The sequence below is a fragment of the Allobosea sp. 67-29 genome (assembly GCF_001898115.1).
GTDB lineage: Bacteria > Pseudomonadota > Alphaproteobacteria > Rhizobiales > Beijerinckiaceae > Allobosea.
Genome location: NZ_MKSQ01000005.1, coordinates 55,759 through 111,747 on the forward strand (window position 1 = coordinate 55,759; position 55,989 = coordinate 111,747).

Here is a 55,989-nt window from a genome sequence, read left to right on the forward strand (position 1 = left end):
ACGCCGTCCGCTACGACGAGGGCACGCAGCACCCGGCCGATACGCTGCAGCTCGGGAGCGGCTCCTGTCGCGATTATGCCTGGCTGTTCATCGAGCTGGCGCGCCGCATGGGCTTCGCCGGGCGCTTCGTCACCGGCTACATCCACGATCAGTCTCCGGATGCCAGCGGGCTCGTCTCGCCGGTCGGTTTGACCCATGCCTGGGCCGATGTCTTCATCCCGGGCGATGGCTGGGTCGAGTTCGACCCGACCAACGATCTCGTGGCGGACCGGCAGCTGCTCCGGATCGCGGTTGCGCGCGTGCCGGAGGATGCGTCGCCGATCGCCGGCAGCTTCACCGGCCCGCCGGGGTCCTTCCTGGGCCTTTCCGTCGGCGTCCTGATCGAGCCGGTCGAGACGCTGGCCGGGCAGCCCGGCTGAGGCTGCGGACCGCAGCGGCGCTTCAGCCGTGATGCCTGACGCGCCAGCGCCCGAGCCCGCTCCCCTCGGCCTTGCCGGTCTGGACCGCCTCGATCTGCGTCAGCAGCCCGGCGAAGAGACGCGGCGGCTCCTGATGCGCGATCGGGCGGTCGGCCTCGAGCGCGACTTCGATCGTCGCTTCGTCGAGATCGACGACGGAGAGCGTAATGCGGGCTCCCGGCGTGCTGCGCAGCACGCGCGAGGCGACGTCCGCGACCAGGAATCCGAGCGGGATGATACGATCGACCGACAGCGTCGCGGCGGTCTCGATCCGGCTCGAGATCCACTGATCGCGCCGCCGGATCAGGTTCGAGATCATCGACACCACGTCTTCCAGGAACAGGTCGACCCGCACCGGCTGCATTTCGCCGTCGGCGAGGGTGAAGCGATAGGCGGCGGACAGCACATGCACGCGGCATTCCGCGTCGGCCAGGGCGAGCCTGGCCTCGTCGCGATAGTCGCGCTTGCTCAGCCCGATATAGCTCTGCACCACCTGGAGGCTGTTCTTGACCCGGTGGTGAAGCTCCCGCACCAGGAATCGATTGTCGTCGAGGGCTGTCTGGAGGCGCCGCTGCCGGACCTCCTGCTCGTCGACCATCGCGTTGAAGGCCTCGGCGACGCTGCGCATGTCGCTCGGCATGTCGTCGGCGAGCGCGGCCCGTGCACGCTTCGACGAGGCGCGGGAGCGCGCCGCCGCCTCGATGCTGCGGAGCCAGCGTGCGCAATGCCGGTCGATGGCCCGCAGATAGACGAGGCACAGCAGCGTCAGCGTGGCGAGCGGCGCGAGCAGCAGCACGGCGAACTGGATCCGCGCCGCCTGTTCGCGCGAATCGTCGAAGGTCGCGATGACGTAGAAGGCAGGCTCCGCGACCTTGCGGGCGGCATAGGCGCGGTCCTGCCCGTCCCGGCTCGGCGCACGCCAGCGCTCGAGCCCCTGGGGAAGATGAGCCTCCCGCGGCAGCCATGACTCCGGCGCCTTGCCGCCGCGGCTTGCGACCACGCCGCTGTCTCGCGAAACGAGAGCCACATCCATGTCGTCGCCGCTCTGCCCCAGGTCGAAGACGCTTTCGAGCACCTCCGGGTCGATCAGGAGCAGGGCTTCGCGCAAGCCGTTTCCGGTGGCCTCGGGATGGTCGGCATGCACGGTGAGATAGCGGTGGCTGCCGATCTCCACCTGGTCGTAATGCGCCTTGCCGAGGTCGATGCCGCCCCAGGGAACGACGGAGGGCAGCTCGCGCAGCCGCCTTGCCGTTCGTTCCAGGGTCTGCTCGCTTACGTCGGGATCGAGCGCCGCGGTGCAGAGCCGTCCGTCCGCGCTGCGGATCATCACGGCCGAGAAGCCGCGGACCTGGCGGAGCATCTTCATGCCTGCCGGCCCGCACTGGGCGGGGGAGAGCCCGGATTCGGCGACGGTCGTGCCGAAGGACAGGAGCGCACGCAGCGCGCCCCGGTACCAGATGCGCGTCCGCAGCGCGAAATCATCGGCCGCCGCGATCTGCGAACTGGCGATGGCGTTGGTGATGGTGCGATAGGCCGTGGCCGCGGCCAGCGCGGTCACGCAGCCGATCGGAAGCGCGATCGCGATCAGGAGCGCCAGGAGGCGCCCCCGCACAGTGCTGAACCGCGCCAGACGCATTCAGAACCCGACGGTTTCGGAACCTGCCCTTTGCATCGCAGCGGAACTGGTCCGGTCCGGACCGAGATCGTCCGCGCTGCCTATGGAGAGGAGTTCGGCAAGCTTCGTCCGCGCCCGGTTGACGCGGCTCTTGATGGTTCCGATCGCGACGCCGCAGATTTCGGCCGCTTCCTCGTAGGAGAGCCCGGTGGCGCCGACCATGATCAGCACCTCGCGCTGCTCTTCCGGCAGCTTTGCCAAGGCTTTGCGGAAGTCGGCGAGGTCGAGATGGCTTTCCTGGTTCCCTTGCGTGGCCATGCGCTCGGCATAAGTGCCTTCGCTGTCCTGCACCTCGCGCCCGCGCTTGCGGTAGAGCGAATAATAGGTGTTGCGCAGGATGGTGAAGAGCCAGGCACGCAGGCTCGTACCGGGCTCGAACTTGTCCGAATTGCCCCAGGCCTTCAGCAGTGTGTCCTGAACAAGATCGTCGGCAAGCTGCATCGAGCCCGACAGCGAGGCGGCGAATGCCCGCAGATTCGGGATCTCCCGGATCAGGCCGTCCTTGAAATCGTCATTCGCGCTCATCGGACGACGCTCCGGCTGCGCGCTGTTCCGTCGCTTCCAGCTGCGCCAGCAGCACAAGAAACTTGTCGGGCACGGGGGCATTCACGATGTCGTCGTAATGCGCCTTCAGCGAGCGGCCGATCGATTCCTGCACCTTTGGGTCGAGCACCATGTCGAAGTCGTCATTGTCGCCTCCGGGATCAGGCATCATCGCGTCCAGATTTGTCATTTCAGCCCTCGCGCCAAAACCAGGCCTGTTTTTGCAGCAGGTCCCGGATCCAGAAGTCCGTCTTGGCGGAGCCTATCCCGGATGGCAATGGCGACACCAATACGCCTTAAGAACCGGGACCCTGCGGAAAGGTTCCCGCCTCCGGCAAAAATAAATCGCTTGTCTCTTGCAGCGCCTAAGCCATTATCCGCACACGATAAAAAGGACACATTGATGTCGATTGCCAAGGAAATTGCACCTTACCTTCCGTATCTGCGCCGCTTCGCCCGCGCGCTCAGCGGCACGCAGGCGAGCGGCGACGCCCATGTCGTCGCGATGCTGGAAGCGCTCGTCGCGGATCCCTCCGGATTCCCGCGCGACGTCGATCCGCGCATCGGGCTCTATCGCGTCTTCCTGAAGCTGTGGTCCTCGACCGGGCTGGACACGAGCGAGCCGGTGGTCGAACTGGGCCGCTCGCCCGCCGAGCGCAATCTCGAGGCGCTGACCCCGCGGCCGCGCCAGGCGTTCCTTCTGCGCACCGTCGAGGGCTTCTCGATCGACGAGGTCGCCGCGATCATGCAGGCTTCTCCCGCCGACGCCGCCGCTCTCGTGCAGACGGCCGGTCAGGAGATTGCCGAGCAGGTCGCGACCGACGTCCTGATCATCGAGGACGAGCCGATCATCGCGCTCGACATCGAAACCATGGTCGAGGAGCTCGGTCACAGCGTCACGGGCGTCGCCCGCACCCAGCGCGAGGCGATCGCCCTTGTCGGCAAGAAGCGGCCCGGCCTCGTCCTTGCCGACATCCAGCTCGCCGATGGCAGCTCGGGTCTCGATGCCGTCAACGAGATCCTGACCTCGATCGACGTGCCGGTGATCTTCATCACCGCCTATCCCGAGCGGCTGCTCACGGGGGACAGGCCAGAGCCGGCCTTCCTCATCACCAAGCCGTTCCAGCCCGAGGCGGTCAAGGCCGCGATCAGCCAGGCGTTGTTCTTCGACCGCCGGGCCGGGCGGAAGGCCGCATAGGCGCCGTCCGCGACACGGCCCGACCCGATGCGGGACGGGCTTCTTTCCGCCGACCGCCGCGGAACAAGAAATCGCGATGCGGCGTTCGCCGTCTGATGTCTGGTTTGCGTTCAGTTGGGGAGGGTGTGGAGCATGGCGACGATGTTCTTGACGGCGACCGCCGGCGCCGTCTCGGCCGGAGCGGCGCTGTATTCGGGAGTGGTTCAGCCGGGGGCCTTCACGGGCGAGGTTGTCTCGCTGCTGCTGGCGGCGCTGACGAGCATCGCGGTGGCCGGCGCTTCGGCCTTGGATGGCTGAGCCGGCAGGGCCGGTTGCCTGCACACGCCTTGCTGGCGGCCTGCGCGGCGCTGCCGTTTTTGGCGGCTTCGGTCGCGGCCCAACCGGAAAGGCGGGAGAACACCACGCTTCGGCAGCTTCCGCCGCCGCGGCCTGACGCCTTGGCTCCGCGAGGAACCGCCGAGCAGGCCCTTCCGAAACCCACGTCGCCGCCCGCTGGCGACGCGGCAGCGCCCGATCTGCGCGCCGTAACCGAACCTGACGGGCGATCATGTCTCGCCTTGCTGCAGGCCATACCGGGCAATGATGTCGCGCCGGGCGATGAGCGGCTCACGCAAGGTGACCCGACGTGCCGGGTGAGCGAGCCCGTCGTCCTGAAGGCGCTGAGCTTCCCGGCCTCCGGGGGCGCGCGCATTGTTGCCTTCGAACCTCCGGTGACGCTCGCCTGCGCGATGGCCCAGGCGGTCGCTGCATGGTTGGCCGGCAGTGTCCAGCCGCTGGCCCAGGGATATTTTCGAAAGGATCTCACGGCCCTGCGCGTCGGCGGCGGCCATGAATGCCGGCGGCGCAATCGCGCCTCCACCGGGCCGGTCAGCGAGCACGCCACCGGAAAGGCGCTGGACATCTTTGCCTTTGCAGCGGGCGCAGGCGGAGACGCGATGCAGGTTTCGGTGGAGAAGCCGGCGGGGCTGACCGAAAGCAGATTCCTGACGGCGATTCGGCAATCGGCCTGCGGCGCCTTCAGGACCGCTTTGGGTCCGGGCGCAGACGCGGCCCATGCCAATCATCTGCATGTCGATATCGAGGAGCGCCGCTCGCCTGCCTCGCGGTTTTGTCAGTAGCCGGGCGATGTCGTCTCACGACGCGCGCTGAAAGGCGTGCTCTCGCCTCTGCGCAGCCGGACCGACCAGCGTCGGGCCGGTGCGTCGCGCGGCCATGATCTGCAGGGCCAGGCACGATTCGACTCCGGCCGCGATCAGGTCTTCGAGTTCCCAGAATGGCGGCACGGGCCGGCACAGCCCGTCGTCGGGAGTGGCGATTGCTGGGGTTTTTCCCCGCAGGCGACTAACGGACATCGACATTCCCATGCCAAGATGAAGCTGCAACGCAACATCATGCTGGTGGTTCCATTATGCCGGAACTGTGGGCATCCTGAGGCGTTTCGTCCGGCCAGCTTCTGGGAGCGATCCAAGATGAGCATTCGACAGTCCCGGTTGTGCCTGGGCGCAGTGGCCATGCTGGCCAGCCTTTTCGCGGCTTCGGCGCAGGCGCAGGCGCAGTCCGGCCCGCCGACGGGCCGGCTGTCCTGCTCGATCGGCTCAGGCCTGGGCCCCGCGATCAAGTCCCAGCGGCCGCTGGACTGTCGCTTCAGGCCCAGGCGAGGTCCGACACAGCATTATACAGGCGTCATCCGGCAATACGGGCTTGATCTCGGCTCGATCCGCGGAACGATGATGGCCTGGCATGTCTACGGGCCCTACGCGCGCGCGCCGCTTGGTGTGCTCAGCGGCCGCTATGCGACATCCCCGGCGGGAGGCGCGGCGGCAGGGGCGGCGCTCGTCGGCGGCGATGACGGCAAGGTCACGCTGCGGCCAAGGCTGACGCAGACCCCCCGAGGCTTCAACGTCGCGGTCGGCGTCACTCAGTTCGAGCTCACGCTGAAGGCCCCCGGACGTCGTCGCTGAACCACGGCAGACGATTACGGTTTGCTAACCTCGTTCCGGCAAAATTGAATCAAACGGGATGTAACTTGCCGCCGTCGTGGCGGAGAGCAGGAACATCGGCAGGCCTGTTACGTTGGGGATGACAGGTTGAAGTGAGTGAGAAAGCCGTTCGATGGCTGATATCCGCGTACTGATCGTCGAAGATGACCCGTTCATCGCCATGGACATCGAATCCGCCGTCGCCGAGCAGCTTGGTGAAGGCGTCGAGCTGATCGTCGTGGAGTCGGTGGCCCAGGCGCGCCGCGCCGCCGCCGGCCAGCTTTCCTGCGCGCTGCTCGACATCGATGTGATCGACGGCAAGACCTTCGAGGTGGCGGATACGCTGCTGAAGACCGGCATCCCCTTTGCCTTCGTTTCCGGTTCCGCGCCGCATGAGGTGCCCAAGCCGCTGCGTCAGGCCCGTTTCCTGCGCAAACCGTTCTCCACGCGCGAGGTCGCCGCTTTCGTCACCAGCGCGATCGGGGGCCCGGTCGACGAATCCGTCGCCTGAAGCATCGCGACGCCGCGGATCGTCGATCGGTGAGGCGGCCCCGCCGAACGCTCAGGCGCTTTCTCTTTTCGGGAAGATGATGGTGATGCAGGTGCCCGGGCGGTCGTCGCCGGGGTGCAGCGCGCGCACCGTCATCGTCGCCCGCATGCTGCGCAGCAGGCTGGCGATCACGGTCTGGCCGAGGCCCTTGTTCTGCGCCTCTTCCGGCATGCCGACGCCGTCATCCTCGACCGACAGAGACAGCGCCTGTTCGCCATCCTGGTCCGCGCGCGCGAGGCGGATCGTGATCCTTCCCGCCATGCCGTCGGGGAAGGCATGCTTGATCGCATTGGTGACGAGCTCGTTGATGATGACGACGTAGGAGACCGCGTCGCGGCCGGGCAGCCGGATCGAGTCCGTGTCGAGATCGATCGAGATCGGCCGGCCTTCGGCGGATTTGCCGATCTCGGCCAGAAGATCCTCCATATAGGGCCGCGCATCGATCGCGTCCGTCTCGATGTCGAGCCGCAGCCGGCGCTGCCCGGCGGCAATGGCCTGGATGCGGGACTGGGCCTGGGCCAGCGCCGCCTTCACCGCGGGTTCGCGCGTCTGCCGCGCCTGGACGTTCAGCAGGGCGGAGACCATGGCGAGGTTGTTGCCGACGCGATGGTTGACGTCGCGCAGCAGGGCTTCGATGCGCAGCCGCTCGCCCTCCAGCTCGCGGGTGCGCTCGCCGACGATCTGTTCCAGCTCGGCATTGCTGAGCGCGAGTTCTGCGCTGCGGCGTTGGCGCCGGCGCAGCACGTGCCAGGCTGCGAAGGCGAGACCGGCCAGAGCGACGACGATTCCCGTGCTCGCCAAGAGGCGCCGCCGCTCCTCGCTGCGGTAGAGCGAGCGCAGATGGATGTTCTCCGTCTGCTGGATCTCTGCGACGAGCTCGCGGAGCCTGTCCATCGTCGCGATGCCCGGGCCGTCCCGGACGATGGCGATGGCTTCGTCCCGGCGGCCGTTGCGGGCGAGTTCGATCGTGCCGTTCAGCTCCGCGAGCTTCAGGCGCATCGTTTCGCGCAACGCCGTGGCGCGTTGCTTCTGGGCCGGATCGGCATCGACGAGGGCCGCCAGGATGTCGAGTTCCGGCCCCGCCGCTGCGCTGCCCTCGGTAAAGGGCTCGAGATAGGCGGCCTGGCCGGTCAGCAGAAAGCCGCGCTGCCCGGTCTCGGCATCGCGGATCTGCCCGAGGAAGCGCTCCGACCGCTCCCGGATCTCGATCGCATGCGAGACGCGGTCCGCCGCGCGGCGCGCCTGCAGATTGATCCAGGCGGCCAGAACGACGGCGACGGCGACGACACCGATGGCGATGATCGTGATCGTAGCCGAGCGCAGCCGCGCGCGCAGCCGGGGAAGCGCAGGAAGGAGAGCGCGGTTGCGGGGCCTCGCCAGTGCTAGCATGCCTACCTGTTACAGGACGCGGGGCCGCATCCCTATGTAAAAAGACGGTCTGCGTCCACTCCGGCCGGCAAGCAAGTCAGGCCTCGTCCGTGTCCTCGCCCTCGCTCGTTCCCGCGAAGATCTGCCGGCCGAGGATCGTCCCGATGACGCCGATCCCGGCGAGCGCGACGATCCGCCAGCCGGTTCGCGAGGTCAGGACCTTCGCCGCGAGCGGTGCCGCTGCCAGCGCCGCCGTCGCCGCGACCGGGCGGGGCGGGCGCGGTCGGTTCTTCACGTAAAGGGCGATGCAGAGCGCCAGGACAGCCGTGACCGCCAATCCGCCGGCGATCCACAGGCTCGCCGCGGTGGCGCCATAGCGCTCCGCCAGGACGATATGCAGCGCGTCGAGCGCGTAGCCGCAGGCGCAGACCAGCAGCAGCGCCGCGAGCGCGAACAGGCCGGTTACCGTGGCGTTGCGTCTTACCGATCCGGAAACTTCCGAAGCGATGTAGGATCCAAGCCCCCCGAGCATGGGCTAGCGTGCCGAAAGGAAGCCGACGAACAGCCCGACGGCGGCAGCCAGCCCCAGCGCCCGCAGCGGGCGTTCGCGGATTTCGTCCTCGATCAGCTTCTGCAGTTCCGTCGCCTGCTCCTTGGCGACATCGACCATCCGATCCGGATCGACGCCGACCGAGCGCAGACGGTCGCCGACGGTCGCGGCGATGTCCTCGGCGCTGCGGGTCAAGGTCTCCTCGAGCGCGCCGGCCTGGCGCTTTGCCCGGCTGGCGGCCCGGCGCGCCTCCGCCGCGACATCCTCGGCGCCGGCTTCGATCTCGGCCTTGGCCCGCTTGGCCGTGGCGGCTGCCTGACGTTTTGACGATGTCGTGCTTGCCATGACGCTCGCTTCCCCTGTCGCTCGATGCCGTACGCCGCGATGGTGTCCGGACTGGCCGGTCGCCGCAAGAGGCCCGCTGCATGCGAGCCTCCTTCAAGCGCAGAACGCCGGCGCCCCCGCTTCTGTTCCCGCGGGCATGGCAGCCCCGGCTCGGGTTGCCCGCTTCAGTGCGCCTCGTCCCAGTTTCCGGCGGCGCGGGCCTCGACGGCGAGCGGCACCCTGAGCTGTACGGCCGGGTGCGGTGCCTCGACCATCACCCTTTCGATCACAGGCAGCGTCTTCTCGACCTCCTGCTCCGGAACCTCGAAGACCAGCTCGTCATGGACCTGCAGCAGCATCCGCGCATTGAGCCGCTCGGCCGCGAGCGCCGCGTCCATGCGGATCATCGCCCGGCGGATGATGTCGGCGGCCGACCCCTGGATCGGGGCGTTGATCGCCTGGCGCTCGACGAAGGCGCGTTCCGACGGATTCTTCGAGGCGACGGCCGGGAAATGGCAGACGCGGCCGAAGATCGTGGTGACCTGGCCATGGGCGCGCACATGCGTCTTGGTCTGGTCCATGTAGTCGCGAATGCCGGGGAAGCGCTCGAAATACTTCCGGATATAGGCGCTCGCTTCCTCCCGCCCGATGCCGAGCTGGTTGGCGAGGCCGAAGGCCGAGATGCCGTAGATGATGCCGAAATTGATCGCCTTGGCGCGGCGGCGCACCTCGCTCGGCATGCCCTGGACCGGCACGCCGAACATTTCGGACGCCGTCATCGCATGGATGTCGATGCCATCGGCGAAGGCCTGCCGGAGCTGCGGGATCTCGGCGATATGGGCGAGCAGGCGCAGTTCGATCTGGCTGTAATCGGCCGAGACCAGCTTGTAGCCTTTTTCCGGGACGAAGGCGGTGCGGATCTTGCGGCCGGCTTCGGTGCGGATCGGGATGTTCTGCAGGTTCGGCTCGGAGGAGGAGAGCCGGCCCGTCGTCGTCGCCGCCAGCGCGTAGGAGGTGTGAACCCGGTTCGTCCCGGGGTTCACATAGCCCGGCAGTGAATCGGTATAGGTCGACTTCAGCTTGGCGAGCTGGCGCCATTCCAGGATCTTCGAGGGCAGCGCGTGGCCCTGTTCGGCGAGCTCTTCGAGCACGCCTGCTCCGGTCGCCCATTGGCCGGTCGCGGTCTTCTTGGCGCCGCTGAGCCCCATCTTGCCGAACAGGATGTCGCCGAGCTGCTTGGGGCTGCCGATGGTGAACTTCTCGCCGGCCAGCTCGTAGATCTCGTCCTCCAGCCGGGCCAATCCTTGGGCGAAATCGCCGGAGAGGCGGGAAAGGATCTGCCGGTCGATGGCGATGCCGCGCTTCTCCATATCGGCGAGCACGGCGACCATCGGCCGCTCCAGCACCTCGTAGACGGCGGTCTTCTTCTCGGCGGCGAGGCGCGGCTTCAGCGCGAGCCAGAGGCGCAGCGTGACGTCGGCGTCCTCGGCGGCATAGTCGGTCGCCTTGTCGAGCGGCACCTTGTCGAAGGTGATCTGCGATTTGCCGCTGCCGGCGACCTGCGCATAGGGGATCGTCTCGTGGCCGAGATGCAGCTCCGAGAGCTTGTCCATGCCGTGGCTGTTGGTGCCGGCATCGAGCGCGTAGGAGATCAGCATCGTGTCCTCGATCCCGGACACGGCGAGCCCGTGGCGCTGCAGCACCAGCAGGTCGTATTTCAGGTTCTGGCCGATCTTGAGCACGCCGCCATCGGCGAGCAGCGGCTTCAGGGCGGCAACGGCCTGGGCCAGTGGAATCTGGTCCGGCAGCAGGCCCTCGTCGAAGAGGCCGCCGTCGCCGGCGCGATGCTGGAGCGGCACATAGCACGCCCGTCCCGGCGCGACCGCGAGCGAGAGGCCGATGAGGTCGGCCTGCATCGCATCGAGCGAATTGGTCTCGGTATCGACGGCGACATGGCCGGCCTCGTAGGCCCAGCCGATCCAGCGTTCGAGATCGGCAAGCGTGCGCACGCATTCGTATTGCGAGCGATCGACCTTGGCGGCCAGCGCCTGGTTCCGGCGCGCGGCCGCGAGATCGCCCGGCCTCATCCAGCCCGCCTCGCCGCCTGTCGCCTCGGGAAGGGTGGCGGAGGGGGAGGGCGTGGCCGGCGTCGCATCGGACACCGCATCCTCGAGGGCGTCGGCACCGGCATAGAGCGCCTTGAGCTCCGCCGCCCGCGTGCCGCCCGGCGCCAGCGCGGGATCGGCATCGACGGCGCCGACATCGGCCTCATAAGCCTCGGCGACGCGCTTGGTGATGGTGGTGAACTCCATCGCCTTGAGGAAGGCGATCAGCTTCGCCGGGTCCGGCTGCGCCAGCGTCAGGTTCTCCAGCGGCGTCTCGACCGCGACGTCGTCGACCAGCGTGACGAGCTTGTGCGAGATGCGGACCTTCTCGATCACCTCGGGATTGGTCAGCGTCTCCCGGCGCTTCGGCTGCTTGATCTCGCCGGCCCGCGCCAGCAGGGTTTCGAGGTCGCCGTACTCGCCGATGAGCTGCGCCGCCGTCTTGATGCCGATGCCCGGTGCGCCGGGCACGTTGTCGGTGGCGTCGCCGGCCAGCGCCTGGACATGGGTCACCTTGTCCGGCGTCACGCCGAAATACTCGACGACCTCGGGCTCCCCGATGCGGCGCTCGGCCCGGAAGCCCGCCCCCTTCTTCTGGTCGCCGGAGGCCGGATCGTACATCGCGACGCCGGGCTGCACGAGCTGCATCAGGTCCTTGTCGGCGGAGACGATCAGCACGTCGGCGCCGGCCGCGCGCGCCTGTTTCGCATAGGTCGCGATCAGGTCGTCGGCCTCGTAGACGTCCTGCTCGACCGGGATCAGGCCGAAGGCGCGCACCGCCTCGCGCATCAGCGGGAATTGCGGGATGAGGTCGGCCGGCGGCTCGGAGCGGTTGCCCTTGTAGGCCGGGTAGATCGCCTTGCGGAAGGAGTTCTCCGACTTGTCGAAGACGATGGCGAGATGGGTCGGCCGGACGCCGAGCACGCCCTCGCGCACGAACTGGAAGAGCTTCGTTGCGAAGAGCCGGACCGCGCCGGAAGGCAGCCCGTCCGAGCGGGCATTGTATTTCCGGTCCTGGTTGATCGACTGGAAATAGGCCCGGAAGATGAAGTTCGAGCCGTCGACCAGGAAGAGGTGGTCGCCGGGCTTCAGGGCGGGCGCGGTATTGGCTTTGTCGCTCATGGCGCGGACCATAAGCGGGCCGGCGCGGCCGGTCCATTGCATCAGCCTGCCGATTCGCAGCAAGCTCACCAAAACACGTCAGGAGCGAAACGCCGTGAATCCCCATGTCACCATGCCCCTCGTCTTCGAGGGCGTTCCGGAGGCGCAGATGCAGTCGCGTGCCGAGGCGTTCCTCGCCCGCATGCGCGGCCGCCGCACCGTGCGCGACTATTCCGACAGGCCGGTGCCGCGCGCGCTGATCGAGGCTGCGGTGCGCGTCGCCGGCACGGCGCCGTCGGGCGCCAACCAGCAGCCCTGGAGTTTCGTCTGCATCTCCGACCCGGAGCGCAAGAAGCTCATCCGCGAGGGCGCCGAGGAGGAGGAGCGCGCCTTCTATGCCGGCCGCGCCGGCGAGGAATGGCTCGGCGCGCTTGCCCATCTCGGCACGGACGCGAACAAGCCCTTTCTCGAGACCGCGCCCTGGCTGATTGCGATCTTCGCCCAGCGCTGGGGCTATGACGCGCAGGGCAACAAGGTGAAGCACTATTACGTGCCGGAATCGGTCGGCATCGCCACCGGCTTCCTGATCGCGGCCCTGCACGATGCCGGGTTGGCGACGCTGACGCACACGCCGGCGCCGATGAATTTCCTCAACCAGATCTGCGGAAGGCCGGACAACGAAAAGGCGCTGATCCTGCTCGTCGTCGGGTATCCCAAGGAGGATTGCCGCGTGCCCGCCATCGGCAAGAAGCCGCTGGAGGAGATCGCGACCTTCCTTTGAGGCGCTATCGGCCGCGCCCGGCCGTGGCCGCCAGCAGCCTTTGCCGGTCGATCTCATGGGGCAGGGCCGCGAGCGCCCTGTCGCGGCTGTCCTTGGCCAGTTCGTGCGCCGCCTCGGCGAAGCGCGGATTGGTCGCGATGGTCGCGAGCGTGCGCTGCAGGCGCAGGGCGACCTCGATCATGCCCGCGCCGTCGCGCGCGATCGGCACGATGCAGTCCTCGATCAGGGAGCGCGGGGCGAGAACCGGGACATGCACGTTTGCGAGCGGCTCCGGCGCCTCCTCGGGGGCGGGCCGCGTCAGCAGCCGGGCCAGCGTCGCCAGCACGTCGATCGCCGTGCCCGGATCGTTGACCGCCGGCGACAGCGCCCGCGAGGCGATCTCGGAGAGAACGATCAGCCCGAAGCGCGGATCCTGGCTGAAGGAGCGGCGATCGCCGATGATGAAGGCGTCCCGGATACGCTCCGCCCCGTCCTCGTCGAAGGCACTGGCATGGGCGAGCGTCTCGCCGATGCCGACGAAGGCGCCGGGAAGGCGGGCCACGTCGATCTCGCCGCCGTCCTCGCACAGCCCGGCCAGCGCCGCGACGTCGACATGCTGCACATAGCCGGTCCGGTCGGCCACGATCGCGCGGGCGCCGGCCGGCGGGGTACGGGCCGGCAGCGCGCCCATCGTCTGGGAGGCGGCATAGTCGTCGAGAGCGTCCGCCGCCGCCGCCGCGACCCGGTCGATCGTCTCGTTCATCCGGCCCAGCCGCGACAGCGAGTCGATCCAGCCGACGAAGGTTGCGACCACCACCGCGACGACCAGCAGGGTCACGATGAAGAGCAGCAGCCGGCCGCTCGATCCGTAAAGTCCGGTGCTGAGCGCGATGATGCCGACGAGGCTGAACAGGAATGCCCCGATGAAGGTCGCCAGCGCGTTCTGTGCGCCCGTATCGGCCTGCAGCAGATAGGTTGCGCGCGGCGTCGCGGAATTGGCGGCCGCGCCATAGGCCGAGACCATCGTCGAGAGCGAGAAGATCGCCACCGTCAGCATCGACGAGGCAAGGATGCCGAGCACCTTGTCCACCGCATCCGCGCCGATCCGTGCCGAAACGCCCTCCGGCACCAGCGGCGCGGCGACGATCGAGGCAAGGGCGCTCGCGATGCCGAGGAGGGCGAACAGAGCCGCCCTCACCCAGAGGCGTTCGGAAAGCTGCCTCAGCACCCAGCGCAGACGTGTCAATGCGGCTCCCCCCTCGACAGCTGCACAACATCGCCGGTGTCGGCGCGGTTCCGCAACCGCTCAGGCGGCGCCGGTGATCCGGTCGATCTCGGCGAGGTCCTCCGCCGTCAGGGCCCAGTCGGCGGCCTTGACGTTGGCGGCGATCTGCTCGGGCTTGGTCGCGCCGGCGATGACGCTCGACACCACCGGCTGCGCCGCGAGCCACGAGAACGCAAGCTCCACCAGGCTGTGGCCGCGCTGCTCGGCGAAGGCGGTCAGCCCCTCGATCTTGCGCCAGTTGTCCTCGCTGAAGATCTGGCCGGCGCGCTCGGGCAGCTTGGTCAGACGCGCGCCCTCCGGCATCGCCGCCCCGCGCTTGTACTTGCCGGTGAGCGCGCCGTTGGCGAGCGGGAAATAGGGCAGCAGGCCCATGCCGTAATGGGCGATCGCCGGGATCAGGTCCTGCTCGGCGCCGCGCTTCAGCAGGCTGTACTCGTCCTGCGCCGAGGCGAAGCCCGAAAGGCCGCGGTCACGCGCGGTCCATTGCGCGTCGGCGACCTGCCAGGCGACCATGTTCGAGCAGCCGATATAGCGGACCTTGCCCTGGGTCACGAGGTCTTCCATCGCCCGCAGCGTCTCGTCGATCGGCGTCAGCGGGTCGGGCTTGTGGAACTGGTAGAGATCGATCCAGTCGGTCTGGAGGCGCTGCAGCGATTCCTCGACGGCGCTCATGATGTAGCGGCGCGAGCCGCCCTCGCCGCCATGGAACATCTTCATGCCGAACTTGGAGGCGAGCACGATGTCCTTGCGGCGCGCACCCAGCACCTGGCCGAGCGTGGTCTCCGAGCCGCCCTTCTCGCCATAGATGTCGGCGGTGTCGAACAGCGTGATGCCGTGCTCGATGGCGGCGTCGACGACCTTGCGCGTGGCGTCGAGGTCGATGCGGCCGCCGAAATTGTTGCAGCCGAGGCCGACGAGCGAGACGCGCAGGCCCGAGCGGCCGAGATTGCGGAACTGCATGGCTGTGATCCTTCCCCTTAACGCGTCGGATCGAAAGGTGGGCTCCACCCTTCGGAAAAATCCGATGCACCGACGCTGTGGTGGATCATCGTGATCGCGTCCGGTCGGAGGCGCGATGACCCAGAGGCGGGCAGAGGACCAGAGCACGGGCGCAAGGACAATCGCCCGGCGCGTCATCCGCGGGCTGCGCTGCGCGCAGGCCCGAAAGAAGAATGCCCGGGCTCGCGCCCGGGCATCGCATATCAGGCCACTTCGGCCTTCTGCTTCTGGGCGCGCTTGCGCTCGTTCGGGTCCAGAATGCCCTTGCGCAGGCGGATCGACTTCGGCGTGACCTCGACCAGCTCGTCGTCGTCGATCCAGGCCAGCGAACGCTCCAGCGTCATCCGGATCGGCGGGGTCAGGCGCACCGCCTCGTCCTTCGAGGTGGTGCGGATATTGGTGAGCTTCTTGCCTTTGAGCACGTTCACCTCGAGATCGTTCTCGCGGGTGTGCTCGCCGACGATCATGCCCTGATAGACCTTCCAGCCCGGCTCGATCATCATCGGACCGCGATCCTCGAGGTTCCACAACGCATAGGCCACGGCCTCGCCGGTCTCCATCGCGATCAGCACGCCGTTGCGGCGGCCGGCGATCTCGCCCTTGTAGGGCATGTACTCGTGGAAGACGCGGTTCATGATCGCGGTGCCGCGGGTATCGGTCAGCAGCTCGCCCTGATAGCCGATCAGGCCGCGGGTCGGGGCGTGGAAGATCAGGCGCTGGCGGTTGCCGCCGGAGGGGCGCATCTCCAGCATGTCGGCCTTGCGCTCGCTCATCTTCTGCACGACGACGCCGGAATGCTCCTCGTCGACGTCGATCATGACCTCTTCGATCGGCTCGAGCAGCTGGCCGGCCTCGTTGCGGGTGAAGACGACGCGCGGGCGCGAGACGCCGAGCTCGAAGCCCTCGCGACGCATCGTCTCGATCAGGATCGCGAGCTGGAGTTCGCCGCGGCCGGAGACGATGTAGCTGTCCTTGTCCGGCGCTTCCTCGACCTTGAGCGCGACATTGCCCTCGGCCTCCTTGAGCAGGCGGTCGCGGATGACGCGGGTCGTGACCTTGTCGCCCTCGGTGCCCGCGAGCGGGGAGTCGTTGACCGAGAAGGTCATCGAGACGGTCGGCGGGTCGATCGGCTGGGCCTTGATCGCCTCGGTGACGGAGGGGTCGCAGAAGGTGTCGGCGACGGTGCCCTTCACCAGGCCGGCGATCGAGACGATATCGCCCGCGACGGCTTCCTCGATCGGCTGGCGCTCGATGCCGCGGAAGGCGAGGATCTTCGAGATGCGGCCGGTCTCGACGGTCGAGCCGTCGCCGGAGAGCACCTTGATCGTCTGGTTCGGCTTGGCGGTGCCGGAGGTGACGCGGCCGGTGATGATGCGGCCGAGATAGGGGTTGGCCTCCAGCAGCGTGCCGATCATGCGGAACGGACCGTCCTCGACGGTCGGCTCCGGCACGTGCTTGAGGATGAGGTCGTACATCGGCGCCAGGCCCTGGTCCTGCGGGCCTTCCGGCGAATCGGCCATCCAGCCCTGCTTGCCCGAACCGTAGAGGATCGGGAAATCGAGCTGTTCGTCGGTAGCGTCGAGCGCGGCGAAGAGGTCGAAGACCTCGTTGATGACTTCGGTGGTGCGGGCGTCGGGCTTGTCGACCTTGTTGATCGCGACGATCGGCTTCAGGCCGAGCTTCAGCGCCTTGGAGACCACGAACTTGGTCTGCGGCATCGGGCCTTCGGCCGCGTCGACCAGCACGATGGCGGAATCGACCATGTTCAGGATGCGCTCGACCTCGCCGCCGAAATCGGCGTGGCCGGGGGTGTCGACGATGTTGATGCGGGTGTCCTTCCAGACGACCGAGGTCGCCTTGGCCAGGATGGTGATGCCGCGCTCCTTTTCGAGATCGTTCGAATCCATCACGCGCTCGGCGACGCGCTGGTTCTCGCGGAAGGCGCCGGACTGCTGCAGGAGCTTGTCGACGAGGGTCGTCTTGCCGTGGTCGACGTGCGCGATGATGGCGATGTTGCGCATGGACATGCGTTGAGGGCCTTGCTTTCAAGGCCACGAGCCGGCCAGGTTCGAAGCCCTGCCGGCGCAGCCCGTTTCACGTGGATCTGGAATTCGTTGCGCTGCACATAAACGTTGGCGGGCTTTTCGGCAACCACGGCTGGCGCGGAAAGGTGAATGCGCTCAGCCTTCCGCCAGCGCGCGCTGCCGCTCGGCGACCGCACGCCCGACCTGGTCGATGGCGAGGCGGTAGGCGGCGAGCGCGGCGGCATCGAGGTCGCCCTTTGCGTAGTCGGCGAGGACGCGGCTGAGGATCAGGTCCGCATCGCGGCCGAGCCGGGTCAGTTCGGTCTCGTCCTCGCAGGAGCGGATGACGGAGAGCAGTTCGAGCAGCTCGTCGAGGCCGGCCATGGCCCGCCGCCGCCGGTTCGCGCCCTCTCGCCCGAGGACAGCCGCGCCGCCCGTGCCGAGCGCGGAGAGCACCATGGCGCCGATGTAGAACCAGTCGCCGTAGCGGTCGAAGAAGCTCTCCTGCTCGCCGTCGATATAGGCCGCGGCGCCGGAGTGCACCGGCAGCGGTGCGTCCTTGTCGGTAGCGGGCGTCTCCAGTGCCTGGATCGCCGGCAGCTCCGCGGCGAGCGTCAGCCTCAGGGCCAGGATATCCTTGGTCAGGTTGCCGACCAGCGTGTCGTCGAGGCTCTGCGCGGCGACGAGGCGGGAGGTGATCGAGATCGTCTGCAGGCTTTCTGATGGTCGCGGCGGGTCGCCGCCCAAGGCGCCTCGCACGATCTCGCCGGTTTCGATCGCGCGATAATGCGCTGCGAGCGCGTCTGCCTCGCGGATGGGGATCAGCACCGGATTCTCGCCCCAGGCCGAGCGCAGCCGGCGCAGTCCGTCATTGTTGGTGTGCGAGCCCACGGCATTGATCGAGAAGAAGGCGTCGATGCGCTTCTCTTTCGCGGCGGTCACGATCTCGTCCTGCGTCAGGCCGACGATCTCGATCTCCTCCGGGCGCACTTCGTACTGCGCCAGCACCCGGCTCAGCAGCGTGATATTGCCGGATGGATTGCGCGCGACGCCCACCTTGCGCCCGCGCAGATCGGCGATCCGGGTGATGGCGGTGTCCTTCGCGGTGATGAAGAACGGGTAGCTCCGGCGCGTGATCAGCACGGTATCGGCCGTCGAGGGCATCGCGATATCGGCCCTGAGCAGGGCGAGCTCGGCCTGCCCGGCATCGATCTTCCTGGCGCTGTCCTCGGCGCCTTCGGTCAGGATGAGGCGGATGCGGACATCGGCCTTGTCGCGGCTGAGCCCCTGGACGAAAGCCGCGGCCATCCGCGCATCCTCCGAGCCGAGAGGTCCCACGGCGAGGCGCAGCGTACGCGGCTGGCTGTAGAGATAGAAACCCGTGGCGCTGATGCCGAGGAGGGCCAGCAGCGCCGCCGTAATGGTCAGAACGCCCCGCTGCATCGCGAAACTTGCCGTGCCCCTTCGTCTTCGCCCTTCCGCAGCATGGCTTCCTTCGGCAGCATGTCGCAAGTGTGGCATGCTGGCGGCGGCCTGCGCAGGCCGAAACTCTGTGCTAAAGCCTGCCCGATGAACGATCCCAATCTCACGATCAAGATCTGCGGCCTGTCGACGCCCGAGACTCTGGAGGCGGCGCTGTCGGCCGGCGCCGATATGATCGGGCTCAATTTTCACCCGAAGAGCCCGCGCTACGTCACGCTGGAGCGCGCGGTCGAGCTGGCCGCCATCGCGCGGGGCCGCAGCGAGATCGTCGCGCTGGTCGTGGATTGGGACGAGCGGCGCGCGGCCGAGCTTGCGCAGGCCCTGAGGCCGGACTGGCTGCAGTTGCATGGCCGGGAGACGCCGGAGCAGACGGCGGCGCTGCGCCGGGCCGCGGGCCTCCCGGTGATCAAGGCGCTCGGCATCGCCGGGGCTGCGGATCTTGCCGCCGCCGCCGCCTATCGCGACGCCGCCGACCGGCTTCTGCTCGATGCCAAGCCGCCGAAGGATGCGGCCTATCCCGGTGGCCACGGCCGGCCCTTCGACTGGTCGCTGCTCGCCGATCTCGACCCCGGCTTTCCCTTCATGCTATCGGGCGGGCTCGATCCCGCCAATGTCGCGGAGGCGATCCGGGTGACCCGGCCGGCCGGTATCGACGTATCATCCGGGGTCGAAAGCGCTCCGGGGGTCAAGGATCCCGCCCGGATCGCGGAATTCATCACGGCGGCCCGCAAGGCAGCCGCGCAGATGCAAGAAGGTTTGAGCGCATGAACGCCCCCTCCACACCGAACAGCTACCGCAACGGCCCGGACGAGAACGGCCGCTTCGGGCTGTTCGGTGGCCGCTTCGTCGCCGAGACGCTGATGCCGCTGATCCTGGAGCTGGAAGCGGCCTATAACGCTGCCAAGGCCGATCCCGCCTATCACGCCGAAATGACCAGCGGGCTGAAGCATTATGTCGGCCGGCCTTCGCCGCTGTATCTCGCCGAGCGCCTGACGGACCATTTCGGCGGCGCCAAGATCTACCTGAAGCGCGAGGAGCTGAACCACACCGGCTCCCACAAGGTGAACAACGTGCTCGGCCAGATTCTGCTGGCCCGACGCATGGGCAAGAAGCGCATCATCGCCGAGACCGGCGCGGGACAGCACGGCGTCGCGACCGCGACTCTCTGCGCCCGCTACGGGCTGGAATGCATCGTCTACATGGGCGCGGTCGACGTCGCCCGGCAGGCGCCCAACGTCTTCCGTATGCAGATGCTCGGCGCCACCGTCGTGCCGGTCGAATCCGGCACCAAGACGCTGAAGGACGCGATGAACGAGGCGCTGCGCGACTGGGTGACCAATGTCGCGACGACCTTCTACTGCATCGGCACGGTCGCGGGCCCGCATCCCTATCCGGCGATGGTGCGCGATTTCCAGTCGATCATCGGCAAGGAGACGCGCGAGCAGATGCAGGAGGCCGAAGGCCGTCTCCCCGACTCGCTGATTGCCTGCATCGGCGGCGGCTCGAATGCGATGGGCCTGTTCCACCCCTTCCTCGACGATCCCAGCGTCGAGATCTACGGCGTCGAAGCGGCCGGCCACGGCATTCCGAGCGGCCTGCATGCGGCCTCGCTCACCGGTGGGCGCCCGGGCGTCCTGCACGGCAACCGCACCTTCCTGCTGATGGACGATGACGGGCAGATCAAGGACGCCCATTCGATCTCGGCCGGGCTGGACTACCCCGGCATCGGCCCGGAGCATTCCTGGCTGCACGATATCGGCCGGGTGAAATACCTCTCGGCCACCGACGAGGAGGCGCTGGAGGCCTTTCAGCTGATCTCCCGGCTGGAGGGCATCATCCCGGCACTGGAAAGCGCGCATGCGCTGGCCCGTGTCGCCGAGCTCGCTCCGCAAAAGCCGCAGGATCATCTGATGGTGGTCAATCTCTCCGGCCGCGGCGACAAGGATATCCCGCAGGTCGCCGAGATCCTGGCGGCGCGCTGAAGCTGACCCGCCTCTACCGCTGCGGCATGGCGTTTGCCGTTCGAAAGTCGAACGGCCGCGCGACTCGACTCATCCGGCCGGAAGCGCAACCATAGGTTACCGGGTGTGCTGGACGCCCGGCACGGGTTGCGTCTGGGGAGGCCGGGCCGGTGGGGGGCGACGGTCGGGAAGTCGATGCCCGACGAGACGACGGGCTCGTCGCGCTGCCGAGGGAGGTCGCCTTCCTCGCCCGCCACGGCGTCGCGCCGGACGGTCTCGCTTTGGCGGCGCGGCGCGCCGGGCGCTACGGTACCGACCCGGTTCGCGAGGCGTTCGCGCTCGGGCTGATCGATCAGGAGCGCTACTATCGCGCGCTGGCCGCCGAGCTCGGTCTGCCCTTCCATGCCGAACCCGTCGCTCTGATGGCCGGCGGACGGCATGAGGCGATCCTGCGCGGCGGCGTCGCCCCGGCTTCCGGCGGGGCGGCACGGCGGTTCCGCTTCCTGCTCGCGCCGGAGGGGGCCGCCCTGCGCCGCATGCTGGCGGCCGGGCCACGGAGGCATGACGATATCGCGGTCACCACGCCGCGGCTGTTCGCGCAGGGTTTGCGCCAGGCCAATGCCCAGGAACTGGCCCGCCATGCCGCGGGCCTCGACGAGCCCGGTCTGGCACGCGACAGCGCCCGCACCGGCGCGAGCCGCGGCCAGGTCGTCGCCACCGGCATCGGCCTGGCCGCCGCGACGCTTGGCGGCATCCTGGCGCCGCTCCAGACCTTCTTTGCGCTCGCCCTGATGCTGGGGCCGCTCTTCCTCGGCCTCATCCTGCTACGGCTGGCGGCGGCGATCGAACGCGCCACGCCCGATCTCTGGCAGAGCCAGCGCTGGCGCCTCGATGACAGCCGGCTGCCGGTCTACACCGTCGCGGTGCCGATGTACCGGGAGGAGGCGGTGCTGCGGCAGATGCTCCGGGCCCTGTCGGGGCTGGATTATCCACCCGCGAAGCTCGACATCAGGCTCCTGGTCGAGGCCGACGATCTCGGCATGCAGGCCGAGCTTGCCCGTCTGCCCCTGCCCGCCCACATCGCCGTGACCATCGTTCCGCCCGGCTCGCCCCGGACCAAGCCGCGAGCGCTCAACCTCGCCCTGCTCGAAGCACGCGGCACGCTCTTCACGATCTTCGACGCCGAGGACATTCCCGATCCGCAGCAGCTGCGCCTGGCCGCCGCCCGCTTTCACCGCGCACCGGGCGATCTCGCCTGCCTTCAGGCGCGGCTGGTGATCGACCATGCCGAGGAAGGACTGCTGCCGGCCCTGTTCGCGCTCGAATATGCCGGGCTGTTCGAGGTGCTCAATCCCGGATTGCTGCGGGCCGGCCTGCCGATCCTGCTCGGCGGGACCTCCAACCACTTCCGCACCGAGGCGCTCCGGGCCATCGGCGGCTGGGACGCTTGGAACGTCACCGAGGATGCCGATCTAGCTGTCCGCCTTGTCCGGGCGGGCTATCGCATGGGCGACCTGCCCTCCGACACGCGCGAGGAAGCGCCGCTCACGGTCAGGGCCTGGCTCAGGCAGCGCGCGCGCTGGATCAAGGGCTACATGCAGACGGCGGTGACCCATGCGCGGGCTCCGCTGACCCTGCTGCGGGAGGCCGGCTTCGCCGCGACCTTCGCCTTCGCTTCGCTGGCAGTCGGCACCATCGTCACGGCGCTCGGCTATCCGATCTTCGCGGTCGCGACCGTCTTCGCCTACTGGGAGGGTTCCCTGTTCGCGCCACCCAGCACATTGGTGACGCTGACAGCGGCCTTTGCCCTGGCGGTCTGGCTGTTCGGCACGCTGGCGCTGTTCCTGCCGCCGGCGATCGGCGCGCTGCGGCGGCGCGATCCGGGCCTGCTGCTGCTCCTGCCGCTGCTGCCGCTCTATTACGGCCTGGTCTCGATCGCGGCCTGGATGGCCCTTTACGAGTATTTCGCCCGGCGCTTCGCCTGGAACAAGACCGAGCACGGGCTGTCGCGCAGGCGGCTATCGCCCGATGTCGGCGACGCCGCTACGAATGCCGCAGCCACTCGGCCGCCGCCTGCGCCGGCGCCTGCTCGATATTGAAGGCGCCGATGAAGCTGCCGTCCTTGTCCATCAGATAGACCAGGGCGGTGTGGTCCATCGTGTAGTCGCCGTCCTTCAGCGGGACCTTCTTGGCATAGGCGCGATAGGCCTTGATCGTGGCGTCGATCGCGGGCCGGTCACCCGACAGCCCGACGATGCGCGGATCGAAGGATCCGAGATAGCTCTTCATCACCTCGGGCGTATCGCGTTCGGGATCGACGGTGATGAACAACGCCTTCAGGGACTTGGCCTTGGGGTTGTCGCCGGCGGCGCGCAGCACTTCGGAAATCTCGAACAGCTTGGTCGGGCAGATGTCCGGGCAGTGGGTGAAGCCGAAGAAGACCAGGAAGGGCGAGCCGCGCAGATCGGTGTCAGAAAGCGGCTTGCCGTCCTGCGTCGTCAGGGTGAACGGGCCGCCGACGCTGGCCGTGCCGCTGCTGGTCGTCCGGTTGCCGGGCGCGAAGGTGATGATCGCCGCTGTCGCGAGCGCCAGCGCGCCGACGAGGAAGACGACCAGGGGCAGGATGAGGCGGCGGTTCAAGGAGGTGATCCCGGCAAGAGGTCGGCGGCCGCTAGAAGCAGGCGACGATGGTGGCGATCAGACCGTCGGTGAACAGCCGGCTGCCCTCGCGCCACCACAGCAGCATCCCGGCGAGCAGCAGGCCGAAGGCTCCCCCGCCGAGCAGCAGGAGGCCGGCCCGGCTGGGCCGGGCGTCCTCGGCGCCGGATGGGTGCTCGGTCTCGATCATTCCGGCACGATAGCGCCGATCCCGAGGCACCGGAAGCGCCGCGGTGACGCAGGCCGCGAGCAGGTCACCACCCGTATGGGAAACATAGCGTTCTGTCTCTCTCTGCAGAGATCATCTCGAAATATAGACGGGCCTCGCCGTGGCGCTCGCTAGGCCGACTCGCTTCATGCAGATTCGAGGCTCGATTTCACACGCGTCGCGTCTACGCGCCGGTGCCCGAAGCGAGCTGAGCGGCGTTCGGCGGGATCGGCGCAGGCATCGCTGGAAAAAGCCCCGGCTTGCAGCCGGCCGGGAAGCCGGCGCCGCGCGACAGGACGAATTCGTCCCGCGCGAACAGCTCCGCCAGCCAGTCGACGAAGACGCGCACCTTGTTGCTGAGATGGCGGTTCGGCGGATAGACGATATGCAGCGGCTTCGGCGCCGCGCACCAGTCCAGCAGCAGCGGCACGAGCCGCCCATCCGCGATCGGCACGCGGGCCATGAAAGTCGGCAATTGCATGATGCCGTGGCTGGCGAGCCCGGCCGCGAGATAGCCCATGCCGTCATTGAGCGCGATCGTGTAGCGGCCGCTGACCTCGATCGTCTCCGTGCGGTTCTGGTAGACCATCGGGAGGACTCGCCCGCCGAGCGCCGGCCGATAGGCGACGATCTGGTGCCCGTTCTCGATATCGCGCGGATGCATCGGCGTGCCGAAGCGCGCGAGATAGTCCGGCGTCGCGCAGGTGATCAATTGCATCTCGCCGATTCGCCGCGCGATCAGGCTCTGGTCGACGATCTCGCCGGCCCGTACGGCGCAGTCCAGATTCTCGCCGATCAGGTCGGCCGGCCGGTCGCTCAAACCGAGATCGAGCTGGATGTCGGGATAGCGCGCCTGGAACTCGTGCAGCGCCGGGATGATCACCGAGACCGCGAGCGACGAGCTGCAATCGACGCGCAGCCGCCCGCTCGGCCGCGCCTGCGCCAGTGTCAGGCTCGCATCGAGTTCCGAGAGCTCGTCGAGCAGGCGCAGCGCCCGCTCGTAATAGGCCGCGCCGTCCATGGTCACGGTCACGCGCCGCGTCGTCCGGTTCAGCAGCTTGGCGCGCAGATGGGCTTCAAGCTGCTGGATCAGCTTGGTCACTGTCGGCTTCGGCATGTCCAGGAGATCGGCGGCGCGCGTGAAGGTCCCGGTCTCCACGACCCGCACGAAGGCCCGCATTGCGGCAAGCTGGTCCATATGGCCTCGGATTGTTTCCATACGTGAACAATGAATGAGCAGATAGTGTATTTATTCCAGAATGCCGATTCACTATCTCGTGCTGCAACGCAACAGCGAGGGTGAGTCATGCCCGCGATCGCCGCGCAGAAACTGCAACCGGTCCTCTCCGTCTTCTGGCGGGAGGAAACCCTGAGCGCCCGTGGAGAGACCTTCACGGGCCGCCTCTACGTTCCCGCCGAGGTTCCGGACGATGCCGGGCTGGTGCTGCATCTGCATGGCGGCCACTTCAACAGCGGCTCGCCGGCCGAGGGGCAGGCCGTCGCCACGGCCCTGACGGAAGCCGGCGCGGTCGTGTTCTCGCTCTCCTACCCGCTCGCACCGGTCCAGCGTTTCCCTGAGACGCTGGAGCGCATCTATGCAGCGCTCGAAGCTCTCGCCAGGGGGCGCAATCGCTGGGCGGCGCGCGGCGCGCCGCTCTACATCGCCGGCGAGGAGGCCGGCGGCAATCTCGCCGCGGCGCTCGCCATGATGGCGCGCGATCGCGGCGGCCCGGCGCTCGCCGGCCAGATCCTGTTCTCGCCGATGCTCGACGCCTGCCTCGGCACCGCCTCGCTGCGTGACGTGCAGGCGGGCCCGGTCGGCTGCCGCTGGGCCGATGGCTGGGCCGATTATCTCGGCACGCCAGAGCGCGCCGCCCACCCCTACGCGGCGCCGCTTCAGGCGACCCGTCTCGCCGGCCTGCCGCCGGCCCTGCTGATCAGCGGGCAGGACGACCCGATGCGCGACGAAGCCGCGCAATATGCCGATCGCCTCGGCCAGGCCGGCATCGCCGTCCGCCATGTCGAGTTCAGCGCACCGACGCGCTGGCCGCAGGCTTATGCGGACGCGGCGCAGGAAGGCTCCTGTCTCTGCAAGAGCTGTGGCGAGATCGCCGCCTTCTACGAACGGACCGCGCCCTCCTAGCGGCCCGCCCCTTTTCGAACACTCCAAGCATTTCCAAGGAAGGACCGAACCCATGATTCCGGGAACGAACCGTCGCGGCCTTGTGGCCGGCCTCACCGCCTCCGTCGCACTGAGCGCCGTCGCGGTCTTCACCCTCTCCGGTACCCGCGCGCAGGGAGACACCACACCCGTTGCCCCGCCCGCCATCCCCGTCTCCGTAGCGACCGTCGAGGCGCGCGAGATCGTCCCCTGGGCCGAATTCTCCGGCCGGCTGGAAGCGATCGAGCGCGTCGAACTGCGCTCGCGCGTCGCAGGCGTGGTCGAGGCTGTGCATTTCCGCGAGGGCGGCCTGGTCAAGCAGGGCGATCTGCTCGTCAGCATCGACCAGGCGCCTTATCTCGCCGATCTCCAGCGGGCGGAGGCGCAGGTGCAGGGCGCAAAGGCCAGAGTCGCCCTCGCCGAGAGCGAGAACGAGCGCGGTCAGCAATTGCTGGCGAGCCGCAACCTCTCCCAGCGCGACGTCGATACCCGCGTCAACAATCTGCGGGAGGCGCAGGCGAACCTGCAGGCCGCCGAGGCCGCCCGCCGCACGGCGCAGCTCAACCTCGACTACACCCAGATCCGCGCCCCGATCAGCGGCCGCATCGGCCGGCTCGACGTCACCGTGGGCAACCTGATCGCCGCCGGCGGCCAGGTCCTGACCTCCTTGCTCTCGGTCGATCCGATCTATGCCGCCTTCAATGCCGACGAGCGCAGCGTGCTCGATGCGCTGGCCTCGCTGCCGGAGGGCCCGCGCGCGCTCGACCAGATCCCGGTCCGGATCACCACCGCGACGGCGCAGGCCGCGCAGTTCGATGGCAAGCTGCATTTCGTCGATAACGGCATCGACGGCAACAGCGGCACGATCAGGCTGCGTGCCAGGCTCGACAACCCAGACGGCAAGCTGATGCCCGGCCAGTTCGTCCGGGTCCAGCTCGGCCAGGCCAGGGCCGAGCAGCAGCTCGTCATCAACGAGCGCGCCGTCGGCACCGACCAGAACAAGAAGTTCGTCTTCGTCGTCGGTGACGACGCAAAGGCGGCCTGGCGCGAGGTCTCGCTCGGTGCCGCCCATGACGGCCTGCGCGTCGTCACGGCCGGCCTGAAGCCCGGCGAGCGCATCGTCGTCAACGGGCTGCAGCGCATCCGCCCCGGCGCGACGGTCGCGCCCGAGCCGGTGCCGATGGCGCAGAAGACCGAGCTGAAGAAGCCCGCGACCGAACTCGCACAACGCTGACGTCAACGATCGGCTGCGGGTGCCGCGAGGCGGGCCCGCGGCCGCAAGCATAAGCCGCTCGAAAGGGGGCGCCCCATGAACCTCTCGAAATTCTTCATCGACCGGCCGATCTTCGCGGCGGTCCTGTCCGTCCTGATTTTCCTGGCAGGGTTGCTCTCGATCAGGGCCCTGCCGATCTCGGAGTATCCGGAGGTCGTCCCGCCCACCGTCGTCGTGCGCGCGCAATATCCGGGCGCCAGCCCGCGCGTGATCGCCGAGACGGTGGCGACGCCGATCGAGGAGCAGATCAACGGCGTCGAGGGCATGCTCTACATGTCGAGCCAGGCGACGACCGACGGCGTCATGACGCTGAACGTCACCTTCCGCCTCGGCACCGACCCGGACAAGGCCCAGCAGCTCGTCCAGAACCGCGTCAGCCAGGCCGAGCCGCGCCTGCCCGAGGAGGTGCGTCGCCTCGGCGTCACCACGGTCAAGAGCTCGCCCGACCTGACGATGGTGGTGCACATCACCTCGCCGAACGGCCGCTACGACATGACCTATCTGCGCAATTACGCGGTGCTGAACGTCAAGGACCGGCTCGCTCGCATCGACGGCGTCGGCCAGGTCCAGCTTTTCGGCTCGGGCGACTATTCGATGCGCATCTGGCTCGACCCGCAGAAGGTCGCCGAGCACGGGCTCTCGCCCGGCGATGTCGTGCGCGAAATCCGCGCCCAGAACGTCCAGGCCGCGGCCGGCGTCATCGGCGCCTCGCCGAATGCGCCGGGTCTCGACCTCCAGCTTTCGGTGAACGCGCAAGGCCGCCTCCAGAACGAGGAGCAGTTCGGCGAGATCATCGTCAAGACGGCAGCCGATGGCGCGGTCGTCCGATTGAAGGACATCGCCCGCATCGAGCTCGGCGCTGCCGACTATGCCCTACGCTCGCTGCTCAACGGCAAGTCGGCCGTCGCCGTGCCGGTCTTCCAGGCGCCGGGCTCGAACGCCATCGCGATCGCCGACCGGGTCCAGGAAACGATGCGCGAGATCAAGCAGAACATGCCCGAGGGCGTCGACTACTCGATCGTCTACGACACCACCCAGTTCGTGCGCGCCTCGATCAAGGCGGTGATCTCGACCCTGCTGGAGGCCGTCGCGCTGGTCGTGCTCGTCGTCATCGTCTTCCTGCAGACCTGGCGCGCCTCGATCATCCCGCTCGTCGCCGTGCCCATCTCGATCGTCGGCACCTTCGCGGTGATGTATGTCATGGGCTTCTCGATCAATGCGCTCAGCCTGTTCGGGCTGGTGCTCGCCATCGGCATCGTCGTCGACGACGCGATCGTCGTGGTCGAGAATGTCGAGCGCAATATCGAGAACGGCCTCTCGCCGCGCGAGGCGACCTACAAGGCGATGCGCGAGGTCTCCGGCCCGATCATCGCGATCGCGCTGGTGCTGGTCGCGGTCTTCGTGCCGCTGGCCTTCATCTCGGGCCTCACCGGCCAGTTCTACCGCCAGTTCGCGCTGACCATCGCGATCTCGACGGTGATCTCGGCGATCAACTCGCTGACGCTGTCGCCGGCTCTCGCGGCGCTGCTTCTGAAGGGCCATCATGCCCCGAAGGACGCGTTGACCCGGGTCATGGACAAGCTGTTCGGCTGGTTCTTCCGCGCCTTCAACCGCTTCTTCCACCGCTCGTCCGAGGCCTATGGCGGCGGCGTGCGCCGGGTGATCTCGCATCGCGCCGTGATGCTCGCGGTCTATGTCGTGCTGCTTGGCGCGACCGGCGTGCTGTTCAAGGCGGTGCCCTCCGGCTTCGTGCCGGGCCAGGACAAGCAGTATCTCGTCGGCTTCGCCCAGTTGCCGGATGCCGCGACCCTCGACCGGACGGAGGACGTCATCCGCCGCATGGACGAGATCGCGCTGAAGCATCCCGGCGTCGAGAACGCCATCTCCTTCCCCGGCCTCTCGATCAACGGCTTCACCAACTCGTCGAATTCCGGCATCGTCTTCGTCGGCCTGAAGCCCTTCCATGACCGCAAGGACCCGTCCTTGAGCGGCAACGCCATCGCGATGCAGCTCAACAAGGAATTCTCAGGGATCAAGGAGGCCTTCATCGCGATGTTCCCGCCGCCGCCCGTGCAGGGCCTCGGCACGATCGGCGGCTTCAAGCTGCAGATCGAGGATCGCGCCGGCCTGGGCTATGCCGCGCTCGACGAGGCGGCCAAGGCCTTCATGGCCAAGGCCGGGCAGGCGCCCGAGATCGCCGGCATGTTCTCGAGCTTCCAGGTCAATGTCCCGCAGCTCTACGCCGATATCGACCGCACCAAGGCCCGCCAGCTCGGCGTGCCCGTGACGGAGGTCTTCGACACCCTGCAGACCTATCTCGGCTCGACCTATGTCAACGACTTCAACCGCTTCGGCCGCACCTACACCGTGCGCGTCCAGGCTGATGCGCCCTTCCGCGCCCTGCCGGAGCATATCGGCCAGCTCAAGGTGCGCTCGAACAGCGGCGAGATGATCCCGCTCAGCGCGGTCCTCAACGTGCGCAACGATTCCGGCCCGGAACGTGCCATGCGCTATAACGGCTTCCTCTCGGCCGACATCAATGCCGGCGCGGCTCCGGGCTTCTCCTCAGGCCAGGCGCAGGCGGCGGTGGAGCGCATCGCCAAGGAGACCTTGCCCAAGGGCTTCGCCTTCGAGTGGACCGAGCTGACCTATCAGGAGATCCTGGCCGGCAACTCGGCGGTGATCGTCTTCCCGGTGGCGATCCTGCTCGTCTTCCTGGTGCTGGCCGCCCAGTACGAGAGCATGACCCTGCCGATCGCGATCCTGCTGATCATCCCGATGGGGCTGCTGGCAGCGCTGACCGGCGTCTGGCTCTCGGGCGGAGACAACAACGTCTTCACCCAGATCGGCCTCGTCGTGCTTGTCGGACTATCCGCCAAGAACGCCATCCTGATCGTCGAATTCGCCAGGGAGCTCGAATTCGAGGGCAGGACGCCGGTCCAGGCCGCGATCGAGGCCAGCCGCCTGCGCCTGCGTCCGATCCTGATGACCTCGCTCGCCTTCGTCATGGGCGTGGTGCCGCTGGTGATCTCGACCGGGGCCGGTGCCGAGATGCGGCAGGCCATGGGCATCGCGGTCTTCGCCGGCATGATCGGCGTCACCGCCTTCGGCATCTTCCTGACGCCGGTCTTCTACGTGCTGATGCGCAAGCTGGCCGGCAACCGCCCGCTCGCCCGGCACGATATCGAGCAACCGGTCTTGCAGGCGGCCGAGTAAGAATGCGGGGAACCCGCCTCCGGCCACTGGCTGGGGGCGGTTGTGCTGCGGCGTTCGCTGCGGGCGCGCGGCGCCGCGGCGCCTGAGGCCGAGACGGTTCCTCGCGAAACGCTCCGGCAACAGGCCTGGACGGCCGATCAGGACTGAGCCCGCTCCTTCCGGCCGATTTCGGTCATGTCGGTCGACAGCAGGGACTCGCTGCGGGCGAGAGCGGCGTCGACCGCCAGCCCCGAGGCCGTCAGTGAGTACTCGACATGCAGCACGCGCCCGCTGAGGTCGCGGCGCTCGACATAGCCTGCGGCTTCCAGAGCCTTCAGGCGCGCCGACAGAACACGCGCCGAGAGCCCCGGCGGCAGCTGCCTGCGCAGTGCCCCGAAGCGGAGTGCGCCATGGCGTGCAAGCGCCAGAACGATGTGGCTCGTCCATTCCTGTGCGAAAAACTTGAGGAAGCCGTCTGCGGCGCAAGCCGCGGGGACAGCGTGGCCTCCGGACTCTTCCGTGCCATCGTCGGGACCCGGTATCCCCGAGGTAACTAATGGCTTCCGCATGGCGAGCTCGCTAATATGTCGATGACAGGTTTTTCAAGCACAGATGGACAGTTGAAGCCAACTAAGATTTTCGTAATTGGCATTCGCAAGACCACCGCCGTGTTAATTGCTTGAAGAGCGACGCGATTTTCAAGCGGCGATAACGCCATCGTCGTAAAATATTCGGATCAGAAAGGATTCGTCATGTCATTCGTCAAGACAGATGACGGAGTCGATATCTTCTACAAGGACTTCGGCCCGAAAACAGCCCAGCCCATCGTCTTCCATCACGGTTGGCCGCTGTCCTCGGATGATTGGGACGCGCAAATCCTGTTCTTCCTCCGGCACGGCTATCGGGTCGTCGCGCATGACCGCCGGGGCCATGGCCGCTCCGCCCATGTCTGGCAGGGCCACGACATGGATCATTACGCAGCCGACGCCTTCGCCGTGGTCGAGGCGCTCGATCTGCGCAACGCCGTCCATATCGGTCATTCGACGGGCGGCGGGGAAGTCGCCCGCTATGTCGCCAAATATGGCGAGCCCGGCGGCCGCGTCGCCAAGGCTGTCCTGGTCAGCGCCGTGCCGCCCCTGATGCTGAAGTCACCCGCGAATCCCGGCGGCCTGCCGCTCGATGTGTTCGACGGTTTCCGCAAGGCAACGGCCGAGAACCGCGCGCAGTTCTTCACGGATGTCCCCGCCGGTCCCTTCTACGGCTTCAATCGAGACGGCGCGAAGTCCTACCCCGGCGTCGTCCAGAACTGGTGGCGGCAGGGCATGATGGGCAGCGCTGTCGCCCATTACGAAGGCATCAAGGCCTTCTCCGAGACCGACCAGACCGACGACCTGAAGGCGATCTCCGTTCCGACGCTCGTGCTGCACGGCGAGGACGACCAGATCGTGCCGATCGACGCTTCCGCCCGTGCCTCGATCAAGCTGCTGCGCAACGGCACGCTCAAGACCTATCCCGGCTTCAGCCACGGCATGTTGACGGTCAATGCCGACGTGCTGAACGCGGATTTGCTCGCCTTCATCAGGGGCTGAGCGACCATTGTCTCGATATCATAGGAAAGGAGTTTCGGTCATGGCGACGCTCTCCGGACACGCCGTCACGGTCATGCTCGCCCGCGGCGCCTCTGCCAATGCATCGAGCAAGCGGCGCATGATCGCGTGTCTCGCGGCGGACGGGCTCGATATCGCCGCGGCCGCAGGCAAGCCGTCCTCCTCCGTTCGGGCAGCGCGATGAAGATCTATCTCATGTCGCTCGGCGCCGGCCTGCTGGTCGGCGTGATCTACAGCCTCATCGACGTGCGCTCGCCGGCTCCGCCTGTGGTCGCGCTCATCGGGCTCCTCGGCATTCTGGTCGGCGAACAGTTGCCGCCCTTGGTGCGAAGCTTCTGGACGAAGGCGCCGGCCGCGCAATCCTGGGAACATCAGGTGAAGCCGCACGTCTTCGGTCATCTTCCCGGCGGCAAGGGACCCGGCAGCGGCTCCGTTTCCGGCGAGAAGGAGAGCGGCTGATGCCGACCCGGCGCACTATCCTGGGCGGGCTTGCCGTCCCCGGCCTTGCCGCTTCTACCCTGGCCCAGGGCCAGACCCCGACCTCAGGAGACAAGCCGATGTCCGCCGACCTCATTCTGCATAGCGGCCTGATCACCACGCTCGACCGCGGCAATCCCGCCGCGAGCGCCGTGGCGATCCGCGAGGGGCGCTTCCTCGCCGTCGGCGATGAGGCCGAGGTCATGGCCCATGCCGGGCCGCAGACGAAGATCGTCGACCTCAAGGGCAGGCGCGTCCTGCCCGGCCTGATCGACAACCATCTGCACATCATCCGCGGCGGCCTCAACTTCAACATGGAGCTGCGCTGGGACGGCGTGCGCTCGCTCGCGGACGCGATGTCGATGCTGAAGCGGCAGGTGGCGGTGACGCCGCCGCCGCAATGGGTCCGTGTCGTCGGCGGCTTCACCGAGCGCCAGTTCGCCGAGAAGCGCCTGCCGACGATCGAGGAGCTCAACGCCGTCGCGCCCGACACGCCCGTCTTCATCCTGCATCTCTATGATCGCGCCTTGCTTAACGGCGCGGCGCTGCGGGCGGTCGGCTACACCAAGGACACGCCGCAGCCGCCCGGCGGCGAGATCACCCGCGATGCCAACGGCAATCCGACCGGCCTGCTGCTGGCGCGCCCCAACGCCGGCATCCTCTACGCGACGCTGGCGAAGGGGCCGAAGCTGCCCTTCGATTATCAGGTCAACTCGACCCGGCATTTCATGCGTGAGCTCAACCGGCTTGGTGTGACCGGCGCGATCGACGCCGGCGGTGGCTTCCAGAATTATCCGGACGACTACGCCGTCATCCAGAAGCTCGCCGACGAGAACCAGCTGACGATCCGCCTCGCCTACAACCTGTTCACGCAGAAGCCGAAGCAGGAGAAGGAGGATTTCCTCAACTGGACGAAGACCTCCAAGTACAAGCAGGGCGACGACTATTTCCGTCACAACGGCGCCGGCGAGATGCTGGTCTTCTCCGCCGCCGATTTCGAGGATTTCCGCGAGCCGAGGCCCGACATGCCGCCCGAGATGGAGGGCGATCTCGAAGGCGTGGTACGCATCCTGGCCGAGAACCGCTGGCCCTGGCGGCTTCACGCCACCTATGACGAGACGATTTCGCGCGCGCTCGACGTCTTCGAGAAGGTGGACCAGGACATTCCGCTGAAGGGGCTGAACTGGTTCTTCGACCATGCCGAGACGATCTCGGAGCGTTCTATCGACCGCATTGCAGCGCTCGGCGGCGGCGTCGCCGTGCAGCACCGCATGGCCTATCAGGGCGAGTATTTCGTCGAGCGCTACGGCGCGGCCGCCGCCGAGGCCACGCCGCCGGTCGCCCGCATGCTGGAGAAGGGGATCAAAACCTCGGCCGGCACCGACGCGACCCGCGTCGCCTCCTATAACCCCTGGGTTTCGCTGTCCTGGCTCGTCACCGGCAAGACCGTCGGGGGCTTGCGCATCACGCCGCAGCGCAACTGCCTCGACCGCGAGACCGCTTTGCGGATGTGGACGGAGAACGTCACCTGGTTCTCCAACGAGGAAGGCAGAAAGGGTCGCATCGCTGCGGGTCAACTCGCCGACCTGATCGTGCCCGACCGCGATTTCTTCGCCTGCCCGGAGGACGAGATCTCGTTCATCGGTGCCGATCTCACCGTCGTCGGCGGCAAGGTCGTCTATGGCGCCCGCGATTTCGCGAGCCTCGACGAGAGCGCCCCGCCGCCGGCGATGCCGGACTGGTCGCCGGTGCGGACGTTCAAGGGCTATGCCGCCTGGGGCGAGCCCGACGACGCCGGCAGGAATTCGCTGCGCCGAGCGGCAATGGCGAATTGTGGCTGCGCCACGGCCTGCGGCGTGCACGGTCACGACCATGCCGGAGCATGGTCGAGCAAACTGCCAATTTCGGACCTGAAGAGCTTCTGGGGCGCGCTGGGCTGCGCCTGCTGGGCCGTCTGAGATGACGAACTCCGTCGATGTCGCTTCGCGCGCCGGCACGCTGCGCTTCTTCGCGCTGCTTTTGCTCTGCGCCGCCTATATCCAGGGACCGGTGACGAAGCTCCTCGATTTCCCCGGCGCCATCGCCGAGATGGAGCATTTCGGGCTGAGGCCGGCAGCGCTCTTCGCGGTCGGCGTCATCGTCTTCGAACTGGCGATGAGCGCGCTCGTCCTGAGCGGTCGCTGGCGGGGCCCAGCGGCATTGGCACTGGCAGCCTTCACGCTCGCCGCGACCTTTGTCGCGATCCGCTTCTGGGAAATTCCCGCCGGCCACGGGCGGGCCATGGCGATGAACGCCTTCTTCGAGCATCTCGGTCTGATCGGCGGCTTCCTGCTTGTCGCGATGGACGATCGCTCGCGCCGCGCCGGGGCGACGCGATGAGCGCCGCTGCCCCGCCAGCTTCGTCCTCCGGCTTTGCGCCCCTCCGTCGGAGGGTCTTCGCCGTGCTCTGGGCGGCGACGATCATCGGCAATATCGGCTCCTTCATGCGCGACGTCGCCAGCGCCTGGCTGGTCACCGACCTGTCGGGCGCACCGGCGGCCGTGGCGCTGGTGCAGGCGGCCGCGACGCTGCCGGTCTTTCTGCTGGCGATCCCCGCCGGCGTGCTCTCGGACATCCTCGACCGCCGCAAGTTCCTGATCGCCATCCAGCTCCTGCTCGGCTGCGTCAGCCTGTGCCTGATGGCGCTGTCGTTCTCCGGGCTGCAGAGCGTCAGTTCCCTCGTGGCGCTGACCTTCCTCGGGGGGATCGGCGCGGCGCTGATGGCCCCGACCTGGCAGGCGATCGTGCCCGAGCTGGTCGAGAAGGCCGATCTCAAGAGCGCGGTCGCGCTGAACTCGCTCGGCATCAACATCGCGCGCGCCATCGGGCCGGCGATGGGCGGGCTGATCCTCGCGGCGTTCGGCGCCGGCTTCACCTATGGCGCCGACGTGCTGAGCTACGTCATCGTGATCGGGGCGCTGTTGTGGTGGCGCCGGCCGATGGGCGCCGACGACGCGCTGAGCGAGCGTTTCGCGGGGGCCTTCCGGGCGGGGTTGCGCTATGCCCGTGCGAGCCATGAGCTCCATGTCGTGCTGCTGCGCGCGGCGATCTTCTTCGCCTGCGCGAGTGCCGTCTGGGCACTGCTGCCGCTCGTCGCGCGCAACCTGCTCGGCGGTGGTGCCGGCTTCTACGGCATCCTGCTCGGCGCGGTCGGTGCCGGGGCTATCGGTGGCGCCGTCCTGCTGCCGCGTCTGCGCGCCCGGCTCGATGCGGATGGATTGCTGCTGTTCTCGGCCGTCCTGACCGCGGCGGTCATGGCCGTGCTGACGCTCTCGCCGCCGCAATGGCTCGCGATTATCGTTCTGCTGCTGCTCGGCGCGGCCTGGATCGTCGCGCTGACCACGCTCAACGGCGTGGCGCAGGCGATCTTGCCGAACTGGGTGCGTGGGCGCGCGCTCGCGGTCTATCTCACGGTGTTCAATGGCGCGATGACCGCGGGAAGCCTCGGCTGGGGCGCGGTGGCCGAAGCGGCCGGCATCAGAGGGACCTTGCTGATCGGCGCAGGCGCGCTGCTCGTCGCCGGACTCGTGATGCACCGGATCAAGCTGCCGGCGGGCGAGGCCGATCTTGCGCCGTCCAACCACTGGCCGGAGCCGCTCGTCGCGGCGGAGGTTCCCAACGACCGCGGCCCCGTCCTGATCCTGATCGAGTACCGTGTGCCGGCGGCCGATCGCGAGGTGTTCCTGCGTGCGATCAACGCGCTCTCGATCGAGCGGCGCCGCGACGGAGCCTATGGCTGGGGCATCACCGAGGACACGGCCGATCCGGAGAAGCTGGTCGAGTGGTTCATGGTCTCGTCCTGGGCCGAGCATCTGCGCCAGCACCGCCGCGTCTCGAAGGCGGACGCTGACCTCCAGAAGGATGTGACACGCTTTCACACCGGGGAAAGCGGCCCCATAGTGCGCCATTTCCTCCATGTCGAGGCGCCGCCGCGCCCGGCAGCCGCCGGCAAGCCTGCAGGTTCGCCGGAGGCGAAGCCGTGAGGCTGCTGTGCAAGGCGACGTTGGCCGGGGCATGCTGGCTGGCGCTGGCCGGTGCCGCCGCGGCGACGCAGGCCGGCAAGCCTGACGCCGCAGCGGAGAAGGATCCGTTCCTCCGGCTCAAGAACATTCCGCTGTCCGACGATGGCGCGATCGGCCTGAGCCTCGGCGGACAGGTGCGCGTTCGGGTGGAGTTCTCGCGCCATCCCGTCTTCGGGCTGGCGTCGCCGGATCAGAATAATGGCCTGCTGATCCGTTCCTTCCTTTCCGCGGACCTGCGGCTCGGCCCCTATCTGCGCGGCTTGGTCCAGTTCGCCAGCGGGCAGGCGCCGATCTGGGCCGGCACGCCGCCGGGCACGCAGCTCGACCGGCTCGATCTGCAACAGGGCTATGGCGAACTCACCGTGCCGATCTCAGCCGGCAGCGTGATGGTCCGTGCTGGGCGGCAGGAGATGAGCTTCGGCGCTTCGCGGCTGGTCTCGGTGCGCGAGAGCCCCAATATCAGACGCGCCTTCGACGGCGTCCGGGTGGCCTGGATCGGTTCGCCGGATACCCGCATCGACGCCTTCCTGGTGCGGCCGGTACTGCCGCGGACCGGCCTCTTCGACGACAAATCCGATCCGGCGCAGGTCTTCTGGGGTGTCTATGGCACGAGCGTCGTGCCCGGCATCCCCGGGCTCAAGGGCGATCTCTATTATCTCGGCCTGAACCGAGAGAAGGCGCGCTTCGCCCAGGGCACCGCGGATGAGCATCGCCACACCGTCGGCGCGCGGCTGTTCGGCGCGGCCGCAGGCTTCGACTGGAATGTCGAGGGCGCCTACCAGTTCGGCCGCTTCGGGCGTGCCGACATCCAGGCCTGGATGGCCTCGGCGACGGTCGGCTACAGCTTCGCCGGCATGCCCTTCTCGCCGCGCCTCGGCCTCAACGCCGATGCGATCAGTGGCGACGGCAATCTGCGCGACGGCAGGCTCGGAACCTTCAATCCGCTCTTCCCGCGGCTCCCCTATTTCTCCGAGGCCAATCTCGTCGGCCCGGCCAACCTGATCAGCATCCAGCCGAACCTCACCCTGTCGCTGCTGCCCAAGGTCAAGCTGACGCTCGGCTGGAATCCGCTCTGGAAGCAGGCCAAGGCCGACGCCTTCTATGGCCCGGCGATCACCCCCGTCGCACGGACCGCCGGCGGCGCCGGCCGCTACATCGGCCAGCAAGTGTCGACCACGCTGGAATGGACCGCCACGGAACATCTGACGCTCGGCGGAACCTATGTCGCCTACGACCCCGGCGAGCGCATCCGCCGCGCCGGCGGCCGGTCGGGCTCTTTCGCCGCCGGTTGGGCGACCGTCACCTTCTAGCCCCAGAGGAGAACAGCATGTCCCATCTCGAAGTCCTCACTCCGCAGAACAGCCAGATCATCTTCATCGACCAGCAGCCGCAGATGGCCTTCGGCGTGCAGTCGATCGACCGGCAGGTTCTCAAGAACAACGTCGTCGGCCTGGCAAAGGCTGCCAAGACCTTCAACATCCCAACCACCATCACCACCGTCGAAACCAAGGGCTTCTCGGGCCACACCTATCCCGAACTGCTCGCCGTCTTCCCGGAAAACAAGATCCTCGAGCGCACCTCGATGAACTCCTGGGACGATCAGAACGTGCGCGACGCGTTGGCGGCCAACGGCCGCAAGAAAGTCGTCGTCGCCGGCCTCTGGACCGAAGTCTGCAACACCACCTTCGCGCTCTGCGCGATGCTGGAAGGCGGCTACGAGATCTACATGGTGGCCGACGCTTCGGGCGGCACCTCTGCCGATGCGCACAAATACGCCATGGACCGTATGGTGCAGGCCGGAGTGGTACCCGTGACCTGGCAGCAGGTGCTGCTGGAGTGGCAGCGCGATTGGGCTCGCAAGGAAACCTACGACGCCGTCGTCGGGATCGCCAAAGAGCATTCGGGCGCCTATGGCATGGGGATCGATTACGCCTACACGATGGTTCACGGTGCGCCGGAGCGCGTCAGCCACGGGGAGACGATCGGTCCCCGCGCCGCCACGTGAACGGCCGGCCATGATGGCACTTTCGGTGCTTCCTGGCGCGCATCCCTGTCGAGCTTGAATCGTCCGGGAAATCGGGACCTGTCGGGCGACGCCGTGCTGCTGGCTGCTATCCGTGCGGTGGATGCAGCCGGCATGCGTACCCATGGCGGCCGTCCTGCGAGCCAGTGCCGGGCGCCCCAACGCGCTGACGGGAGATTGACCGCGACACGCCGGTATCGGCGGCCGCGGCCGGCACGTCACCCGCTTGTTCGCGATCTGATCGGGCGGGAGTGCCAAAAAGCTACCTCAGCAGCCGATCACCTTGAATTCGACGCGGCGATCGAGTGCATCGCTTGCGTCGTCCTTGCCGGTTCCGACGAGATTTTCCTTGAAGCCGCGGCCGGTCGCGATCATGCGGCCGCGATTGTCGGGCGCGCCGGTCAGCAGGAGGTCCATGACGAATTGTGCCCGCAGGGTCGAGAGTCGCTCGTTCACCTGTGGCATGCCCGTATGCGAGGTATGGCCGACGATCTCCAGGCAGGCGCCCTTCTGCCGAGAGTGCGTCGCGATCTGGCTCAACCACATCGGATAGGGATCGGTGATCTGGCGGTCGTCGATGAACTGCGTGGTGCCGGGCTTGAACAGGAGCTTCACCATCAGCCGGTCGGTGGCGAGACCGTAATCGACCAAGTCGCCGAAGGCGTCGACCATGTCCTCGCGCCGCCCGAGCTTGCTTGCCGCGAGATAGGTGCCGATCCGGACGCGGTGCTGCTCGCCGCCCGGCAATTTGCGCGCTGCCCGGTAGAAGGCGAGCGCCTCGCGGAAATGCTGGGTCTCATAGGCGAGGATGCCATCGTTGATCAGCGCATTGGCGGTGAGCTTCTCGACATAGCCGGGATCGATCGGGTCCCCCAGTTTCGTGCCCTGGCAGACCTTGATGTAGGAATCCGTCGCCTGGTCCTTCGCCCAGAGCGGCGCGTCCCGGTAATAGGGTGTCGGTGTGGCGTCGACGCCCTCCACGCGTGCGCGGGAGACGCCCTTGGAAACGACGCTGTTGGATTTGAGATCGGCTAGCGTCAGGCAGATCCGGTAGGCGTCGCGCGGTCCGTCGGCGACGCCCTGGTTGTTCACGGCGGTGAAGGTGCCGACCAGCACCACCGGCTTGCTGGCGAGGGCCTCGCTGTCGAAGGGCAGGACGGTGAAGCGCGGATAGTGCGCCCTGACCATTTCCATCAGGGTCGCCTGCATCGAGCGCGTCGCGACGGATTGCGCGCCGGAGGCGGCGTCGATCAGCGGGTCGATGACGAGGTTGACCTTATCGCCGGACACGGCCGCCTTGCCGAACAGATCGTCCGCCGCCTTGCGGAGCGCTTCGGCAAAAGGAGCGGGTGTCGGCGGCGGCGCGGGCTGGGCAACGGCGGCGGTCGCGCCCGTCAGCAGCGCGAGGCCGATCACGGCGCTTTTGAAGCGGACTAGGCCCGTCATGCCTCACCTCTCCAGCTTCGGCCGGGCTCCCTGCCACGGCCGTCCTGCATCAGCGGCACTGCCGCAATTGTTCCCGCCCCGCAGGCGTGAGATCCCCAAGCTGCGCTCGCATCAGAAGCTCGGCGCACTCGCCGGAAGACCGTCCGCGAGGCGCCGTTTCGGGAGGACGGGCGGCGGCACCCGGCATGCCGACGGGCTGTGTCGAGCGATCTTGTGGCATCGAGCCGGGCGATCCGAGCCGTGCTGCCATCGCCTGCTCGACCGTCTTGCGTTCCTCTGCGAGGCGCTGCTTCTCTGCCTCGATCGCTGCGAGTTCGGATTCCCGGCGCGCGAGCTCGTCGGCGAGCCGCGCCCGTTCCGCCTTGTCCTGCCCACGCGGCAGGGGTGGGGCCGGGGCAGTCGCGACAGGTGCGGAACCGGGCGCCGGCACGGACGGCGGCACGACCGTATCGCCGCCATCCTTGCGGGCAAGCTCGTCGGCAGCCTGCCGCCGCCCCTGTTCCGCCCGTTCGAGGCGCTGGAGCAGGGCGCGCTCGCGCTCGGCGAATTCGCGCACGAGCTTGTCGCGCTCGGTCGAGACCGAGGAGCGGCGTTCGAGCAGATCGAGCCGCGTGCGCGCATCGACAACGAAGAAGCTTTGCGGATAGCGCTGGATGAAGGCCTGCAGCGCAGTGAGGTCGTCGCTCGCGCGGATGCGGCGCCAGACATCGGCATCCGTTTCCTCGCGGTTGAGGTAGAAATCGCCGAGCAGCGAGAGCGACAGTTCCGGCGTCTGCCGGCCGGCGGTCGTGTCGTAGACGCTCTTCTGCACGCGGCGGAACAGCGTCGCCACCTCTAACCCGGGCTGGTCGATCTCGCGGACCAAAGCGGCGGTGAAGGGGCTGTTGCGGCCGGCGCCGTCGGCGGCGACGTCGTTCGCCTGCGTGGCATAGGCGATGACCATGCCCTGCGCACGCTGGACCGGCGCGAGGCCTGAACCGACCGAGAAGCCGCGCGTCGCCTGCCGCTTGGCGAGCAGCCCGACGAAGGGGTTGTTGCGGCAGGCGTCGAGCACCATGATCTTGACGCCCTTGGCATAGTTCAGGGCGGTGACGACGTCGTTGAGCCGCGTGGTCTCGTACTGGACCCCGACCTCGTCCTCGATCTTGGCCTCGACCGGAACGAGGTAGTTCTCGCCGTTGAACTGGAAGCCGTGGCCGGCGAAATAGAACATCGCGGCATCGGCATCCTGCGCCAGCCGGGCAAAGCGCGTCAGCGCCGAATCCATGCCGCGCTTGTCGAGATCGATGCCGTCGACCACTTCGAAGCCGACCTTGCGCAGAGCGGTCACCATGTCGCGCGCATCGTTCACGGTGTTCGGCAGCGCGGGGGCGTTGCGATAGCTGGAATTGCCGATGACCAGCGCGACGCGACGCTCGGGCGGCGTCTCGGCCAGGGCGAGGCCGGACAGCAGCAGGAGGAACAGGCCGCAGAGTCGCGCGACGAGGGTCATGGGGCTTCCCTAGAGGCTGCTGGCAGCCTCCGCGTCATGCTAATGCATGATCCCGGCCTTCTCCAGAACAAAGCATAGTCATCGATACAACGGAACGGCGTTTTGCTTGAACGCTCCGGGCTCCGCTGGTAGCCTTCGGTCCATCTTCTTGCGGAAGGAAGACGCTGATGCTTCGCCTTGCGCCGGCGCTTCTGCTGTTGGGTCTGGCGGTGGCGATGCCCCTGGCCGGCGCATCCGCGCAGGAGCGCGCCCGGCAGCGCAGCCCGGCCCCGGCAACGGCGCGTCTCTCCTTCGTCGGTCTCGCCGACAAGGCGCAGGTTCCCGCCAGGCTCACGGTGCGTTTCGCGATCACCGGCATGGAGGTCGTTCCCGCTGGCCAGCCAAGGCGCAATGGCGGGCATCATCACCTGCTGATCGACACCGAACTCCCGCCGCTCGACCAGCCGATCCCCAGCGATTTCAACCATATCCATTTCGGCGGCGGCCAGACCGAGGCGGAGATCGCGCTGACGCCAGGCAAGCACACGCTGCAATTGCTTTTCGCCGACCACAATCACGTGCCGCATGACCCGCCGATCATGTCCGAGCGCATCACGGTCGAGGTTCCGGCAACGCCGGCCGAGAAGCCGCGTTCTGCGGCAGCGCCCGGCGCCCGCGTCTTTTTCATCGATCTGCAGGACGGCGCCACGATCCCCAGCCACGCCAAGATTCGCTTCGGCGCGGAAGGCATCACGGTGACACCTGCCGGAACCGCGAGCCCGAATGGCGGCCACCACCATCTGCTCGTCGATACCGAACTGCCGGCGCTCGACCGCGAGATTCCCAGCGACTTCAACCATTTGCATTTCGGACGGGGCCAGACCGAGGCCGAGCTCTCGCTTCCGCCGGGCGAGCATACGCTGCAACTGCTGATGGGCGATCACGAGCATGTGCCGCATGATCCGCCGGTGATGTCGCCGCGCATCCGCGTCCACGTCGTCGCCGACGGCCGGCCGGCTGCCGCCGCCACGCCTTCGCCGTCTCACATCCATGGCGCGGGCCTGGCACGAACGGCCGCGCCCAACGACGCCGCCGTCTACTTCATCTATCCAAGGGATGGCGACCGGATCTACCCGACCTCGACGATCCGCTTCGGCCTGCGCAACATGGGCGTGGCGCCGGCCGGCGTCGCCAAGCCGAATACCGGCCATCACCATCTGCTGGTCGATACGGAAACGCCCTCGTTCGATGCGCCGATCCCGAGCGATCTCAACCATATCCATCTCGGCGGCGGCCAGACCGAGTACAAGCTGACTCTGCCGAACGGGCGGCACACGCTGCAGCTCCTGCTCGCGGACGAGAACCATGTGCCGCATGACCCGCCGATCATCTCGGAACGCATCACCGTGATCGTGGCGCCGGGCGGGCCGCATGCGAGGAGGCGCCGGTGATCTCGCAAGCCCGCATCGCGGCCGCAGGCCTTTTCGTGCTGATGGCCTGGCCGGGCGCCGCCTCTCAAGCCCTCGCGCAGACGCCCGCGCGCCAACCCGCGCCGCCCGGCGCGCAGGTCTATTTCCATTATCCGGTCGATGGCCTGAGCGTGCCCGAGCGCTTCACCGTGCGGATCGGCCTGCGCGGCATGGGCGTCGCGCCTGCCGGCGTCGATCATGCGCGGACCGGGCATCACCACCTGCTGATCGACACCGAGCCCGGCCCGCCGGACCAGCCGATCCCGTCCGACTACAACCACATCCATCTCGGCAACGGCCAGACGGAAGTGGTGGTGACGCTGCCCAAGGGCCGGCACACGCTGCAATTGCTGCTCGGCGACTACACGCATACGCCGCATAATCCGCCTGTCATGTCGCCGAAGATCACGATCAATGTCCGCTAGCTGAGGGACTCCTGTCCGCCGATGGCTTGGTTGCGCCTCCTGATCGCCGTCGTGCTGCTGCCGATTCTGGCCGCTTCCGGCCTCGCCCAGCAGCCGGGGGAAGCTGCGCGCGTCGCGCTCGTGATCGCCAACGAAGCCTATCCGGAGGCGCCGATCGGCGGCGCCGCGCAACAGGGGCGCGTGGTCGCCCAGGTGCTGAGCGCCGGTGGCTTCGATGTGGTCGCCGTCGAGAATGCCGACCGCAACGCATTGCGGCAGGCGATCGCCACCTTCGCGGGCAAGCTCCGGCGCGGCGCTCAGGTCGTGGTGTTCTACAGCGGTCATGCCATCCAGCGGCGCAATCGGAATTTCCTGCTGTCGACGCAGAACGGTGCCGGGGGCGCGGTCGATCTTGACGAGATCGTCGATCCGCTGATCGTCTCCCGGCCGGCGAGTGCCTTGCTGTTCGTCGATGCCGGCCGCGAAAATCCCTGGCAGGGCAAGGCCAAGGGCCTCCTGCCGCTCGAGCCGATGGAAGGCATCGCCGTGTTGTTCCCGGCCGCGCCGGGCAAGACGTTGCCAGGCGGCCCCGACCGCGCCGTCGAGGCCTGGTTGAAGGCGATCCGCACGCCGGGCCTGGAGATGGTGCTGGCGCTGAAGCAGGTGCGGGACACAGTCTCGCGCAAGACCCGCCGCAGGCAGCAGATCTGGCTTTCGGCGGAGCCGCCGAAGGGGCTCGTCGTCACGCCGGTCTTCCAGCCGGTCGCCATCGCGCAGGGCAGCCGGGCCGTCATTCCGCCGCCGCAGACGCCGGGTGCGACGCAGGATGCCGCCTATGATCTCGCCTTCTGGGAATCGATCCGCGACAGCCGGAACGCGGCCGAGTACCGCGCCTATCTCGATGCCTTCCCGACCGGGCGCTTTGCTTCGCTGGCCCGCGCCCGCGAGCAGGAATATCGTGGCGGCCCGGCTGCGCCTGCTTCGGCAGCCGTCGCGGTCGTCACTCCGCCGGCATCGCCTCAGCCCGCAGGAGCACCGCAGCGCGACTGCGCAGGCTGTCCGGAACTGGTGGCGATCCCGGCCGGCAGCTTCCAGATGGGCTCGAACGATCTCTACCAATTCGAGAAGCCGGTGCACCCGGTCAATATCCGCGGTTTCTATCTCGGCGCGCGCGAGGTGACCTTCGAGGAATGGGATCTCTGCATCGACCAGGGCGGCTGCAATTACCGGCCGGATGATCGCGGGCTCGGCCGCGGCAAGCGGCCGGTCACCGACATTCACTGGAACGACGCCAATGCCTATCTCGCCTGGCTCTCGGCCCGCACCGGCAAGCCCTATCGCCTGCCGACCGAGAGCGAATGGGAATATGCGGCTCGGGCTGGCACGACGACAATCTACCCCTGGGGCCAGGTGCTGGTGAAGGAGCGGGCCAACTGCCTCGGCTGCAACGACCGGAAGCGCGGCAACACTGTGCCGGCCGGCCAGTTCCCGCCCAACGCGTTCGGCCTTTACGATATCGCCGGCAATGCCGCCGAATGGGTCGCCGATTGCTGGAGCGAGAGCTATCGCAGCGCGCCCCGCGACGGCAGCGCCTATACCGTTGCGAATTGCCGCGAGCGCGTGTTGCGCGGCGGATCGTTCAACAATGATCCGCGTTATCTGCGCTCGGCCGCGCGCTTCAAATACGAGGCCGACGTGCGCTTCTACACCAACGGCTTCCGCGTCGCCCGCGATCGATAGGCCCGTCGATACCACCTCGAAGTAAATGGGTGTCGCGCATGCGGCAGGTCCTCAAACATGCGCTCGCCCGCCGCGCTCGGCGGTTTCAAGCAGCTCGTCGGCGTAGGACCTTCAAGAGCACGAACATTGCTGCATCCAGTCAGGCTTTCAAGGAAGCCAGCGCGGCGCGCGCGGCAGCAAGACCGGTCTGAAGGGCGCCATGCGCCGTCGAGAAATCCTGCATCGAGCAGGCCTCGCCGGCGAAGAAGAGCCTGCCATCGACATCCCCGGCGAGGGTCGCCCGCGCCTCGGCATGGCCGGGCCGTGCATGGCTGTAGGAGCCTCGCGCAAACGGGTGCCGCCCCCAGCGCGATTGCGCGATCGGTTGCAGCCGGCGCCTGATCCCGGAGCCGAACAGCCCGGCCAGCTCGTCGCGCGCGAAGGACGCGAAGGCATCGCCATCGACTTCGAGCTCGCGTGCGGCCTCACCGCCGACGAAGCCTTCGATCAATGGCCGGCCGAAGGGTCGCAGATGGTAGCTCGCCGTTCGTTTGACGGAGGGATTGCCCAAGACCTGCGTATCCGGCTCGAAGCCGTCGCAATCGGACAGCTTGAAGATGATCTTGTCCGCCAGGCCCAGCGGCAGCGCTGCGGCAGCGTCGATACGGTCCGCTGCGCCCGGCGGCAGGCGGATTGCGCCGGAAGCAAGCACATCGGTCGGGACCGTGACGATGACGCGCTCGGCCTCGATCACGCCTCTCGCACTGGTCAGCCGCAACACATGCCCCGACGCGTCGATGCCGGTGACCGCCGTGTTCAGCGCAACCGGTACGCCCTTCGCCGCGGCGGCGATGAGGCTGCCATAGCCCTCGGTCACGCGCCAGTTCACGCCGGTCTCGGCATCGGCATAGGCGAGATAGTCGCGGACCGAGAGGTGCTCCAGCTCCGTGCCGTTGATATAGGTGCTGAGGGCCTCGAGATAGGGCGTCCAGCGATCGCTTGCATCCAGAAGGTCGGAGGCGCGGTCGCTCCCGGGCGGAGCCTCGCGCAGGCGCTGCTCGAAACGGACGAAGGCCGCCCGCGCGGCACGCTGGTCGGCTGCGGGAAAACCGAGATCGCGAAACTGGACGCCCCATGGCGGCGTGGTCCGGTCGATATGAAAGCCGAGCTCGGGGGCAAGCGCGGCCCAGCCGTTACGATCCGCCGAGTGGAGCCAGCCGCAGCCGAGGTCGAAATGCAGGCCGTCGTGGAAAGCGGTGTGCGCCCGTCCGCCGATCCTGTCCGTCGCCTCGATCAGGAGCACGTCGAGCCCCGAGGCGTTGAGATGCCGGCCCGCGGCGACGCCGGCCGCTCCGGCACCGACGATCGCGACATCGAGCGGCTTCATGCGCTGCCTTCCCGCGGCGCCGCGCCAAGCTCCAGCCAATCGAGCTCCTCCTCGAGCCGGTGGAAGGCGTCGTCGCCGATGGTCCCGCGCTTCCGCAGGTCGAATGCCGTGCTTCGCGCGGCTGAGAGCGCGGTCCGTCGCAGCGCATTATGATCGGTGTCGAGCAGAGCGGCCCGCCCGGTCTGCTCCAGCATGTCGCGATATTCCTGTCGGATCGCCGCCGCTGCCGCCGGGCCCGCGCCTTCGAGCGAGCCGATCGCGGCCTCGAGCGCGGCCTTCCGTGCGAGGGCGAACTCGCGATCGACAGGGTGATCGTCGCTGATCGCGAGATAGCGCAGCAGCGGCGCCAGCGTCAGCCCCTGGATCAGCAGCGTGCCGACCACGACGGTGAAGGCACAGAGCAGGATCAGGTCGCGATAGGGGAAATCGGCGGGAAGGGCGAAGGCGGCCGCGAGCGTGACGATGCCGCGCATGCCGCACCAGGCGACGACGGCGCTTCCCTTCGCATTCTGGAGCGAGGTCGCCCTTGCACTCGCATCCGAAGAGCGGCCGGACACCAGAAGGGCAAGCCCTCTATAGGTCGCAACCCAGCTCAGCCGCACGAGAATGACGGTTGCGAGGACCGCGAGCGCGATCCAGAAGTAGCCGATACGTTGCGCCGCGTCGAACCCTTCGAGGATCGGGCGCAACTGCAGACCGACCAGTACGAAGGCGAGGACCTGGAGCACGAAGACGGTGGTTTCCCAGACTGCGTAGGACGGGATGCGCAACCGCGCGCTGGTCACGGCCGGAGCCGTCCGCGCGAGCATGATGCCGTAGACGACGACGGTGATGATCCCCGACAGATGCAGCCGCTCCGCCAGGATCCAGACACCGAAGGTCGTGATGAACTGCACGATGATGGCGCTTGGGGGATCCCGGAACAGGGTCAGCAGCCGCACTGCGGCGAGGCCCAGGAGCGCGCCGAGAACGATGCTGCCGATCGTGACCAGCACGAAGGCCGGCAAGGCGCTGGCCGCGCTGAAACTGCCGGCTGCGACCGCCCCCACCGCCAGGCGGTAGATCAGCAGCGCGGTCGCGTCGTTCAGCAGGCTCTCGCCCTCGAGGATCACGACGATGCGGTGGGGCGGCCTCACCCTGCGCAGGATCGCTGTGGCGGCGACGGCGTCGGGCGGCGCAACGATCGCCCCGAGCGCGATCGCGGCGGCCCAGGGCAGGTCGGGCACGAACCAGCGCGCCACGATCGCGACAACGGCCGTCGTGACGCCCACGGCGACGAAGACCAGGCTGGACACCGGCAGCCAGTTCCGGCGCAGATCGCGCGGCGAGCTGTCGAAGGCCGCATCGAGCAGGATCGGCGCGACGAAGAGGGCGAGCACCAGCTCGGGGTCCAGCGTGATGCGCGGCGCATCGGGAATGAAGGCGAGAGCCGTCCCTCCGATGGCGAGCACGACCGGGTACGGGATGCCGGCCCGTCGCGATCCCGCTGCGAGGATGACGGCTCCGAACATGATGACGAGAATTGACTCGAACAGGACCATGCTCGGCGATCTTATCCTCGATTGCCTTGGTGTCGATCGCGGGCGATCCGCCAGGACGCTATCTTAGCTCCGGTCGGGCGGCATCCGCCAGTTGCGGGGGCTGAGCAGCGCCGTGGGCGAATCTTTGTATGAGAACGCCACTGGCCGGAGGCCTCGCACTATCCAGGCGACGATCCCGCCTCGCCGGGTGCCGAGATGGGCAGGCGTCCACGATCAGGCGGTGGGTCGGTCGCTCAGATCCGGCAGCCCCATCAGTGCCTGCGTCCGGTCGATCTCGGCCTGCAGCAGTCTGACGACCTCGACCACGCCGTCCTCTCCGCCCGCCGCGAGGCCATAGAGGGCGGCCCGGCCGATCATCACGGCATCGGCACCGGCGAGGCACGCCTTGACGATATCCGCGCCACGCCGGACCCCGCTGTCCAGGAGGATGGGCAGGCCCAGCGAGGCCACCTTGCCGAGCTGCGACAAAGGTGCAGGGGCGGCATCGAGCTGCCGGCCGCCATGGTTCGACAGCACGATGCCGTCGACGCCGATCTCGGCCGCGCGGCGGACATCGGCCGGGTGGAGGATACCCTTGACCAGCAGGGGGCGGGGCCAGCGGTCGCGCAGCCGCGCGAGATCGTCCCAGGAGAAGCTCGCATCCATGCTGCGCGACAGCAGCGCCGCCTGGACGTTGGGATCCTTCGATGCCGCGCCGCCGAGATTGCCCATCGCCGGCGCGCCATGGCGCCCGACGCTCCAAAGCCAGCGGGGATGGCAGGCGATATCGAGAAGCGTGCCGGGACGCAGCCGGAACGGCATGACGAAGCGATTGCGCAGGTCCCGCTCGCGCTTGCCGCCGACCGGAACGTCGACAGTCAGGACGAGCTGGCTTGCGCCGGCGGCGAGAGCGCGGTCGACCAGCTCATGCGCCAGAGCGCGATGCATGACGTAGAGCTGGAACCAGAAGTCGGCTCCGGTGGCCGCCACCTGCTCGATCGATGCATTGGACGCGGTCGAGAGCGTGAACGGAATCCCCAATCGCCGTGCGGCCCGCGCGAGCATCAGGTCGCCCTCACGCTGGAACAAGCCGTTCAGCCCGGTCGGCGCGATGACGATCGGCGTCGGCAGCCTTGTGCCGAGCCAGTCGACGGACTGATCGCGCTGTGCAACCGGGTTCAGCACGCACGGCGTCAGGACCAGGTCCTCGAAGGCTGCGCGATTGCGGCGGAGCGCGATCTCGTCCTCCGCGCCGCCGTCGAGATAGTCGAAGACGAAGCGCGGCAGCCGCCCGCGAGCGGCCGTGCGATAATCCTCGACATTGACGAGTGGCATCAGCGCGCGATCCGGATCTCGACCAGAGCCTGGCGGCGATGCAGCGTGACTTGCTCGATTGCGGCCCGGAGCGCACCCGCCAGTTCGTCATGACTCGCGACGCGGGCGGTCCAGGCGCGGCTCGCCTCGGCGACGCGGGTGAAGTCCGGCGTCGGCGCGAGCGAGACCAGCGGCATCTCGTTGCTGGAGGCCGCATAGCCCTGCGGATAGACGCCCGTCACGGATTGCCGCACTGCGCCCCATTCCTCGTTGTTCAGCACGAGAACCAGCAGCGGGATCGCCATCGCCTCGGCGATCTGGTGGCAGGCGACGGGGTTGGCGAAGATGTAGGAGCCATCGCCCATCGTCGCGATCACCAGCCGCTCGGGCTTGGCGAGCTTGTAGCCGAGCCCCGCCGGGAACGACCAGCCGAGCCCGCCCGAATGCGGCTCCTGATACCAGGAGCCCGGCTCGCGCAGGGTCAACGGCTCCAGCGGCGCCCCCAGCTCCGACAGGATCGTGGCCGGCGTCTCGCCGAGCACCTCCGACAGGCACTGGCTGACGAACTCCTTGGTCATCAGCTCGCCACGCGGCGTGCGGGCGTTGCGCAGCACCTCCTCGCGCCGCTTGGCGGCCGCGCTGGCAACCCTGTCGCGTCGCCGATCGCGCTTCTCGCCGGTCCCCTCGCAGGCAGGCCGCGCGGCCGCTTCAAATGCCACAAGGACCTCGCCGGTCTCGCCGGGCAGCGACAGATCGGCCCGAAAATTGCGGACGGGGAAGCGGGAGTAGAGCGGGTCCTGGCCGATATGCACGACCTTGCAGTCCGCCGGTAGCTTATGGATGTCCGGGGACCAGGGCGCGAGGCAGTCGATCACCAGCACGAGGTCGGCCTCGGCGAGCCACGGGCCCGGATCGACCCCGACCGACATCGGATGGTCGGTCGGGATGCCGAGCTGGATCGCCCAGTACTGGCAGACCGGAATGCCCCAATCGCTCGCCAGCCGCGACAGAGCCGTGAAGCCTTCCGCATCCCCGGCGCCGCGCTGGACGATGATCAGCGGCCGCTCAGCCTCCCGCAGCAGCGCGACGGCCTGTTCGATATCGGCCGCGCGAGGAGCGATGGTTGCCGGAGCGATCCTGCTGGGCTTCTCCAGCTCATCGGCCGGGCAGGCTTCGCACAGCACCTCGCGTGGCAGGCTGAGATAGACCGGGCCGCGCGGCAGCGACGTCGCGATGGCATGGGCGCGGTCGACCACGTCGACGGCCTGCTCCGGGAATTTCAGCTCGTAATCCCATTTGGTACATTCGCGGATCATCGCGGCCTGGTCGCGCATCTCCTGCCCCCAGCTGATCGGGACGGTGCGCGCTCCGAGACGACCCTGCTCGACCACCGGCGTCCTGCCCGAGAAGATCAGGACCGGGATATGTTCGGTCGCCGCGTTGATCGCGCCGATCGCGCAATTTGCCAGGCCGACATTGGTGTGGGCCATCACCGCCTGGGCCCGGCCGGTCGCGAGGTAATAGCCATGCGCCATGCCCATCGCCGCATTCTCGTGCGGGATGACGATCGCCGTGGGCAGGGGGATATGCTTGGCCCTGGCCTCCGCCAGCCCCTCGATGATCGGCGGAAAATCCGTGCCGGAATTGGCGAAGATGTAGTCGACACCCACCGCCTTCAGGCGGGCGAGGATGGCGCCGCCTGCGGTGATGCCGGGTTTCTTGGTTTGGGTCTGCATGAACGGACTCTGGGTGGTGGTCACATCTGGCTGGGAAGCCAGGTGGCGAGGATCGGAAAGGCGACGAGGATCGCCAGCCGGATGAGGTCGGTGACGATGAAAGGCGCGACGCCACGGAAGATCGTCGAGAAGCTGAGATCGCCGATGACGCTCTTGATGACGAAGACGTTCATGCCGACCGGTGGGTGGATCAGCCCGAGCTCGACCGTCATCACGATGATGATGCCGAACCAGATCGGGTCGAAGCCGAGCGCCGTGACGACCGGGAAGATGATCGGCACGGTCAGGATGATCATCGCCATCGCGTCCATCAGGCAGCCGAGGACGATGTACATCAGCAGGATCAGCAGGAGCACGCCATAGCGGCCGATGCCGAGCCCGGTCATGAACCCGGTGATCTTCTGCGGCGTGCCGGTGATGGTGAGGAAATAGCCGAAGATCAGCGCGCCGATCAGCACGGTGAACACCGCCGCGGCGGTCCGCGTCGCCTGCAGCAGCGATTGCAGGATCGCCTCCCGCGAGAGCTTGCGGCGCACCACGCCGATGATGAAGGCGCCGCCTGCGCCGACGCCGCCGGCCTCGGTGGGGGTGAACAGGCCGCCATAGAGCCCGCCGATCACGAAGGCGAAGAGCAGGAGCGGCGCCCAGACCTCGCCCAGCGCCCGGACGCGCTCGCGCAGCGGCAGCTTCGGCCCTGCCGGCAGAAGGCCCGGACGGGCGATGCCGATCAGCGCAATGGTCACCATGTACATCATGACCGCGATCAGGCCCGGAATGACGCCCGCCATGAACAGGCGCGAAATGTCCTGCTCGGTGATGATCCCGTAGACGACGAGCACGGTCGAGGGCGGGAACATCGCGCCCAGCGTGCCGCCGGCGGCGATCGTGCCGGCCGCGAAGGATTTCGGATAGTTGTGCCGGCGCATCTCCGGATAGGCGATGGTCGAGAAGGTGGCGGCCGTCGCGACCGAGGAGCCGGAGATCGCGGCGAAGCCGGCGCAAGCGGCGATCGTGGCGAAGCCGAGCCCGCCGCGGGCATGGCCGATCACGGCATTGGCGGCGCGGAACAATTCCCGGCTCATTCCTGAATTGGAGACGAAGGCGCCCATCAGCAGGAACATCGGGATGACGCCGAAGGTGTAGTCGGTGACCGTGCGCATCGAGGTCTGGCCGATCAGCTTCAGCGCCGGGCCGAAGCCGCTGATCAGCCCGAAGCCGACGACGCCGACGAGCCCCATCGCCATGCCGACAGGCACGCGCAGCAGCATGAGCGCGAAGAGAAGGACGAAGCCGCCGACGGCGACGAGATCTGGCGACATCGGTCTACTCGACAGGTTCGAGGGAATGCTCCTCGTTCACCCGCTCGGGGTGGAAGACGAGCCGGAAGGTGCGCACCGCGATCAGGATCACGGCCGAGACGTCGCCGAGCCAGGCGAGCGCGAAGAACGGCCAGGTCGGCAGTTGCAGGTCGTAGGTGAGGACGTTCTGCGCCTTGGTCGCCACGACCTTGTCGAAGAGCATGATCGTCTGCACCGTCACGACCAGCAGCAGGACCAGCGTGGCGAAGATGTCGATCAGCCGCTTCGCCCGCGGCCCGGCGGAGTCCCAGATCAGGTCGACGGTGATGTGGGTGCCGCGGTAGCTCGTCGCGGCAATGCCCCAGAAGATCAGGATGCCGAGGAACAGCCGGCCGAAATCGTAGCCGTCGGGGATCGAGACCGAGAAGAAGTAGCGCAGCAGGACCGAGATGAAGATGTCGGCCGCGACCAGCCCGACAAAACCGGCCGCGATCCACTCTATGCCCTCGATGAACCGGTCCATCGCGTTCTTCGGCGGCTGCGCCGCTGCGGGCGGCCGAACGCTGGCGTCGCCTGTCATGACGTCGCTCCTCTCGACAGGGGGAATGGCCGGCACGGCTCGCGAAGGAGCCGCGCCGGGCGAGGCCTCAGAAGCTGGCGTCGGCCTTCTTGAGCCCGGCCTTGAGCTCGCCGAGAATCGCCTCGGGATCGCCACCGACCTTCTTCACGCTCTCGGCCCAGCGCTCCTGCAGGGGCTTGACGGCGGCGCGCCAGGCCTCGATCTGCGCGGCGTCGAGTTCCACCACTTCGTGGCCGGGGGCCTTCTTCATCCGCTCGCGGCCGGCGAACTCGAAATCGGTCCAGGGCGCGGAGAGCTTGGCGGCCCAGGCATTGTTGCAGTGGTCGTCGATGACCTTCTTCTGCGCCGCCGAAGCGCCGTCATAGGTCGCCTTGTTCATCGTCCAGGTGTAGGCCGTCGTGTAGAGCGGCACGTCGAGGCTGAACTTCGTGACTTTCTCGATGCCGAACAGGAAGATCGAGTTCCACGGGAAGGTGATGGCGTCCGCCACGCCGCGCTCCAGCGCATCCCGCGATTCCGGAGCCGAGGCCTGGACATTGGTGCCGCCCAGCGTCGTCACCATCTCGCCGACCGTGACCTGAGCGGGGCGGACCTTCAGTCCTTTCACGTCGCCGGGCAGGACGATCTTCTTCTTGGAGTGAAAGGTGCCGGGATCATGGACGAAGGCGAGGCAGAAATGCGTGTCGCCCATCTCCTTCGGCGCATATTTGCGGTACCAGGCGTCCACCGCGAGCGAGCCGCCCTTGGCGTTGCTGACCGTGAAAGGAAGCTGCGCCGCGTTGATGATCGGGAAGCGGCCGGGCTGGTAGCCGGGGCTGACATAGCCGACATCGGCGATGCCGTCGCGAACCATGTCGTAATGGTCGAACGCCTTGCCGAGCTGCTCGGCCGGGAAGATCATCCCCTTGATCGTGCCGCCGGACTGCTTCTCCATATCGGCCGCCCAATCCTTCGCGGCCTGGACCAGCGGATGGGCCGGCGGAACCCAGAGCGAGATCCTCAGGGTGATCGTCTTGTCCTGAGCCTTTACAGCCGGCGCCGCGGCGAGGCCCGCCCCGGCGAGAATGGTCCCGAGCGCCAGCGTCGCGGCCCTGCGGGACGGGAATCGTCTCGTCGTCGTCATGAGGTTTCCTCCGTTTGCGTTTCCTCGGCGGGCGTTGCGCCTTCTTTCCCGTTGCACGGGTTTGGGCCTTGGCGGCCGTTCCTTCAGGTCGGTGAGCCGTTCTCGTCCCCGAGTTCCTCGGCGATGCGGCGCAGGATCGCGATGAAATGGGCCTTGTCCGCGCCGACGATGGCGTCGAGCCTCGCGTCATGGGCGTGGGCGATGCGCTTCAGCTTCTCCAGCATGGCCTCGCCCTCGGCGGTCAGCCGCACGCCGTAGCTGCGCTGGTCGGCGCGGCTGCGCCGGCGGGAGATGAGGCCGCGCGCATTGAGGAGCTTGATCGTGCTGGTCAGCGTCGAGCGGTCGCGGCCCACTAGCCGGCTAATATCACTCGGCGGCAGGCCCGGGTTCTCGGCGATGATGGTCAGAAGCGTGTACCAGCCAGGCTTCAGATCCTCGGCACCCGCCCCCTTGCGGATCGCCTGGAAGGAGGCCTCCTGCGCGATGCGCAGATAGTAGCCGACCAGATCGTGGAAGCTGTCCGGAATCTGCAGCTCGGACCGACCGGCAGCCCCGGTCCGGTCTGCAGGCCTAGGGATGGGAGAGGAGGCCATGTCTCGCCTTCAGAACGGGTAGTGCTGGGGGCCTTCGATGGTGATCCATCGCAGGTCGGTGAACTCGGCAATGCCAGCCTTGCCGCCGAAGCGGCCGTAACCCGAAGCCTTGACGCCGCCGAACGGCATCTGGGCCTCGTCCGCGACCGTTGGCCCGTTGATGTGGCAGATGCCCGTCTCCAGCCGGCGCGCCACCTCCATCGCCCGCTGGACGTCACGCCCGAACACCGCAGAGGACAGTCCGTATTCGGTGTCGTTGGCGACGCGGATCGCGTCCTCGACGCCCTTGACCCGAATGACGCTCTTGGCCGGGCCGAAGGATTCCTCGCTGTAGATGCGCATTTCCGGCGTGACTCGGTCGACGACGGTCGCGCTCACGATCGTGCCTTCGCGCGTGCCGCCGGCCCGGATCACGGCGCCCTTGGCCTTGGCATCGGCAACCAGCGCCTCGATCTTTTCCGCAGCCGCCTCGCTGACCAGCGAGCCGAGCACGACCGGTCCACGCGGATCGCCGGCCGGCAGCGCCGCCGCTCGCGCCGCGAACTTCGCGACGAAGGCGTCGGCGATCGTTTCGTCGACGATGATGCGCTCGGTCGACATGCAGATCTGGCCCTGGTTCATGAAGGAACCGAAGATCGCGGCATCCACCGCCGCATCGAGATCGGCGTCATCGAGCACGATCAGGGGTGCCTTGCCGCCGAGCTCGAGCAGCACCGGCTTGAGATGACGCGCCGCCGTCTCCGCGATGATGCGCCCGACGCGGGTGGAGCCGGTGAAATTGATGCGCTTCACCGCAGGATGGACGATCAGCGCCTCGACTACCGCGGCGGCATCGGCCGGCGCGTTGGTGACGACGTTGATGACACCTTTCGGCAGGCCGGCATCGCGCAGGACCTCGCCGATCATGCGCTGGGTCGCCGGACAGAGCTCCGAAGCCTTGAGCACCACCGTGTTGCCGCAGGCGATCGGCAGCGCCACGGCGCGGGTGCCGAGGATTACCGGCGCGTTCCACGGCGCGATGCCGACGCAGACGCCGGCCGCCTGGCGGATCGCGAGCGACAGGCAGCCAGCTTTGTCGGACGGAATGACCTCGCCACCGATCTGTGTGGTCATCGCCGCCGCCTCGCGCAGCATATTGGCGGCCAGTGTCGCATTGAACCGGCCCCAGGGCGTGGTCGCACCGGTCTCGCGCGTCATCGTCGCAGCGAAATCATCGGCACGCGCGGCCATCAGATCGGCCGCCTTTAGCAGCAGCGTGCGACGGGCGGTCGGAGCGGTCTGCGACCAGGCCGGGAAGGCTGCAGCCGCGGCTTCGACAGCGTGCATGGCGTCCTCGACTCCGCCGGCAGCCGCCCGCGAAGCGACATCGCCGCGTACCGGATCCCTGCGCTCGAAGGTGCCGCCGGCAACCGCCGGAACATCCTGATTGTCGATGAGGAGCCCAATCGTCATGTCGTCTCTCCCAGCGCCGGCGGCTTGGCCGCTTCTGAAGGCGTCGAGGCCTCGTTGCTCCGAACCAAGCACGGAAACGGGGGTGAGGCAAGATAGTTTGATATCCAATGATTGGACATCAAACCCAGCCGCGATCGCGACGAGGACCAGGCTCGCTGCGATGGAAAAGCCCAATGCCATCCGCAAGCTCGGCTTGTGCGATGGCGCAGAGCACTGGGGCGCTGCTGCGGAGCACGCTGGCGTGCGCTCCTTTGATGCGGACGCCGCGACGGCGACGAATTGACCGGGAAGGCGGGCTTTCGAGGCCCATGGTTCGACACCGCTCCCACAACCTCGAGTCCAAGCGCCCGGCGGCCTGGGGCCTCGAGGCCGCGTCGCGTCGGAAGCGCTTCTGGAGCGAGCGACTGGGAGCGGATGTTGGCCGGGCAGTCTTGCCGACGAGCTTCCTCAAA

At 67.9% G+C, this 55,989-nt stretch carries 52 protein-coding genes (1 of these 52 only partly in view); 25 read left to right on the plus strand and 27 right to left on the minus strand.

The window, feature by feature from the left end:
* Positions 1–419: the 3' end of a transglutaminase family protein gene (locus tag BGO20_RS00795; RefSeq protein ID WP_291662711.1), read on the plus strand. Its footprint begins 475 nt before the window's first position; 419 of the gene's 894 nt are visible here — the last part of the coding sequence; its start codon lies off the left edge, out of view; it ends in the stop codon at positions 417–419.
* A gap of 22 nt (positions 420–441) precedes the next feature.
* On the opposite strand, the gene BGO20_RS00800 is transcribed toward BGO20_RS00795, so the two are convergent.
* Genes BGO20_RS00800 through BGO20_RS00810 form a run of 3 tightly spaced genes read right to left on the minus strand, consistent with a single transcriptional unit; the run spans position 442 to position 2,866 of the window.
* On the minus strand, positions 442–2,070 hold the full coding sequence (locus tag BGO20_RS00800) for a histidine kinase dimerization/phosphoacceptor domain -containing protein (protein ID WP_291662713.1): 1,629 nt from the start codon (positions 2,068–2,070) through the stop codon (positions 442–444).
* A 24-nt stretch (positions 2,071–2,094) separates the two neighbouring features.
* Positions 2,095–2,658, minus strand: coding sequence for a sigma-70 family RNA polymerase sigma factor (locus BGO20_RS00805; protein WP_291662715.1), 564 nt, complete (start codon positions 2,656–2,658; stop codon positions 2,095–2,097).
* Complete coding sequence (locus BGO20_RS00810; protein WP_291662717.1) at positions 2,645–2,866, minus strand: NepR family anti-sigma factor; 222 nt, start codon at positions 2,864–2,866, stop codon at positions 2,645–2,647. Before BGO20_RS00810 ends, BGO20_RS00805 begins: the two co-directional genes overlap by 14 nt.
* A 213-nt stretch (positions 2,867–3,079) precedes the next feature.
* Here BGO20_RS00810 and BGO20_RS00815 point away from each other — a divergent pair, with 213 nt between their 5' ends.
* The 3 genes from BGO20_RS00815 (at position 3,080) to BGO20_RS00825 (ending at position 4,992) form a co-directional block, all read left to right on the plus strand.
* Positions 3,080–3,874, plus strand: a complete 795-nt coding sequence (locus tag BGO20_RS00815; protein ID WP_291662719.1) for a response regulator — start codon at positions 3,080–3,082, stop codon at positions 3,872–3,874.
* Positions 3,875–4,006: 132 nt separating this feature from the next.
* The gene (locus BGO20_RS00820; RefSeq protein ID WP_291662720.1) at positions 4,007–4,171 is read left to right on the plus strand and encodes a hypothetical protein; all 165 of its coding nucleotides are present in this window, start codon (positions 4,007–4,009) and stop codon (positions 4,169–4,171) included.
* Positions 4,172–4,185: 14 nt separating this feature from the next.
* Positions 4,186–4,992 (plus strand): extensin-like domain-containing protein, encoded by an 807-nt coding sequence (locus tag BGO20_RS00825; RefSeq protein WP_291662722.1) that lies wholly within the window; start codon positions 4,186–4,188, stop codon positions 4,990–4,992.
* Between the two features lie 15 nt (positions 4,993–5,007).
* Here the strand turns inward: BGO20_RS00825 and BGO20_RS00830 are convergent, their stop codons facing one another.
* Positions 5,008–5,256 (minus strand): hypothetical protein, encoded by a 249-nt coding sequence (locus BGO20_RS00830; protein ID WP_291662723.1) that lies wholly within the window; start codon positions 5,254–5,256, stop codon positions 5,008–5,010.
* A gap of 87 nt (positions 5,257–5,343) precedes the next feature.
* Here BGO20_RS00830 and BGO20_RS00835 point away from each other — a divergent pair, with 87 nt between their 5' ends.
* The gene (locus BGO20_RS00835) at positions 5,344–5,835 is read left to right on the plus strand and encodes a DUF992 domain-containing protein (RefSeq protein ID WP_299856306.1); all 492 of its coding nucleotides are present in this window, start codon (positions 5,344–5,346) and stop codon (positions 5,833–5,835) included.
* A gap of 151 nt (positions 5,836–5,986) precedes the next feature.
* Positions 5,987–6,364 carry a response regulator gene (locus BGO20_RS00840; RefSeq protein ID WP_291662727.1) on the plus strand — a complete coding sequence of 126 codons (378 nt, stop codon included), beginning with the start codon at positions 5,987–5,989 and terminating at the stop codon, positions 6,362–6,364.
* A gap of 51 nt (positions 6,365–6,415) precedes the next feature.
* Here the strand turns inward: BGO20_RS00840 and BGO20_RS00845 are convergent, their stop codons facing one another.
* The 4 genes from BGO20_RS00845 to polA all read right to left on the minus strand — a co-directional run bounded on the left by BGO20_RS00845 (position 6,416) and on the right by polA (position 11,872).
* A complete protein-coding gene (locus BGO20_RS00845) occupies positions 6,416–7,792 on the minus strand; it encodes a sensor histidine kinase (RefSeq protein ID WP_291662728.1) in 1,377 nt (458 codons plus the stop codon).
* Positions 7,793–7,868: 76 nt separating this feature from the next.
* On the minus strand, positions 7,869–8,303 hold the full coding sequence (locus tag BGO20_RS00850) for a hypothetical protein (protein ID WP_291662730.1): 435 nt from the start codon (positions 8,301–8,303) through the stop codon (positions 7,869–7,871).
* 3 nt (positions 8,304–8,306) lie between these two features.
* Positions 8,307–8,666 (minus strand): DUF883 C-terminal domain-containing protein, encoded by a 360-nt coding sequence (locus BGO20_RS00855; protein WP_291662731.1) that lies wholly within the window; start codon positions 8,664–8,666, stop codon positions 8,307–8,309.
* 164 nt (positions 8,667–8,830) lie between these two features.
* Entirely contained in the window at positions 8,831–11,872 is a 3,042-nt protein-coding gene (polA, locus tag BGO20_RS00860) for a DNA polymerase I (protein WP_291662732.1), read from the minus strand.
* Between the two features lie 94 nt (positions 11,873–11,966).
* Between polA and BGO20_RS00865 the strand changes: the two genes are divergently transcribed.
* Entirely contained in the window at positions 11,967–12,632 is a 666-nt protein-coding gene (locus BGO20_RS00865; RefSeq protein WP_465245979.1) for a nitroreductase family protein, read from the plus strand.
* Between the two features lie 4 nt (positions 12,633–12,636).
* Here the strand turns inward: BGO20_RS00865 and BGO20_RS00870 are convergent, their stop codons facing one another.
* The 4 genes from BGO20_RS00870 to BGO20_RS00885 form a co-directional block, all read right to left on the minus strand.
* Positions 12,637–13,857 carry a DUF2254 domain-containing protein gene (locus BGO20_RS00870; RefSeq protein WP_291662733.1) on the minus strand — a complete coding sequence of 407 codons (1,221 nt, stop codon included), beginning with the start codon at positions 13,855–13,857 and terminating at the stop codon, positions 12,637–12,639.
* A 60-nt stretch (positions 13,858–13,917) separates the two neighbouring features.
* Positions 13,918–14,856, minus strand: coding sequence for an aldo/keto reductase (locus BGO20_RS00875; RefSeq protein WP_291662735.1), 939 nt, complete (start codon positions 14,854–14,856; stop codon positions 13,918–13,920).
* Positions 14,857–15,098: 242 nt separating this feature from the next.
* Positions 15,099–16,922, minus strand: coding sequence for a translational GTPase TypA (gene typA, locus BGO20_RS00880; protein WP_291662736.1), 1,824 nt, complete (start codon positions 16,920–16,922; stop codon positions 15,099–15,101).
* Between the two features lie 153 nt (positions 16,923–17,075).
* A complete protein-coding gene (locus BGO20_RS00885) occupies positions 17,076–18,362 on the minus strand; it encodes a TAXI family TRAP transporter solute-binding subunit (protein ID WP_291662738.1) in 1,287 nt (428 codons plus the stop codon).
* 126 nt (positions 18,363–18,488) lie between these two features.
* Between BGO20_RS00885 and BGO20_RS00890 the strand changes: the two genes are divergently transcribed.
* The 3 genes from BGO20_RS00890 (at position 18,489) to BGO20_RS00900 (ending at position 22,461) form a co-directional block, all read left to right on the plus strand.
* Entirely contained in the window at positions 18,489–19,169 is a 681-nt protein-coding gene (locus tag BGO20_RS00890; protein WP_291662739.1) for a phosphoribosylanthranilate isomerase, read from the plus strand.
* Positions 19,166–20,383, plus strand: coding sequence for a tryptophan synthase subunit beta (gene trpB / locus BGO20_RS00895; RefSeq protein WP_291662741.1), 1,218 nt, complete (start codon positions 19,166–19,168; stop codon positions 20,381–20,383). The genes BGO20_RS00890 and trpB overlap by 4 nt, the downstream gene beginning before the upstream one ends.
* A 149-nt stretch (positions 20,384–20,532) precedes the next feature.
* The gene (locus tag BGO20_RS00900; RefSeq protein ID WP_291662743.1) at positions 20,533–22,461 is read left to right on the plus strand and encodes a glycosyltransferase family 2 protein; all 1,929 of its coding nucleotides are present in this window, start codon (positions 20,533–20,535) and stop codon (positions 22,459–22,461) included.
* On the opposite strand, the gene BGO20_RS00905 is transcribed toward BGO20_RS00900, so the two are convergent.
* The 3 genes from BGO20_RS00905 to BGO20_RS00915 all read right to left on the minus strand — a co-directional run bounded on the left by BGO20_RS00905 (position 22,406) and on the right by BGO20_RS00915 (position 24,426).
* Entirely contained in the window at positions 22,406–23,002 is a 597-nt protein-coding gene (locus tag BGO20_RS00905) for an SCO family protein (protein WP_291662745.1), read from the minus strand. The genes BGO20_RS00900 and BGO20_RS00905 overlap by 56 nt on opposite strands.
* 31 nt (positions 23,003–23,033) lie before the next feature.
* Positions 23,034–23,240 (minus strand): hypothetical protein, encoded by a 207-nt coding sequence (locus BGO20_RS00910; RefSeq protein ID WP_298922746.1) that lies wholly within the window; start codon positions 23,238–23,240, stop codon positions 23,034–23,036.
* A gap of 172 nt (positions 23,241–23,412) precedes the next feature.
* Entirely contained in the window at positions 23,413–24,426 is a 1,014-nt protein-coding gene (locus BGO20_RS00915; RefSeq protein ID WP_291662749.1) for a LysR family transcriptional regulator, read from the minus strand.
* A gap of 108 nt (positions 24,427–24,534) precedes the next feature.
* Between BGO20_RS00915 and BGO20_RS00920 the strand changes: the two genes are divergently transcribed.
* The 3 genes from BGO20_RS00920 to BGO20_RS00930 all read left to right on the plus strand — a co-directional run bounded on the left by BGO20_RS00920 (position 24,535) and on the right by BGO20_RS00930 (position 29,878).
* Entirely contained in the window at positions 24,535–25,371 is an 837-nt protein-coding gene (locus BGO20_RS00920; RefSeq protein WP_291662752.1) for an alpha/beta hydrolase fold domain-containing protein, read from the plus strand.
* Between the two features lie 52 nt (positions 25,372–25,423).
* Complete coding sequence (locus BGO20_RS00925; protein WP_291662753.1) at positions 25,424–26,623, plus strand: efflux RND transporter periplasmic adaptor subunit; 1,200 nt, start codon at positions 25,424–25,426, stop codon at positions 26,621–26,623.
* A gap of 75 nt (positions 26,624–26,698) precedes the next feature.
* Positions 26,699–29,878, plus strand: coding sequence for an efflux RND transporter permease subunit (locus BGO20_RS00930; protein ID WP_291662755.1), 3,180 nt, complete (start codon positions 26,699–26,701; stop codon positions 29,876–29,878).
* A gap of 137 nt (positions 29,879–30,015) precedes the next feature.
* Here BGO20_RS00930 and BGO20_RS00935 read toward each other — a convergent pair whose 3' ends face one another.
* A complete protein-coding gene (locus BGO20_RS00935; protein WP_291662756.1) occupies positions 30,016–30,426 on the minus strand; it encodes a winged helix-turn-helix transcriptional regulator in 411 nt (136 codons plus the stop codon).
* Positions 30,427–30,609: 183 nt separating this feature from the next.
* On the opposite strand from BGO20_RS00935, the gene BGO20_RS00940 reads away from it, so the two are divergent.
* Genes BGO20_RS00940 through BGO20_RS00975 form a run of 8 tightly spaced genes read left to right on the plus strand, consistent with a single transcriptional unit; the run spans position 30,610 to position 38,007 of the window.
* Positions 30,610–31,446 carry an alpha/beta fold hydrolase gene (locus BGO20_RS00940; RefSeq protein WP_291662757.1) on the plus strand — a complete coding sequence of 279 codons (837 nt, stop codon included), beginning with the start codon at positions 30,610–30,612 and terminating at the stop codon, positions 31,444–31,446.
* Positions 31,447–31,486: 40 nt separating this feature from the next.
* Positions 31,487–31,648, plus strand: a complete 162-nt coding sequence (locus BGO20_RS00945; RefSeq protein ID WP_291662758.1) for a hypothetical protein — start codon at positions 31,487–31,489, stop codon at positions 31,646–31,648.
* Positions 31,645–31,923 (plus strand): XapX domain-containing protein, encoded by a 279-nt coding sequence (locus tag BGO20_RS00950; protein ID WP_291662759.1) that lies wholly within the window; start codon positions 31,645–31,647, stop codon positions 31,921–31,923. Before BGO20_RS00945 ends, BGO20_RS00950 begins: the two co-directional genes overlap by 4 nt.
* On the plus strand, positions 31,923–33,899 hold the full coding sequence (locus tag BGO20_RS00955) for an amidohydrolase (protein WP_465245980.1): 1,977 nt from the start codon (positions 31,923–31,925) through the stop codon (positions 33,897–33,899). Before BGO20_RS00950 ends, BGO20_RS00955 begins: the two co-directional genes overlap by 1 nt.
* Position 33,900: 1 nt before the next feature.
* On the plus strand, positions 33,901–34,320 hold the full coding sequence (locus BGO20_RS00960; protein WP_291662761.1) for a DoxX family protein: 420 nt from the start codon (positions 33,901–33,903) through the stop codon (positions 34,318–34,320).
* Positions 34,317–35,963: an MFS transporter gene (locus BGO20_RS00965; RefSeq protein ID WP_291662763.1), complete on the plus strand. Its 1,647-nt coding sequence runs from the start codon at positions 34,317–34,319 to the stop codon at positions 35,961–35,963. Before BGO20_RS00960 ends, BGO20_RS00965 begins: the two co-directional genes overlap by 4 nt.
* Entirely contained in the window at positions 35,960–37,312 is a 1,353-nt protein-coding gene (locus BGO20_RS00970; protein WP_291662764.1) for an alginate export family protein, read from the plus strand. The genes BGO20_RS00965 and BGO20_RS00970 overlap by 4 nt, the downstream gene beginning before the upstream one ends.
* A gap of 17 nt (positions 37,313–37,329) precedes the next feature.
* A complete protein-coding gene (locus tag BGO20_RS00975) occupies positions 37,330–38,007 on the plus strand; it encodes a hydrolase (protein ID WP_291662765.1) in 678 nt (225 codons plus the stop codon).
* 285 nt (positions 38,008–38,292) lie between these two features.
* Here BGO20_RS00975 and BGO20_RS00980 read toward each other — a convergent pair whose 3' ends face one another.
* On the minus strand, positions 38,293–39,471 hold the full coding sequence (locus BGO20_RS00980) for an OmpA family protein (RefSeq protein ID WP_291662766.1): 1,179 nt from the start codon (positions 39,469–39,471) through the stop codon (positions 38,293–38,295).
* Between the two features lie 49 nt (positions 39,472–39,520).
* Positions 39,521–40,963 (minus strand): caspase family protein, encoded by a 1,443-nt coding sequence (locus BGO20_RS00985; RefSeq protein ID WP_291662767.1) that lies wholly within the window; start codon positions 40,961–40,963, stop codon positions 39,521–39,523.
* A 167-nt stretch (positions 40,964–41,130) separates the two neighbouring features.
* On the opposite strand from BGO20_RS00985, the gene BGO20_RS00990 reads away from it, so the two are divergent.
* Genes BGO20_RS00990 through BGO20_RS01000 form a run of 3 tightly spaced genes read left to right on the plus strand, consistent with a single transcriptional unit; the run spans position 41,131 to position 44,555 of the window.
* On the plus strand, positions 41,131–42,393 hold the full coding sequence (locus BGO20_RS00990; protein ID WP_291662768.1) for a DUF4399 domain-containing protein: 1,263 nt from the start codon (positions 41,131–41,133) through the stop codon (positions 42,391–42,393).
* Positions 42,390–42,836, plus strand: coding sequence for a DUF4399 domain-containing protein (locus BGO20_RS00995; RefSeq protein ID WP_291662769.1), 447 nt, complete (start codon positions 42,390–42,392; stop codon positions 42,834–42,836). The genes BGO20_RS00990 and BGO20_RS00995 overlap by 4 nt, the downstream gene beginning before the upstream one ends.
* Before the next feature lie 21 nt (positions 42,837–42,857).
* Positions 42,858–44,555: an SUMF1/EgtB/PvdO family nonheme iron enzyme gene (locus BGO20_RS01000; protein WP_291662770.1), complete on the plus strand. Its 1,698-nt coding sequence runs from the start codon at positions 42,858–42,860 to the stop codon at positions 44,553–44,555.
* Positions 44,556–44,694: 139 nt separating this feature from the next.
* On the opposite strand, the gene BGO20_RS01005 is transcribed toward BGO20_RS01000, so the two are convergent.
* From BGO20_RS01005 to BGO20_RS01045, 9 genes are all read right to left on the minus strand, one after another.
* Positions 44,695–45,921 carry a flavin monoamine oxidase family protein gene (locus BGO20_RS01005; RefSeq protein WP_291662771.1) on the minus strand — a complete coding sequence of 409 codons (1,227 nt, stop codon included), beginning with the start codon at positions 45,919–45,921 and terminating at the stop codon, positions 44,695–44,697.
* Positions 45,918–47,462 (minus strand): cation:proton antiporter, encoded by a 1,545-nt coding sequence (locus BGO20_RS01010; protein WP_291662772.1) that lies wholly within the window; start codon positions 47,460–47,462, stop codon positions 45,918–45,920. The genes BGO20_RS01005 and BGO20_RS01010 overlap by 4 nt, the downstream gene beginning before the upstream one ends.
* A 213-nt stretch (positions 47,463–47,675) precedes the next feature.
* Positions 47,676–48,776 carry an alpha-hydroxy-acid oxidizing protein gene (locus tag BGO20_RS01015; protein ID WP_291662773.1) on the minus strand — a complete coding sequence of 367 codons (1,101 nt, stop codon included), beginning with the start codon at positions 48,774–48,776 and terminating at the stop codon, positions 47,676–47,678.
* On the minus strand, positions 48,776–50,491 hold the full coding sequence (locus tag BGO20_RS01020) for a thiamine pyrophosphate-requiring protein (protein WP_291662774.1): 1,716 nt from the start codon (positions 50,489–50,491) through the stop codon (positions 48,776–48,778). Before BGO20_RS01020 ends, BGO20_RS01015 begins: the two co-directional genes overlap by 1 nt.
* A 20-nt stretch (positions 50,492–50,511) precedes the next feature.
* The gene (locus BGO20_RS01025; protein ID WP_291662776.1) at positions 50,512–51,810 is read right to left on the minus strand and encodes a TRAP transporter large permease; all 1,299 of its coding nucleotides are present in this window, start codon (positions 51,808–51,810) and stop codon (positions 50,512–50,514) included.
* Positions 51,811–51,814: 4 nt separating this feature from the next.
* Positions 51,815–52,369: a TRAP transporter small permease gene (locus tag BGO20_RS01030; protein WP_291662777.1), complete on the minus strand. Its 555-nt coding sequence runs from the start codon at positions 52,367–52,369 to the stop codon at positions 51,815–51,817.
* A gap of 67 nt (positions 52,370–52,436) precedes the next feature.
* A complete protein-coding gene (locus BGO20_RS01035; RefSeq protein WP_291662778.1) occupies positions 52,437–53,492 on the minus strand; it encodes a TRAP transporter substrate-binding protein in 1,056 nt (351 codons plus the stop codon).
* An 83-nt stretch (positions 53,493–53,575) separates the two neighbouring features.
* On the minus strand, positions 53,576–54,085 hold the full coding sequence (locus BGO20_RS01040; protein WP_291662779.1) for a MarR family winged helix-turn-helix transcriptional regulator: 510 nt from the start codon (positions 54,083–54,085) through the stop codon (positions 53,576–53,578).
* A gap of 9 nt (positions 54,086–54,094) precedes the next feature.
* Entirely contained in the window at positions 54,095–55,537 is a 1,443-nt protein-coding gene (locus BGO20_RS01045; RefSeq protein WP_291662781.1) for an aldehyde dehydrogenase, read from the minus strand.
* A 160-nt stretch (positions 55,538–55,697) separates the two neighbouring features.
* Here BGO20_RS01045 and BGO20_RS01050 point away from each other — a divergent pair, with 160 nt between their 5' ends.
* On the plus strand, positions 55,698–55,820 hold the full coding sequence (locus tag BGO20_RS01050) for a hypothetical protein (RefSeq protein ID WP_291662782.1): 123 nt from the start codon (positions 55,698–55,700) through the stop codon (positions 55,818–55,820).
* The last annotated feature ends 169 nt before the right edge of the window (positions 55,821–55,989 follow it).

Excerpts from the sequence above, each read along its gene's own strand:
- BGO20_RS00805 (WP_291662715.1), bottom strand. The coding sequence starts at position 2,658 with ATGAGCGCGAATGACGATTTCAAGGACGGCCTGATCCGGGAGATCCCG.
- BGO20_RS00810 (WP_291662717.1), bottom strand. The coding sequence starts at position 2,866 with ATGACAAATCTGGACGCGATGATGCCTGATCCCGGAGGCGACAATGAC.
- BGO20_RS00815 (WP_291662719.1), top strand. The coding sequence starts at position 3,080 with ATGTCGATTGCCAAGGAAATTGCACCTTACCTTCCGTATCTGCGCCGC.
- BGO20_RS00820 (WP_291662720.1), top strand. The coding sequence starts at position 4,007 with ATGGCGACGATGTTCTTGACGGCGACCGCCGGCGCCGTCTCGGCCGGA.
- BGO20_RS00835 (WP_299856306.1), top strand. The coding sequence starts at position 5,344 with ATGAGCATTCGACAGTCCCGGTTGTGCCTGGGCGCAGTGGCCATGCTG.
- BGO20_RS00840 (WP_291662727.1), top strand. The coding sequence starts at position 5,987 with ATGGCTGATATCCGCGTACTGATCGTCGAAGATGACCCGTTCATCGCC.
- BGO20_RS00845 (WP_291662728.1), bottom strand. The coding sequence starts at position 7,792 with ATGCTAGCACTGGCGAGGCCCCGCAACCGCGCTCTCCTTCCTGCGCTT.
- BGO20_RS00850 (WP_291662730.1), bottom strand. The coding sequence starts at position 8,303 with ATGCTCGGGGGGCTTGGATCCTACATCGCTTCGGAAGTTTCCGGATCG.
- BGO20_RS00855 (WP_291662731.1), bottom strand. The coding sequence starts at position 8,666 with ATGGCAAGCACGACATCGTCAAAACGTCAGGCAGCCGCCACGGCCAAG.
- polA (WP_291662732.1), bottom strand. The coding sequence starts at position 11,872 with ATGAGCGACAAAGCCAATACCGCGCCCGCCCTGAAGCCCGGCGACCAC.
- BGO20_RS00875 (WP_291662735.1), bottom strand. The coding sequence starts at position 14,856 with ATGCAGTTCCGCAATCTCGGCCGCTCGGGCCTGCGCGTCTCGCTCGTC.
- typA (WP_291662736.1), bottom strand. The coding sequence starts at position 16,922 with ATGTCCATGCGCAACATCGCCATCATCGCGCACGTCGACCACGGCAAG.
- BGO20_RS00885 (WP_291662738.1), bottom strand. The coding sequence starts at position 18,362 with ATGCAGCGGGGCGTTCTGACCATTACGGCGGCGCTGCTGGCCCTCCTC.
- BGO20_RS00890 (WP_291662739.1), top strand. The coding sequence starts at position 18,489 with ATGAACGATCCCAATCTCACGATCAAGATCTGCGGCCTGTCGACGCCC.
- trpB (WP_291662741.1), top strand. The coding sequence starts at position 19,166 with ATGAACGCCCCCTCCACACCGAACAGCTACCGCAACGGCCCGGACGAG.
- BGO20_RS00915 (WP_291662749.1), bottom strand. The coding sequence starts at position 24,426 with ATGGACCAGCTTGCCGCAATGCGGGCCTTCGTGCGGGTCGTGGAGACC.
- BGO20_RS00920 (WP_291662752.1), top strand. The coding sequence starts at position 24,535 with ATGCCCGCGATCGCCGCGCAGAAACTGCAACCGGTCCTCTCCGTCTTC.
- BGO20_RS00925 (WP_291662753.1), top strand. The coding sequence starts at position 25,424 with ATGATTCCGGGAACGAACCGTCGCGGCCTTGTGGCCGGCCTCACCGCC.
- BGO20_RS00930 (WP_291662755.1), top strand. The coding sequence starts at position 26,699 with ATGAACCTCTCGAAATTCTTCATCGACCGGCCGATCTTCGCGGCGGTC.
- BGO20_RS00935 (WP_291662756.1), bottom strand. The coding sequence starts at position 30,426 with ATGCGGAAGCCATTAGTTACCTCGGGGATACCGGGTCCCGACGATGGC.
- BGO20_RS00940 (WP_291662757.1), top strand. The coding sequence starts at position 30,610 with ATGTCATTCGTCAAGACAGATGACGGAGTCGATATCTTCTACAAGGAC.
- BGO20_RS00945 (WP_291662758.1), top strand. The coding sequence starts at position 31,487 with ATGGCGACGCTCTCCGGACACGCCGTCACGGTCATGCTCGCCCGCGGC.
- BGO20_RS00950 (WP_291662759.1), top strand. The coding sequence starts at position 31,645 with ATGAAGATCTATCTCATGTCGCTCGGCGCCGGCCTGCTGGTCGGCGTG.
- BGO20_RS00955 (WP_465245980.1), top strand. The coding sequence starts at position 31,923 with ATGCCGACCCGGCGCACTATCCTGGGCGGGCTTGCCGTCCCCGGCCTT.
- BGO20_RS00960 (WP_291662761.1), top strand. The coding sequence starts at position 33,901 with ATGACGAACTCCGTCGATGTCGCTTCGCGCGCCGGCACGCTGCGCTTC.
- BGO20_RS00965 (WP_291662763.1), top strand. The coding sequence starts at position 34,317 with ATGAGCGCCGCTGCCCCGCCAGCTTCGTCCTCCGGCTTTGCGCCCCTC.
- BGO20_RS00975 (WP_291662765.1), top strand. The coding sequence starts at position 37,330 with ATGTCCCATCTCGAAGTCCTCACTCCGCAGAACAGCCAGATCATCTTC.
- BGO20_RS00980 (WP_291662766.1), bottom strand. The coding sequence starts at position 39,471 with ATGACGGGCCTAGTCCGCTTCAAAAGCGCCGTGATCGGCCTCGCGCTG.
- BGO20_RS00985 (WP_291662767.1), bottom strand. The coding sequence starts at position 40,963 with ATGACCCTCGTCGCGCGACTCTGCGGCCTGTTCCTCCTGCTGCTGTCC.
- BGO20_RS00990 (WP_291662768.1), top strand. The coding sequence starts at position 41,131 with ATGCTTCGCCTTGCGCCGGCGCTTCTGCTGTTGGGTCTGGCGGTGGCG.
- BGO20_RS01000 (WP_291662770.1), top strand. The coding sequence starts at position 42,858 with ATGGCTTGGTTGCGCCTCCTGATCGCCGTCGTGCTGCTGCCGATTCTG.
- BGO20_RS01005 (WP_291662771.1), bottom strand. The coding sequence starts at position 45,921 with ATGAAGCCGCTCGATGTCGCGATCGTCGGTGCCGGAGCGGCCGGCGTC.
- BGO20_RS01010 (WP_291662772.1), bottom strand. The coding sequence starts at position 47,462 with ATGGTCCTGTTCGAGTCAATTCTCGTCATCATGTTCGGAGCCGTCATC.
- BGO20_RS01015 (WP_291662773.1), bottom strand. The coding sequence starts at position 48,776 with ATGCCACTCGTCAATGTCGAGGATTATCGCACGGCCGCTCGCGGGCGG.
- BGO20_RS01020 (WP_291662774.1), bottom strand. The coding sequence starts at position 50,491 with ATGCAGACCCAAACCAAGAAACCCGGCATCACCGCAGGCGGCGCCATC.
- BGO20_RS01025 (WP_291662776.1), bottom strand. The coding sequence starts at position 51,810 with ATGTCGCCAGATCTCGTCGCCGTCGGCGGCTTCGTCCTTCTCTTCGCG.
- BGO20_RS01030 (WP_291662777.1), bottom strand. The coding sequence starts at position 52,369 with ATGACAGGCGACGCCAGCGTTCGGCCGCCCGCAGCGGCGCAGCCGCCG.
- BGO20_RS01035 (WP_291662778.1), bottom strand. The coding sequence starts at position 53,492 with ATGACGACGACGAGACGATTCCCGTCCCGCAGGGCCGCGACGCTGGCG.
- BGO20_RS01040 (WP_291662779.1), bottom strand. The coding sequence starts at position 54,085 with ATGGCCTCCTCTCCCATCCCTAGGCCTGCAGACCGGACCGGGGCTGCC.
- BGO20_RS01045 (WP_291662781.1), bottom strand. The coding sequence starts at position 55,537 with ATGACGATTGGGCTCCTCATCGACAATCAGGATGTTCCGGCGGTTGCC.
- BGO20_RS01050 (WP_291662782.1), top strand. The coding sequence starts at position 55,698 with ATGGAAAAGCCCAATGCCATCCGCAAGCTCGGCTTGTGCGATGGCGCA.